Below are 55,802 nucleotides of genomic sequence, written 5' to 3' on the forward strand. Positions count from 1 at the left end.
GATACCCCGACGTCCAAGTGATCGAAGACATCGTCCAGGGGCATCCGGTTACGGCCCTGTGCGAGGCGTCCCGCCGTGCCGCCCTGGTCGTGGTCGGCACCCATGATCACAAGTGGTTCGAAGTGCCTCGGCTCGGATCGGTGAGCCACGGTGTCCTCCACCACGCCCACTGCCCAGTCGCCGTAGCCCGCAGCCACGAGCAGGCCTGACTCGCCGGGGGAACAGGATCTCAGCGCCATGTCCGCCGCCCTTGGGCGGCTCCCTGATGCATGACCCCGGTGGGCTCGTCTCCAATCAGTGCGGACGGTGCTGGGAGAGGCGCGATCGGGACCAGGCAATCGGACATGGTGTGCCGTACGGGGCGCACAGTGGAACGTGTGGAGGGTGGCGCCGCCGTAGGTGGTCCTCCGTCTGTCGGTCAGGTAAGGGCGGCGGAGTGGTCGGGGACGTAGGTGTGCATGTCGCGCGGTGAGCGTCCGTAGCCTCGCGGTGGCGGGCGGTCCGGGAAGCGGATCGGCTCGTGTTCGACGGCCTGGTAGGGGATGGCGGACAGGAGGTGGGCGATCATGTTGATCCGCGCCCGTCGCTTGTCCTCGCTCTCGACGACGTGCCACGGCGCCTCGGGAATGTCAGTGTGCAGCATCATTTCGTCCCTAGCGCGGGAGTAGTCCTCCCCGGTGGTGATCGACTCAAGGTCGATCTCTGAGAAGCCCAAAATGACCCTCCGTGCAGGCAGAGCAGTATCCCTCGGCCGGTGGGACCTTCGGCCCTAGGGCAGTCAGCGCGGCGGAACGAGCCTGAGAGGGACCGTCATGGAGCTACCGCGGTTCCAGCCGGGACGCTTGAGGAGCTGAGAGGACACGTCCGAACCGATCGTTGTCGGCATCGACGGCTCTCCCGCGGCCGACAAGGCCGTGGAATGGGCCGCGGACGAGGCGGCCCGCTTGCGGCGGCTGTTGCCCATCGTCCATGCGGTGGATTGCTAGCAATACACCCCCACCGATGTTCCGGCCGCCCGCCACTGTCGAGGTGCTGACCGGTGCGGCGAACACGATGCTCGCCGCAGCCGAGGACCTGGCGCGTGACCGACGACGCGAGATCGAGATCGCAAGCGAGGTACTGAAGCCGCTCTACTGGCAGCTGGACCCGGCCGCCGTCGAAGGCTTCCTCACCCAGCGGTGCCGCCGAGTCAGCGGCGCCATGGTCGACACCACCACCGGCCGCGCAGTCACCGCGATTTGCCCGGTGCATCTGCTCGGCCACCCCGCGCCTGGTTGATCAGGTAGCGGGCGCGTTCGGCGGTGCGCGGGTCGTCGGTGACGATCGCGCCGCTGCTGGTGGTGATGAGCTTGTTGGCATTGAAGCTGAACGCCGTCCTCGGCTATGGATTGTGCGAGCTCGCAAGGCCACAACACAAGGTTTAGGGCGCGGGGCTGATCAAGGAATTCGACGGCGTCGGCGCTGACCTGCCCTCTGGGCGTCAGGCAGCAGTGCAGGCGCGGGATGGAATCGGTGCGGCCCCAGCCGTCATATGTCTCTTCGTAGCGGCGGCCGATCGCCTCGATCGCCTCGATCGCCTTGGGCCATCGAGCGGGAGACGGGAGCCGACGACGAACGGGCGGCAGTGTCGGGGTGGTGCGGACGATCCAGACCAGGTCCAGCTGGGTCTGGTCGGTGGTTCCGGCGACCTGTGCGCCACCGCAGACGCATGGTCGCAGACCCCGTTGACAGCCTGAGTCGTAATGGCCTTAGCGCTGTTCATGCTCAGAGGCCGCTTCGACAGGGCGTCTTGGCCTTCGCAACCGCGCCGGGCTGCTTTCGGCTCTCGGGCATCTGTCGCCTTCGCAGGCCATATGACGGGTCGAGTGTCGCCCGTTTCGCCATCGCGGAGGGCGAGGCTTGCAAACCTTTGCCCGATCCGAGGACTGGAGTCCTGGTCATGGACCAGCGATGTGACCGTCGGGGTGAGCCGTGGTAGCTGAGGTTTCAACGCCTCTGCGAGTCGTTCGCTATCCGCGAGGGCATCGACGACCGTTCTGCCACTCCCGTCCACGGCCGGGCCCTCGATTACGATCGAGGGCGAGCGCCTGGTTGTGGGCGGAGGCGGTGACGATGGGCCATTGGTTTATCGCCGGGGATCGACGTGAGGAGTATACGGTCGAGCCGGCGCCGGAGCGCTGGCGCGAACTGCGGGTGGTGAACCTCAGGTGCGCGGTCGAGTCGCCGCACGGATTCGGGACGCTGATGCGTGACGTGCCGCCAGCCCCCTTTCAGGCCACTGGGTGCCGGCTTACCGCGTGGCTCCGTCCCGTCGATGTGGCCAGTTGGGCTGGCCTTTGGGCCCGAGTGGATGGCCCGCAAGAAGACCCCGCCAGTCGGCCGCCCATGTTGGCGTTCGACAACATGGGCGATCGTCCAGTACGTGGTACCGCCGACTGGCAACGTTACGAGGTCGTGCTCGATGTGCCGCGCGCGGCGGTGAACGTGGCCTACGGCGTCTTGCTGGTCGGAGCTGGCGTTGTCAGTATCGCCGGGATCCGGCTGACACCTGCGCCATCCGGCCTGCGGCGAACCGGCGGCCCTCTGCCCAACTCTGCACCCTGACCAGCACATCACTGCGCGCTGCGGCGCAGGACGAAGACCTCGCCCTCGCACACGATCGCGAGCGCCCCAGCTGCAGACAGGGCAAGCCCCGAACAGTCGGCTGGCAACCAGATGGTTACGACTGGCTGTCGGCGAGCGAGATCCCAGAATTGAACCCGCCCGAGCCGGTCGCCCGTCACGGCTACCGGTCCGCCGGGCAGACCGGCGAATGACAGGTGTGTGATCGGGCTGTCGTGCGGGTCTGGCAGTTCGGCGATACAGATGTAATGGTCTGGATCCCACAATCGCACGACGCCGTCCGCGTCTCCGCTGACCAACCACCGCTGGCCATCGATGGAACCACCGGCTATCACGTTCACCCACTCCGAGCCGGGCATGGCCACGACCTCGCCGGACAGATCCCAGACCCGCATGCCGGCGTTCCCGTCGGCCGTCGCCAGTCGGGGACCGCGATCGACGTCCAGCAGTGTGAGAGCCTGCACCCCATTGTCGTGCGGTCCCATCGGCACGCCTTCTGCCCCGCTCGCGACGTCCCAACTGCGAACGGTACCCTGACCGTCGGCGACGAAAGCCAGCAACCCGGCGCTGGTGTCCGCGACGGTGACCGCAGTGACCGGCTTGGCGACCGGGCCGAGCCGACGCGGTTCGGCGGTCAGGTCGTCGCACCAGAGCCACCCCGATCCGTCGGCCGAGCCGCCTAGAATCACGCTGCCTTGCTGGGCCATGGTTGCCGCGAGATGGGTGATCGCGCCGGTGGCGCCGGGGATTCTGTACCGGCCTTCGTGGGTGTTCCCGGACCAGGCAGTGAGCGATCCGTCGACATGGCCGGTCACAAGGAGGGACTCGCTGGCGGAGGCGGCCCAGGCCACCATCTGCACGCCCGGATCGGCCGCGCTGTTCTCGCCCTCCCTTGGGTGCTGCAGGTTCCAAGTGCGCAGGACACCGTCCTGGTTAACGGTGACTGCGGCGAGCATGTCGTCCATCAGGTAACAGGTCAGCGCGTATGCGGTCTCGTCGGGCCGGGCCTGGATCAGGTGGCTGGATCCAGAGCGCAGATCCCACACCCGCAGCCCCTGGTTGCGGATGGCGATCACGGCAAAGGCTCGGGTGTCGTCGTAGCACACCCCATCTTGGTGACCTCGCTGCTGAGGTCATCGATCGACGCCTGCACGGCTCGCGCGCCGGGTTGCCACAGCCGGGCGACACCGTCGAGGTGGACTGTCAGCAGCAGGCGCCGGCCGTCCACCTCCGCGGTGGCAACTAGGCCGATGTCGTGACGACCATCGCACAGCGCTCCGAGCAGCTCGCCCGATTGCAGGTCCCACGCCTGCACGGTGAGGTCCGTGTCGATGACCGCGATGGCCTCACGGCCATCGGCCTCCAGGCATGCCATCGGCGACAACCGGCTGCTGGTGGCGATGGTGGCGATGATGGTGCCGTGGTTGAGGTCCCACGCCACCACGACACCGTCCTCATCCTTGGTAATCCCGACCTGCGTTCCAAACGCCGTCGTCGTGCATACCGCGTTGACGGCCGTCTCGTGTCCTGGCCACGCGGCGCCGGGCGCCCCTGAGATCAGGTCCCACAGCTGTACCGCACCGTCCAGACCACCGGCCAGCGCGACTGGCCGACCCTCTACGATGGCAGTTGCGAACGCGGGAACGCCGGGGCTCTGCAGATCGCCCAGCGAGTCCAGCTCTTCTCCACTGGTGAGGTCCCACATCCGCAAGGAGGCGCTGTTGCTGCTGGTCAGCAACTTCTGTCGGTCCAACACCTCGACGCATTGCAGGTGCACGGCGGCTGGCTCGACCCCGAGCACCGCCCGGTAGCCGTGATCCTGGGTCACCATGGCACGCTCGACCTGCCACGGCAGGTCCCGGTTGAGGGCGGCCAGCAGATCGGACGCCCCCTGCCGGGCGGCCTCGAAAGCCAGGCAAGTGCGTCGGGGGGCAGCGGCGTCGTCTGGGTGCCGCACCGCCACCGCCTGGAAAACCATGGCGATCGTTTGGCCAGCGGTGGTCGTTACCTGGTTAAGAGCAGCCAGTAGTGATGTGAGGTCGGCATGGCATAGAAAGCCGACGTCCGCGATCAGATCGTCGATCTCCTGGGCCGCCGCCGCGTGAGTGGCGAGGTGCGCTAGGACGTATGGATGGGCGTTGGCCCAGTCCAGACGGCCGGTGTCGGGTTGCGAAGGGACTGTGGCGATCAAGGCTTTCGTGATCCGGCGCTGGGCCTCACGTTCGCGCCGCGGCTCCCGCAGCGCCCGGGAAAGTTCGTCGTGGGAGAGCCGGAACCGGGTGGTCCCGTCGGCGATCGTCACCTCGTCGATGTAGGCACCGGCGTGGTTCAGCAGCCATTGAACGTCCTCGTCCACGCATCGCCGACCCGACAGAGCCGTCGCCAGCGGCGACCACACGTGGTCCCACGGCAATCCCGATCCAAGCGCGTAGGCCAAGGGTGTCAGCAGCCGGCGAACCAGCGGCTCACGGTCGCCGAACCGTCCCAACCATGAGCGGAATGCGGCGGCCGCCTCGGTCGGCAGGTTTCGCACCCAGCCCTCACGGCTGGGGTCCACGTCCAGTTGGCCCCCGTTGACCGCCTCCACGATCATCCGTGCGACCAGGAATGACGCACCGGCCCGGTGGGCAATGCCGTTCACCAGGACCGCGCGAACTGTCCGGTCACCCCGGTCGGCGAGTATCCCGGCGACGTACCGTCGGATGTCCTCCGGGTCGGCGTAGGTGCCTCGATCCAACTCGACGGGGTGGAATACATGCCGGCTCAACCCGGCCAAAGTTTCGCGGCGGCCGCCGACCAGTAGCCGTAGCCCAGGTGTCAAGGAAAGCGGCCGCAGCAGCTCTTCGGAGATCCGGAGATGTTCCTCGTTGTCTTCGGCGACACCGCTCTCGTCCAGCGCATCGATCATGATAGTGGCCGAGACTGTCCGTCGACTGAGCTCGAAAAGGAGCGTGGGCACCGAGACCGCGGACAGGCCCAACCCGTCGGCGATTCGAGTGACCAGGTCGTCGAGGGTCAGTCGCCGGGCATGAATGGCCAGTGTGATCGAGCCAGCCAGCTCATCAGCGCCGGGTTGCGGCACGGGACCGGGAGAGCAGGTGGCCAAGCAAAGCCGATTTTCCGGAACCGGGCGCCCCAGTCACCACGACCGACCGCCAAGTATGCCCGGCCGACGTGAGCCACTCGGTCAACTCTGAGATGGCCCGCTGTCGTCCGACGAAGTAGGAACCCCGCTCTGTTGGATACTCAACGCCGCGCGCACGCGGCGCGAAGTGGCCGCTCCAGTCCAGCTCCGCAGCGGCAGCGGCGTCGATACCTGCGCTTCCCGTGCGGGCAGCGAACCGATCGGCCGATTGCCGTTTAGTCCAGGATGGCGGGTAGGGGTGGGCGGTGGCCGGATTGGCCGCCTTCCACAGCGCGTCGGCCCGGTCCAGCAGAACCTGGCGGCCGTGCTCGTCCTTGGGAATGCAGGCGGTGACGACCAGCCGTACGAATTCGAAGTCGGGGCGCTCCCGGCCAGAAAGCAGCCGGGAGATCACGTCCCTGGAGTAGGGAATCTGCGGGTTCATCTCGAGCTTGCGCAAGGTCAGCCCGGCTGCGTCGATTTGCTCTCGCAGCCACTGTGCGAGTTCACGGACCTCCAACAGATCGCCTTGGAGATCGCCCCACCGGCGTCCGGCCTTGCGCCCCGGTGCCATACCTTCAGCCACCGTCCGCCCTTCTACCGTCTGCCTCCCGCCGCGTGGCAGCCAGGCGCCCCCCGCCCCGGCCAGGTGCTCGCCCACAGACAGGTTGTCGCACGCCAACTCGCGACGTCCTCAATACCGCCACAGCGACCTGCGCTAAGCCCGAAAGCGGCTCGAAGACAATCAGGCGTGACCTGACATTCGAGTCATGACGACTCCGAAGAAGAGGCCTGCCTCCCATCCCCGAACAAGCCGTCCACTCCACGATAAAACGCCCGCGTCCATCGTAGGAATCACCATCCGTTACTGCAGAAGGACGCTGCAGGATCGAGTCCGCCAGGGCCTTCAGAACGGCAAGGTCGGCGTCTCACTGCTGGCGCGGACGGCGCGGCGGATGAGATTGCGGACGGGCTGGATGGACGCCACCCGCATGCGGGGTGCGGTCGTCGCCGGACTGGTCGCCGCTGCCCTGTACGCCATCCTGAGCGAGGCGCTGCGTCACCTGCTCGGATGACCGACGTGGACCATGGCGTCGCCGCGCCCGGTCCACCGTCGCGAGGATTCTGGCAAGCATAAGTAGGCACTCTCGGCCGCTGTCGGTTCGTATATCCCCGCGCGCAATCCCGACACAAGGTCGGGAAGGGGCCAAGGAAGGCCTCGGTCCGCGATGACTGGTGACGCTCAGTCGGATAGTTCGTCGGCGTCGCGCAACAGGTGGATGCCACCTTCGCCCAGGTTGGGAAGGGCGAAGTTGTACTTGCCGGCTACGTTAATGTGCACGCGGACGAACGGTGCACACCTGTGCGCCGGGGCTCCCGACATCACTGGCCCTAGCCTGGTCCAGGTGTGTCAGTGCCTGGGCGGTGAAGCTGCCGACGTGGTGGTCGGTGTCGTCCTGGCCGCGTTCAAGATGTGGGCGCAGTGTGTCTCGTTCGGCCGGCGTCAGCTCTCGTTCCTGGACCTCGTGGAGGAAGCTCAGCGCCGCGCCCAGGCGCACGTCCGGGTAGGCGTCGTTGAGAAACCTCAGCCGGCCGGTGAAGTCCATGTCGCCGAATCGCTCGGCGAGATGCAGAGCGGTGGAGCGCACCCGGCCCTCAGGGTCTTCGAGCAGTGCCGGCAGCAGGAGGCGCACCTGCGGAATGTGTCACAGGGCGTTGTGGTAGGTGTTGGCGTTCTCTGCGTCGCGGCTGAGCATGCGCGTCAACCGCTCGGCCGACCGGCGCGCCAGCTCGCGCACTGCGGGGTCGTCGGCGGGAGGTGGTACCGGCTGCCCGGGAACGCGTTCGGCCCGCCACCGCTCCAGTCTGCCAGGCAGGTCACCGTCGAACCGTTCAAAGAAGGCGCCCAGCCCGCCGACCGCACCCAGGCGTAGCGGCTCGTCCGGAGCATCCAACAGTCCGAACAGGTACTCGGCCTCAGCGACACCGCCGGCGGCGCCCAGCCCTCGGACGGCCGCAGCACGCACCTCGCCCCGCTGCGACCCGGGCGCCCCGACGAACCGCCGCAGCAGGTCAACAGCGCCTGTACGACCCGCGGCTCGGGATCCCACAGCCGGCGCCAGGCCGCCTCGAGCGCCTCGGGCCCGGCGCTGACACCCATTCCCGGAATGCCGGCTGTTGGACCGGCCAGCATGTCCAGCGCCCGCCGGCGCACGTCGCCCGTCGCGGTACGCACCAGATCGGCGAACACGGCGTCGGCCTCGGGCAACACCCGCAACAGAGACCCGGCCGCCCCCCACACCAGCGGGTCGTCACCGACGAACAGCGGGACCAGGGACTCGGCCGGCACCTCTTCGCCCTACCTGCCAAGCCCCAGAGCCGCAGCCGCGCGTACCTGCGGCACCGGGTCGGCGGTCAGGGCGACCAGCTCGGTGACATGCCCGGGAGCCTCACTTAGACCCTTGGCCGCGGCCGCCCGGCGCGCAGGCTCGGGCGAGCCGAGCTCACGCAAGAAGAATGCAACCTGGTGACCAGCGATCATGACCATTCTCCCCGTGATCGGTCCTGCCGCTGAGACGATCCAGGTGAGCCGCCGGTTGACACAACAGCCGGGACACCTGATCCACCGATCCTTTTGCGCAGTGGTTCGGTGAGGCCGACCCAACGCGTGGATCGCTGTTGAGTTGCGGGTCGGCTGCGGCAGGTGGAGAAGTGGCGGCGGGCCTGGCGTGAGGGCGGGGTGGAGGCGCTGCGGTCCAAGCGCCCGCATAGGCGGACGCGGCTGGACGATGCGGCTTTCGCGCGGTTGGAGGCCGAGCTCAATTGCGGCCCGGCCGCGCACGGCTATGGCGGTGACCAGCGGTGGACGCTGGGCCGGGTGACCGCGCTGATCCGGCGACTGTTCGGGATCGACTACTCCCTGCCCGGGGTGTCGCTGCTGCTGCGCCGCAACGGCTGGTCGGTGCAGGTGGCCGGGCGCCGCGCCACCGAACGTGACGATCACGCCGTGCAGGTGTGGAAAAGAGCAGGTGTGGCCGCAGGTGGAAGGACCGCGGCGGACCTGGGCGCCTGGATCTGTTTCCTCGATGAGACCGGTGAGGGGCGCAGACCGCCCAAAGGAGGCTCCTGGAGTCGGCGGGGACACCGGCCGCAGGTGAGGGTGCACGGCGGCGACCACGGCGGGCGGGTCTCGGTCGCCGGGATGGTCTGCTACCTGGCCAGCGGTCCCGGCTGATCTACCGGCTGCGCCGGTACCGCCGCCGCCCAGGCGAACGCGCCGCCTTCACCCTTGCCGAGTACACGAGCATGCTGCAGGCCGCCCACCAGCAACTGCCCGGCGAAAAGATCGTGCTGATCTGGGACAACCTGAGCATCCACCACTCGACGGCGATGCGCGCATTCATCGACGCCCACGCCGACTGGCTCACGGTGTTCCACCTGCCGCCCTACGCCCCAGAACTCAATGCCACCGAGGGTGGCCTGTGCTGAAACGCTCCATGACCAACTTCCTGGCCACCGACCTGGACCACCTGACCGGCATGATCAAGCACCGCCTCAAAGTGATCCAATGCCACCCCGACGTGATCGATGGCTGCCTGACCACCACAGGCCTCACCATCACCCACACCCGCCATCACCCATTAACCCTGGTTAGCGTGGCTGGCAGGACGTTTGGCCGCGCCCGGGACGGCTTTGCGGTCTTTCCTCAGGGCAGAGGTGGCGAGGGATCCGATGCCGGAGGGGTGGGCGGCCCGAACGGGCGTTTACGGCGCTGTGGGTAACGCAGTGGCGATGTCCCTCAGTCTCCCCACGCGACCACGTCTCATCGATGCTGCTGCGCCGGCGGGTGTCGACATCCGCCTGCTTAATCCCACCCCGCGACGAGGGCGATCCCGAGGAGGGCTCCGTACAAGCCCCCTGCTCCCATCAGCGCCATCGGAACAAGCAGAAGAAGGGATGCCCACCAGGGCATGCGCCTCATCAGCCAGTTCTCAGGGCTCAGCGCACGGAAAGCGCGGAGCAGCGGAATCAACCATCCGGCGAAGAGCAAAAGAGCGCCCAGTCCGATGAGTGTTGCCCCGTACAAGAGGTCCACGATCGGCAAGGTATCCACCGCGTTCATCAGCCACAAGAGCCCAGCCATTCACGGGATCCGCGCCAAAGCCCAGCTGCCGAGCCACACGCGGCGAAGGTCGTTGCCTCCGGTGAAGGTTGTTGCCTCCGGCGGGGGTCTCCGACTCCGGAAAGGGGTCGCTCTTGGCGAGGCTATTGGTAGCTGGGGGTGGAAGCCTGATCTTCCCGTCTGCGGCGATCACCGGGTGGCCGCAAACCGCCCGGGGGTGGGCTGGCCGACGTCCAACGTGCCTGCAACCGGGTGATCAACAGCGCTCGGGGCGCCGCGAACGTGCCATCGGCTGGGTGATCCTTGATGCTGGAGGCGCGTACGCCTGGGCGAATTCCCGGAACGTCTATGCACCGTCATCGGAATACGGGTGTGAGGGCCGCCCACTTCTGAATGGCGCTCTTAAGTGGATCGGTACAGCTTCAGGATTTCGCACGGCAACCTAGGATGAAATAGTCGCGCCTATCGACCAGTCGCCGATATATCGCTTGGCCATGACTCTTCAGCTGATTTCGCTCGGGTACCTGCACCTGAGCCCGGGACAGAATCCCGCCGTCAGCGGACCACGTCGTGGACCTGCGGAACAGCTCGCCGACCCGACCACTTGAACAACGGGGGCGCCGGGCCAACGGTGAAAGCCAGACAGATTCACGGGTCAATGGCCGTCGAGCTGTGGGGCACGTTCTTGCTCTGGTGGTGTGCGGTCGACGAGATGGCCGTTCTTCCAGATGGCGGTGATGGCGCGTAGATCGGTGATGTCGGTGGTGGGGTCGCCGTCCACCAGCAGGAGGTCGGCACGCAAGCCAGGAGCGATGCGGCCCCGGTCGGCCAGTCCGAAGGCGCGAGCCGGCGCCGCGGTCGCCGCGACCAGCGCCTCTCGGGGATCCAGGCCCGCCCGGACCAGATGGCTGAGTTCGATCATCATGCTCACGCCGTTGGCGTTCGCGCGGATCGGCGTGTCCGTACCGGCCAGGATCGGCACCCCTGCCGCATGCAGCTCGCGCACGTTGGCCGACCCGATCTTCAGGAAGTCGGGCCGGCCGGGCCGGTCGGGTGGCTGCTGTTGGAGCAGGTGGCGTTGCGTCGCGCTGAGCCAAGGAGTGATCCGGGCGTCGGCCAAGAGTTCCTTGGCGCCGGTTCCCCAGTCGACGACCGAGAGGGTCGGCACGACGAAGGCCGCGCTGCGGCGGATGGCGGCGATGTCTTCTGGGCCGCCTTCGGTGTCCCAGAAGACGTGCACCAGGCCGTCGGCGCCAGACCGCACGGCGGTCAGCGCCAGCTGGAGTTTTTCGGCGTGGACCACCGCACGACGGCGGTGCCGGTGAGCGGCGGTGATCACACTGCGGACCTGGCCGGTCGTCAACGTGGGCAATGACGGGCGGGGCGGCGGCCCGCCGTCTTCGAAGATCACTTTGATGAAGTCCGAACCCTCGGCGACCCGGTCAGCGACGAACCGTTCGATGTCGGTGTCAGCCACCACCCGGGGAAAATCCCAGTCCGGCCGCAGAGGATGCCCGCCCGGCACGGTCACGCCGATGCCCGCCGACCACAGATCCGCCTGGTCGACCTTGGCAGCCGACCGGCGCTGGCGACGCGCGGCCGGCAGCGCCGACGGGTCGTTGAACATGTCGAGTTCTGTGGTGACCCCGAACCGCAACGCGTCCGCCCGGCTGCCCTCGAACGAATGGACATGGCAATCGATCAAGCCCGGCAGCAGGGTACGGCCCCCTCCGTCGACCACCTGGTGACGCGATGACCGGGACAACCCGCCGACTTCGGTGATCAACCCACCGGTGACCATGACGCTTCCGCGTTCCATCACCCGATGGCCGTCAAAGATCCGAACATCGCGGACGACGAAGGATCCGCCCGTCGCCGCGCCCGCCAGGGCGGGTGACGCAGCGGCCGCCACGGCCAAACCCGGGACCAGCGACAGGACACGACGGCGCGACGTATAGCGATTCATGATCCTGACGGTACGAAGAGAGAACTCTCGGGATAACCGTCTTTCGTCGTTGCCGGACCGACCAAAGGCTTCAGCGCGCACACCATTCGTCACGCTTTGGCCAGCACCGGACTGCCCTTCGAGCAGCTCGACCGGAACGAGTCGGCGCCACTGCCGTGGACCGGGACAAGACCCAACGGCGACATGTGCGGCAACGGTCTGCGGACAACGTTCGGGATCTTGGTGCCCGGACTCATCGACACGACCTTGCGGGCAGAGCGGATGGTTCCCAAGCCATCAACAGGTGCGGTCCCATCTCACCGACAAAGCCAGTCGGTTCTCGCTCGCATCGCGACAGTACGGGCGGTAACGGGGCTGTGCCGGTTAGGAGCCGGATCCGGTGTCGGGCTACTTCGCCTGGCGGAGCCGGCCGACCTCCCAGAGGGCGCTGCGGCATGCGTGGCTGACCGAGCGGATCCGGAAGATCCACGCCGCCTCCCGCGGCACCTACGGGGCCCCGCGCGTGCACGCCGAGCTGACCCTGGGCAGTGGCTTGATGGTGTGGCACGGCACGGTGGAGATGCTGATGCGACGCCTAGCCAGATCATCGCGATCGATCTGGCTGACAGTCGTCTGGAGGCAGCCAAGCAGTTCGGGGCGTCGGTGACCGTTAACAACGGTCGCCAGGACCCGCTGGCCGTGGTCCGAGAGCTGACCGGTGGGCTCGGCGCCGACACCACCATCGAAGCCGTCGGTGTGCCGGACACGTTCGAGCTCGCAGTCGCCCTCGCTCGTCGTCGAAGTTGAAGTGGTGGGGCACGAACTTGCCGGCATCGATCTGATGGCCCGCGATCAGCCGCAGCAGGGTGTAGGTGGAGAAGGTGTCCACCAGGCCGGTGGTGATGGTGATGTCGCGAATCCACTGGTCTTCGAGGTGGAACGTGGCTGGGCGGCCGTGGACGCCGATGTTGGCGATCCGGCCGCCGGGGCGTGGACGGCGGGGTGAGTGTTGAGCCGGCCTGCATCTCGGCGGGCTGACCCGTGTGACAACCACGCGTGCTGGAACCCCTGACCAGGTGCTGCGCGTCCGAGGGGGAGGAGGTGGTTGATCATCGAAGGGCGGCTGTCCCGTGTCGCGGCCAAGATCGAGGCGGTGGGCCTGCGGTTGAACGATCCGGTGCCGCCGTCCGCCGTCGTGGCCTTCGAAGAGCGCAACGGCATCCGATTGCCCGATGACTACCGCGCGTTCATCACCACCCTCGGGAACGGTGGCCCGGGTCCGTACAAAGGCCTTGAGCCACTCGACACCGGCGTCACCAGCCACCAGTTCGCGGGGGAATTCCCTTATCACCCCGAAAACCTGAGCGAGCCTTTCGAGGCGACCTACTGGAGTTACTGGAACGATTTCTGCGGCACGCTCATGCTCAACCGGCAAGAGCGCATCGAGTGGGACTACCACGAGGACGCCGAGCCCCGCACGCTGCTGGTCGTGAGCGGCCCTGGCCGCGGCCGCATGGTGATGGTCGACTGGGAACGCGAATACTTCGGGCCCATCTACCACCCGGCCCCTGACTTTCTCGCCTGGTACGAGGAGTGGCTCGATCACCCCGCCGAGAGCCGGGTGCGGCGTCGGCGGGAGTGCGACTTCGACCGGCCCGGCTGGGGCAGCCGGACGGTCCGTGACCACCCTGACGTGGAGGAGGCGGTCTGGGCGGCCCGCATGATCCGGGCCCCGCTACAACCGTTGGGGCTGGCCTGAGCTGAGCGAGCCGCATTGCGCGGAACTCGCCGAAGCCGCGGCCGGTTCACCGTCGCCGCGTGTGCGTGCCGCCGCGCTCTGGGCGCTGTGCGGCGCCCGCCGCGAGGTCGGCGCGTTCGTCCTGCCGATGCTGGGAGACGCCGAGCCCGGCGTCCGGCTGCTCGCGATGAGGGCGGTGAGGGACAGTGCAGGGGATCTCGGAGCCGATCGCGTCCGTGATGCGCTGCGCCCGATGCTCAGCGATCCGGATCCCGTCGTGCGGGTGATGGCCATCTATCACCTGGCCACCCATGGGGAGTGGACGGCCGGTGTCCTGGACGATCTGATCCGCCATGGCGAGGCCCGCGTCCGGATTGCGGCAGTCGGGGTTCTGTCCTCCCTGGGCCACCACCTGTCCGGCGAACGGATGCGTCCACTGCTCGCCGCCGCCCGTCCGCTGCTCGGCGATGCCGACCCGGCCGTCCGGGCCGCCGCCGTGGGTGCGTTCGGCTCGCTCGGCACGCCCTGGTCACGGGCCATGATCGCCGCCGCGGCCACCGATCCGGACTTCCGCGTACGCCGCAAGGCCACCTACCACGCGTTGCACTTCGCGGACACCGCCACGCCGGCCCCTCTCCTCAGCGTTCTGCTCGAAGACGACGACATCGCGATCCGCTATGAGACGCTGAGTCTTCTCGCCTCGCGCCGCTCGCCCCTGCTCTCGGCGAGGCTCGCGCACGCCCGGCTGGCCGAGGCCGACCCGAGCATCCGCCGCATGGCATTGGCCGCGCTCGTGAAAGCCGGCTCGCCGCCTCCCGAGCCTGAGTGGCCGCCTCTGCTCACCGATCCCGACCCGGAGTTGCGCAGGCGCGCCGCGTACCTGGCCAGGGACGTCCATCGGGCTCCGGGAGGTCCGCTGCACGACAGCCTGCACGACCTCCTGCGCGACCCGGTGCGTGATGTCCGCGGCAACTCGGCGCGGAGCCTCGAAGAGACCTGCGACGACGCCTGCCTCCCCGCCCTGGAGACCGCACACGAGAACGAGGACGACCGGGTCAACCGCTATGTCCTCAGCAAGATCATTTCGCGTCTGCGCTCGCGTCCGTGAGTCCGTCGGTGCGCACGTGCCGGCGTCCCGCAGGGCCGCGATCGAGTGATCACTGGGCCTGTGACCTGCGCTTTCCCGCGGGCATCCGTAAAATGAGAACCACCCATGGAAGGGGGTACGACCATGGAAACCAAGCACTGGACCGTCGAGATCAACATCAGCGAGGACGACGACACCACCACGCAGGCGCGTGCCGTGCTGTTCGCCGGCGGAAGCATGCGGGTGACGGGCAAGGGAACGGCCCGCCGCAACCCGGTCGACCGCCCCGTGCCTGAGATCGGGGATGAGCTGGCGGTCAGCCGCGCCCTGGAGGATCTGGGGCACCGCCTGCACGCGGTGGCCAGCAGCGACATCGCCCACCTGTCAGGTCCCGCCTAGGGCAGGCAAACCGGACCCTGGTCATCGGCGGCCAGAGCCGCCGCCGCATGCCGATCCCGTATGGGCGGCGGTACGTCATGACCTGGGAGCTCAGGCCTCGCGGGGGGACGGGGAGAGCGCGGCGCGGTCCACCACGTCGGTGAGGCGTTCGCGGCGGCGGTAGGCGGCTCGCTGGCGGTCGGCGCCTGTGCCGGTGGCCAGGAGGCGGCGCACGCCGCTGGCCGCGTGGTCCAGGTCTCCGTTGTCCCGGAGGGCCTCAGTGACGTGGGTGAGGAGGGCGGCGACCAGGTCGCGCTGGGTGGCGGGTTGGCCGGTGAACGTGTCGATGCCCGTTCCGGAAAGGCCGTCGCGGGCGGCCAGCCAATAGGCGGCACGCAGGATCTCGGGCGAGGGGTCCGGTGCCGGGGCGCCCGTCTCGATGGCGGTGACCGACTGCTGGACCAGGGCGCGGATGAGGGCGGCGAAGAGGACGGCGTCGTCGGCCGTCAGCGCCACGTCCCCGAGCCTGATCTCGATGGTGGGGAAACGGAAAGACGGGCGGACGTCCCAGAAGAGGGTCGCCGGGTCCATCAGGGCGCCGCAGTTGAGGAGGTTCTCGACGGTCTCGTCGAAATGGGCCACGGAACGGAAGAACGGGGGCGGCCCCGCGACGGGCCAGCGCGCCCACGACATCACGCGCCAGCAGACGTGGCCGGTGTCGCGGCCCGCCCAGTAGGGGGAGTTGGCGGCGAGCGCCAGGAGAGTGGGGAGCCAGGGGCGGAGATGGTTGCTCACCTCGACTGCGAGGGCGCGGTCGGCGATGCCCACATGGACGTGGCAGGAGCAGATGCTCATCTCGTCGTCGAGCGCCCGGTAGTGCGCGAGGCTGTCGGCGTAGCGGGGGCCGCGGCTGATCGGTGGCGGGATCGGGTCGCCGAGAACGGGGGTGCCGGTCGCGGCGAGGAGCAGATCCTCGGCGGCGGCCGCGGCGGCCATGGCGGCGCGCATCGACCGGATCTGCTCGTCGAGCTTGGTGAGATCGTCGCAGGGTGAGGTCTTCGCCTCGGCCGAGGAGGCGACCAGTTCGGTGGAGACGCGATCGCCGAGATCGGCGGACACGCGCGCCACGATCACGGGGGCGCGGGGAACGATCCGTCTCGTCACCGGATCGACGACGAAATACTCCTCTTCGACGCCGAATCTGAGGGCCATCCCACCACCTCTGCTCCGGTCGCCGCGGGCGGCCACACCCTCCCGACGTTACGTGGTGGGCGAGGGCTTCGCTAGCCGCCGGGCTCGAAGAAGATCATGACGAACGCGGCGAGGTGGGTGAACACGACCATGGCGATGCCGAAGATGAACAGGTTCCTGGCCACGGAATGTTCGAAGTACTTGCCGGGCATCAGCGGCCCCCGCTCGCGCTGGCGGGCGGCGATCCGCTCCTCGAGCGGGGGACGGTTGAAGATCATTGGTTGACGATGATTACTGCCGCGGCTCGTCCACGACGACGTCGGTCATGATGTCGACCGCCCAGGCGATCACGCAGCCGATCAGGACGACCGCCGAGCCGCCCCAGAACATCGGCCAGTTGGGGCCGAGGACGAGCGCCAGGCCGCCGACGGCGAAACCGATGAAGATGATCGCCACCGCGACCCAGGACTTCGGCCGTCCTGCGTGGCTGCCACTCGACATGCGTGCTACCTCTTACCTTGTGAACGGACCCTGCCGCGGAAAACCTTAGCAATGGGCGCCCCGGACACCGCTCCGGGGTTAGCGAACGGGCCATTCGGGCATTTGTGGCGTACGTCATAGACTGGCTGGTCAAGGGGACCCCGCTCGACATGACAAGTACGCGCTCGCTTACCATCCCTGCCATGACGGTGCCGCCTGAAGAACTCGATCTGGCCGCCGCCTTCCCCCCGGCTGAGCGCGACCGGTGGCGGGAGCTGGTGAAGGGCGTGCTGCGCAAGTCCGGCGCAGCGGCCGACGACACGCCCCTGGACGAGATCGAGGGGTTCCTGACCCGCGACTCGTACGACGGCGTCCCGATCGCCGCCCTCTACACCAGGGACGACACCGCCCCAGGCCGTCCCGGGCTGGCGCCCTACGTGCGGGAGGTGCGCCCAGAGGGTGAGGGGCTGGCCGGCTGGGACGTACGGCAGCGCCACGTACATCCTGATCCTGCCGTAACGCGGGAGGCGATCCTCGCCGACCTTGAGAACGGCGCGACATCGGTGTGGCTCACGCTGGGCGCGGCGGGTCTGCCGGTGGCGGCGTTGCCCGAGGCGCTGAGGGGTGTGTTCCTCAATCTGGCGCCGGTCGTGCTGGACGCGGGCGGAGACACCACTGAGGCGGCCGAGACGTTCCTCGCATTGGCCAAGGAGCAAGGGCATGCGGCGGAGGTGTCAGGCAACCTGGGCGCCGACCCCCTGGGGCTGAGGGCTCGCACGGGTGGTCCCGATTGGGAGCTCGGATGGGTCGCTGAGCTGGCCGCCCGGTGCGTACGGGAGTTCCCGAAGCTGCGTGCGGTCACGGTGGACGGCACGGTCTACCACGACGCGGGCGGCAGCGACGCGGAGGAACTCGGCGCCGCGGTGGCCGCCGGGGTCGCCTATCTCCGGGTGCTCACCGAGGCAGGGCTGGCCGTCGACGAGGCGTTCGGGCAACTGGAGTTCCGGCTGGCGGTCAACGCCGACCAGTTCCTCTCCATCGCCAAGCTGCGGGCAGCGCGGCGGTTGTGGCAGCGGGTCGCCGAGGTGAGCGGGGCGGCCGACGGCACCGTCATGAAGATCCACGCGGTGACGTCGTCGGCGATGATGACCCGCCGCGATCCGTGGGTGAACATGCTCCGCACCACCGTGGCGGCGTTCGCGGCCGGGGTCGGCGGCGCCGACGCGGTCACCGTCCAGCCGTTCGACGCCCGGCTCGGGCTGCCCGACGACTTCTCCCGGCGGATCGCGCGCAACACCCAGACGCTCCTCCTGGAGGAGTCGAGCCTGGCGCGCGTGGTCGATCCGGCGGGCGGCTCCTGGTACGTGGAGCGGCTCACCGAGGAGCTCGCGCAGGCGGCGTGGACGTGGTTCACCGAGATCGAGAAGGCCGGGGGGCTGAACGCCGCCCTGGGCTCGGGCCTGATCGCCGACCGTCTGGCCGCGACCTGGGCACGGCGCCGTAAGGACATCGCGCGCCGGAAGGCCCCGCTGACGGGGGTGAGCGAGTTTCCCAACCTGAACGAGAAGCTGCCGGTACGGTCCCCGGCCCCCGAGGAGCCGGACGGCGGGCTGGAACTCGTACGGTACGCGCAGGACTTCGAGACACTGCGGGACAGATCTGACGCGCACGCCGAGGCGACGGGCGCCCGCCCCAAGGTCTTCCTGGCCACCCTCGGGCCGATCGCCGTGCACACCGCGCGTGTCTCGTTCGCCGCCAACCTCTTCCAAGCGGGCGGGGTCGAGACCGTCAGCGGGACGCCCGAGGAGTTCGCGAGCAGTGGCGCGACGGTGGCGTGCATCTGTTCCAGCGACAAGGTGTACGCGGAGCGCGCGGAGGATGCCGCGCGCACGCTGAAGGACGCGGGCGCAATCAAGGTGTGGCTCGCGGGTAAGGGTTCCTATGACGGCGTGGACGCGCACGTCTTCGCCGGATGCGACGCGGTCGAGGTACTGGAGACCACCCTCCACGATCTGGGAGTGAGCAGCCGATGATCCCCGACTTCGCCGAGATCGAGCTCGGCACGCCGGGCTCCGCCGACGAGGCCGCCAAGCAGTGGCGCGCGGCCGTCACCGAGGCGACCGGGCAGGACCCGGACGCCCAGACGTGGGACACGCCCGAGGGCATCGGCGTCCTGCCGCTCTACACCGGCGACGACCTGACCGGGCTGGACTTCCTCGACACCTACCCCGGCATCGCGCCGTACCTGCGCGGCCCGTACCCCGCCATGTACGCGACCCAGCCATGGACGATCCGCCAGTACGCGGGGTTCTCGACCGCGCAGGAGTCCAACGCCTTCTACCGGCGCAACCTCGCCGCCGGGCAGAAGGGCCTGTCGGTCGCGTTCGACCTGGCCACGCACCGCGGCTACGACTCCGACCACCCGCGCGTGGCGGGCGACGTCGGCATGGCCGGGGTGGCGATCGACTCGATCTACGACATGCGGCAGCTCTTCGACGGCATCCCGCTGGACCGGATGAGCGTGTCGATGACCATGAACGGCGCGGTCCTGCCCGTGCTGGCCCTCTACATCGCGGCCGCGGAGGAGCAGGGGGTGGCGCCCGAGCAGCTGGCCGGGACCATCCAGAACGACATCCTCAAGGAGTTCATGGTCCGCAACACCTACATCTACCCGCCGGCGCCGTCGATGCGGATCATCTCCGACATCTTCGCGTTCACGTCGCAGCGGATGCCGAAGTACAACTCCATCTCGATCTCCGGCTACCACATCCAGGAGGCCGGGGCCACGGCCGACCTGGAGCTGGCCTACACGCTGGCCGACGGCGTCGAGTACATCCGGGCGGGCCGGGAGGCCGGCCTCGACATCGACGCGTTCGCGCCCCGCCTGTCGTTCTTCTGGGCGATCGGCACGAACTTCTTCATGGAGGTCGCCAAGCTGCGCGCGGCACGGCTGCTGTGGGCCAAGCTCGTCAAGCGGTTCGACCCGCAGAACGCCAAGTCGCTCAGCCTGCGCACCCACTCGCAGACGTCGGGTTGGTCCCTGACCGCGCAGGACGTCTTCAACAACGTGGCGCGCACCTGCATCGAGGCGATGGCGGCGACGCAGGGCCACACACAGTCGCTGCACACCAACGCGCTCGACGAGGCGCTCGCGTTGCCGACGGACTTCTCTGCCCGGATCGCCCGTAACACCCAGCTGCTGTTGCAGCAGGAATCCGGCACGACCCGCACCATCGACCCGTGGGGCGGCAGCGCGTATGTCGAACGCCTCACCTACGACCTGGCTCGGCGGGCCTGGGCGCACATCGAAGAGGTCGAGGCCGCCGGAGGCATGGCCAAGGCCATCGACGAGGGCCTGCCCAAGCTGCGCATCGAGGAGGCCGCCGCCCGCACCCAGGCACGCATCGACTCGGGCCGGCAGCCGGTCATCGGCGTCAACAAGTACCGGCCGGACGCCGACGAGCCGATCGAGGTCCTCAAGGTCGACAACGCGTCGGTGCGCACCCAGCAGATCGAGAAGCTGCGGCGGCTGCGCGAGGAACGTTCGGAGGCCGGTGCCCAGGCCGCGCTGGCCGCGCTCAGCAACGCCGCGCAGGCGGCCGAGGAGGGCACCCGTCCCGACGACCTCGCGCACAACCTGCTCGCCCTGGCCATCGACGCCGCCCGCGCGAAGGCCACCGTGGGGGAGATCTCCGACGCGCTGGAACGGGTGTACGGCCGGCACGCCGCGCAGATCCGTACGATCTCCGGCGTGTACCGGGAGGAGGCAGGCCAGGTGAGCGCGATCGAGAAGGCCCGTGCCGCGACGGCCGGGTTCGAGGCGGCCGAGGGCCGGCGGCCGCGCATCCTGGTCGCCAAGATGGGCCAGGACGGCCACGACCGCGGTCAGAAGGTCATCGCCACGGGCTTCGCCGACCTCGGCTTCGACGTGGACGTGGGCCCGCTGTTCCAGACGCCGGGCGAGGTCGCCCGCCAGGCGGTCGAGGCCGACGTGCACATCGTCGGCGTCAACTCGCTCGCCGCCGGGCATCTCACGCTGGTGCCCGCGCTGCGCGAGGAACTGGCCGCGCTGGGCCGGGACGACATCATGATCGTCGTCGGCGGCGTCATCCCGCCCCAGGACTTCGACGAGCTCCGCGCCGCCGGGGCCGCGGCGATCTTCCCGCCCGGCACCGTGCTGGCGGACGCGGCGCTCGGCCTGCTGGAGGAGCTGTCGGCCAAGCTGGGACACGCCGCGTGAGCGACACGTGAACTCACTTGAGGACTACGTCAAAGGTGTGCGGGAGGGCTCCAGGGCGTGGGTCGCGCGCGCGATCACGCTGGTGGAGTCGAGCCGCCCCGACCACCGGGAGCTCGCCCAGCGCCTCCTCGTCGAACTGACCCCGTACGCGGGGGAGGCCCGGCGGGTGGGCATCACAGGCGTTCCGGGCGTCGGCAAATCCACGTTCATCGACGCGCTCGGCACCAACCTCACCGCGGACGGGCACAAGGTGGCGGTGCTGGCCGTCGACCCCTCCTCGACCCGGACGGGCGGCAGCATCCTCGGCGACAAGACGCGCATGAACCGCCTCGCCGTCGACCCGGACGCCTTCATCCGGCCGTCGCCCACCGCCGGGACGCTGGGCGGCGTCGCCAAGGCCACCCGCGAGGCGATGGTGGTGATGGAGGCCGCCGGATACGACATCGTCCTCGTGGAGACCGTCGGGGTCGGGCAGTCGGAGACGGCCGTCGCCGAAATGGTCGACTCGTTCCTCTTCCTCACCCTCGCCCGCACCGGCGACCAGCTGCAGGGCATCAAGAAGGGCGTCCTGGAGCTGGCGGACGTGATCGCCGTCAACAAGGCGGACGGCCCGCACATGATGGAGGCCAAGAAGGCCGCCCGTGAACTGGCCGGAGCACTTCGCCTCCTCCGCAGCGACGAACGCCTCCGCGACATCCCCGTGCTCACGTGCAGCGCGAAGGAGAACGCCGGCCTTGACACCGTCTGGCGGCACATCGTCGACCATCAGGACCGTCTGAAAGAGACCGGCGAGCTCGACGCGCGCCGCCGGCGACAGCAGGTCGGCTGGGTGTGGGCGATGGTGCGCGACCGGCTGCTGACCGAGCTGCACGAACATCCCGCCGTCCGGGAGCTGGCACCGGAGCTGGAGGCGCAGGTCGAGGAGGGGAAGCTGACCCCCGCTCTGGCGGCCGAACGCATTCTCGCGGCGTTCACTCGGCGGTCCTGAGGGCCGATCCTGAACGGATTCGGGTCATGGGTTAGTCCGGGAGAGGCTCCTGCCCGCTCGGAATCCGCTACAAAGGGCGGATGGACGTCATCGCGGTCGATGATCCGACAGACGAACAGATCCGGCAGTGGCACGCGGTGCTGCTCGCGGTGCACGGCGACGACCCGGCCGGGGACGCCCCCGAGCCTGAGCACACGGCCGCCAGGCTGCTGGGCGCCGAGCAGGGTTCCCGGCAGCGGTTCTGGGCGGCCGTCGAGGACGGCGAGATGGTCGCCGTGGCCGCGCTGCGGCTTCCGGGGGAGCCCGGCGCCGACCGGCCGGGCGAGATCGACATCCGGGTCCGGCCCGACCGGCGCCGCGAGGGGCTCGGCACCCGGCTGCTCAGCGAGGCGGCCGGAGGCCTGCGAGCCGACCGGCGTTCCAGCGTGCTGGCGCAGGTCACGGCAGGGACCCCGGCGATCCCGTTCCTGGAGTCGCACGGCTTCCGCTGCGTTCTGACCCTCAGCGGGCTTCTGCTCCACCTGGACGACGTCCCGGCGGAACGTGTCGCGGCGCTGGTGGCGGCGGGCCCGGCGGGCTACGAGCTCGTTCGCTGGCAGGGTGTCGTGCCCGACGAGTACGCCGCGGCCCTCGCCCGCGCCAAGCATGCGATGGCCGACATGTCCGCGTACGAGGGCGTGCCTTGGGACGCCGACCGGGTCCGCGAGATGGCCGAGATGGTCAACAAGCGCGGTGACGCCCTCTACACGGTCGCCGCCGTCCAGGGCACCGTCGTCGCGGGCTTCACCGAGATCGTCGTGCCCGCGCTCGGACCCGAGCGCGCCGCCCAGTACGACACGGCCGTCGTCCCCGAGCACCGCGGGCGCAGGCTGGGCATCTGGGTCAAGGCCGCGATGCTCGAATGGCTGCGGCACGAGCGCCCGGAGGTCCGCGAGATCGAGACCGACAACTCCGGCGACAACGTCCACATGCTCGCCGTCAACGAGGAACTGGGCTTCCGCCACCAGCGCGAGTCCCGCGAGTACCAGGCCTCCGCCGCCGACCTCCCCGCCTGAGTCACCCCCCAGAGTTATCCCGCCAGAGTTATCCCCAGAATCGCGCTCTAGTGCGCTGCTCCCTGCTCATCACCGAACCTGGCCCTACCCGCGGTCGACCGGACCGCCGCAGGGTCAGGAGGCCTGCCATGGCGGAGACGGTGACGACCCGTTTCCTGGTGGCGACCAACGAGGGCGTCACGCAGCTCTCAAGTCGGCGGGGCATCGACCACCTCTGCGAGGCCCTCCCCAAGACCCGCTTAGGGCGTACGGCCCGCGCACTCCTGCGGTCACGCCTGCTGAGCATCGATCCTGCGCAGCCAGCCCCCACCCAGTGGAGCCCTCGCCTTCTCCATTTGGGTGGGGCGCCCGAGGCGCTCCAGCGAGTGAACGAAGCTCGCCACCACGTGCTGCTCACCTCCGCTGCGGCTCCCTGCGATCAGCCCCGGCACGCCCAGGCGGCCCGGCTCGTGGCGCGGGTGCTCGCCGCCGCGATGAGCGGTGACCTGGTCGACCTCGACTCCGACCAGCTGCTCGCCGCCTCGCCGTCTCCCGGTGGGACTACTGAGCCCGAGCGTTTCGTGCTGGGGAACGAATGGATCGGTGTCTTCGTAACGCTTGCCCAGGAACGGGACGCGGAGCACTGCATCAGAGTCGGCACCGCGGGCATGCACCGTTTCGCGTTGCCCGAGGTCATGGCCTCCGAGGTGCCCTACGGCCATATGCTCACGGCGGCCAACATCCTGCGTGCGCTCGCGTTCCGGCTCCTTTCCGACGGCGGGATCCCCGCGAAGTTCACCCTCGATGCAGGCGACCTGCTCCGCTTCTGGGGCGCCCGTCCTGCTCCAGCGGGTCGCCTTTCGCTTCGCCTTACCCCGGCGGAATCAGACTGCTCCGGGTGCAGCAAGGCTTTAGCGGTCCTTCCACCCACCCGGCGCGGCACGGGCCTGGAGAGCGGTCGCGCCACGGGCTGCGGCGATCCGGTCTGGTGGGAGGAGAGGGCGGCGGAGGCCATGCCCAAACTGGTGTCCGCCTCTCCGGAGTGACGGCGCCGCTCTCCATCTCGCCGCGATCCGGCGGGAAAATCCGTTGCCGGGGTTGCGCCGGATGGGCACCCTAATGGTGGTGACGGAAAACCGGAACCCCAGGAATTGTCTGGTCATTCCTCTGTAGTTCAAAGGCAGAACGCCGCACTGTTAATGCGGATATCCAGGTTCGAATCCTGGCGGGGGAGCGGAAGAGGAAGGCCGGCCAAGCGCAGCTTGTCGATTGGCGGGCGGCGGGCGGGGGCTGGAAGGGAGGTGGGGGCAGTGACGGTGCTCGTTCTGAACGCGTCGTACGAGCCGTTCCAGAAAGTCGACCTGCGGCACGCCATCCGCATGCTGGTGCGCGGGGTGGCCGTCGTCGAGGAGGCGGAGGAGGGCCGGACGTTCGGCCACTTCCCCGTCCCGCGGGTGCTGAGGCTCGTCCGCTACGTCGCGATGCGCTGGCGGCATGGCAGGCGCCCACCGTGGAGCAAACGGGGCATCTACCTGCGCGACAAGGGCCTGTGCGGCTACTGCGGGAAGCGCGGCCACACGATCGACCACGTGCTCCCGCAGTCGCGCGGTGGCGCGGACACATGGCACAACACCGTGCTCGCGTGCGGGAAGTGCAACAACCGGAAGGGCAGCCGAACCCCCGACGAGGCGGGGATGCGGCTGCGGTTCGAGCTGCGCGTCCCGCGCTGGGAGGAACTCGTCGGACTTTAACGGCCGGACCGTCTCCATTCGGAGCGGTCCGGCTGTCTTTTTCCGGTAGGGTCACCCTTCGGTAGCATCCGTGTGACGCTGTGTGGTTAGAGGAACTCCTGAGGCAAATTGGCCGATTGTGGTAGCGTTCCGCCAATCTTCTGCACGATACGGAGGAGATCAGTGGCGGCCCTCGACCCACTCGGCAGAAAGCGACGCTTCGCCAGCGGACGTTCGCTGAGCAAACGCTGCGCGGCCCTCGCCTTGGTCGTGGCGGTCTCAGCGACGTTGCCCCCGGCGTCCAGCGGCGCTGCCGGCGTCCCGGCGGCACCCAAGGACATCAAGAAGGAGTACGCCAAGCTCAAGAAGCGCGCGGACGCCCTCAACAAGGAGTACCGCGGTGAGCTGATCTCGCTCGACCAGGCCAAGCGCGCCGCCGAGCGGGCGGGCCTGGAGGCCGACCGGCTGACCCGCGAATTCGACACCGCCCGAGCCGATCTGAGCCGGTTCGCCGCGTCCTCGTACATGAGCGGCAGGTTCGAGACGATCCCCATGGTCACCGGCGGTGACCCGGAGGCCGCCATCCGGGACATGACCGTGGTCGAGCACCTCTCCCGCAACACCGGTCGGCGCCTGGAGAGCATGGAGTCCCTCGCGAGCCAGGCCACCCGGTCCCAGCAGGTGGCGAGCGCCAAGCTGGCCGACGTGCGCAAGGAGATCGACGAGCTGGAGGGACAGCGGGAGCGGGTCAAGAAGCTGCTCGCCAAGTACAAGCCCGAGGTCCCCACCACGCCCGGCCGCCCCGACGGCGCCCCGAAGACCAAGTCCCCGCTCATCGGCCCCTCCATGACCAGCCGCATGCGCACGCTGATGCTGGCCATCGACAGCAGGTTCGGCCCGTTCCCCGCGATCGGCTGTTCCCGCCCCGGCGACCCGCAGGACCACGGCTCAGGGCGGGCGTGCGACTTCATGGAGAGCACCGGCGGCAAGATGCCCAGCTCCGGCGCCCGCGCCCACGGTGACGCGGTCGCCCAGTTCGTGATCAGCAACGCCTCCCGCTACGGCGTGAAGTACGTGATCTGGCGCCAGCGCATCTACGACATGCGCGGCGGCGGCGGCTGGAAGTCCATGTCCGACCGCGGCAGCGTCACCGCCAATCACTACGACCACAACCACGTCTCCGTCTTCTGACCCCGTGACGGACGTGAGGCGTGCTCCCTGGTACGGCTCTTAGCCGACTTCTCCGACGATCAGTCCCGGGCCGTTCGGCAGAAGGGCGGGTGAGGATGCGGCTCTGCCGGGCATCCCGGTCGAGGTGATCGCGGGGGTCTAGGCCTCGGTCAGGGGGAGGAGGACCTGGAACCGGGTGTCGCCGGGCTGGGACTCTACGCGGATGTCACCGTTGTGGCGGTCGACCACGATGCGCCAGGAGATGTCCAGGCCGAGGCCCGTGCCCTGGCCGACGGGCTTGGTGGTGAAGAAGGGCGTGAAGACCCGGGCCAGGTTCTCCTCGGGGATGCCCACGCCGGTGTCGGCGATCTCCACCAGGGCGTGGTCGTTCTCGCGGGCGGTGGTGATGGTGAGGGTCCCCTTGCCGTTCATGGCGTAGAGGGCGTTGACGATCAGGTTGGTCCAGACCTGGTTGAGCTCGGCGGCGTAGACGGGCACCTCGGGCAGCCCGGGGTCGTAGGACGTGACCACCTGGACGTTGCCGATCTTGCGCTTGAGCATGGTGAGCGTGCTGTCGAGGAGCTGGCGCAGGTCCACGCGCTGGTACGGGGCACGGTCGAGCTGGGAGTACTGGCGGGCCGAGTCCAGGAGGGCGGTGATGCGGCTCGTGGCGTCGGAGATCTCCGCCTGGAGCTGGCCGACCTCGATGATCTCGGCGAGCCAGCGGATGGCGGCGGGGAGCTGGCGGTCCCCGGCGACGGCGGCGACCTCCTCCGCGTCAGGCACGCCGAGCCCGCCGGCCACCAGGCCGGGCGCGAGCTCCCACGCGCCGTCGACGTCGTGGTCCTCCAGCCAGTCGCCCAGCTCGTCCTCGGCGTCGCTGATCTCCAGCGGGGTGCGGGGGCGGGCCTGCGGCAGGGTCTCGCGCAGGTGGACGAGCTTGCCGAGCCGCTCGCAGTCGACACCGGCGGCCGCGAGCTCGGCCAGCCGCTTCTGGGAGGAGACGAGCCGGTCGCCGAGCTCGGCGCTGGCGCGGGAAGCGGCGGCGGCCGGGTTGTTGAGCTCATGGGTGAGCCCGGCGGTGATCGTGCCGAGCGCGGTGAGGCGTTCCCGCTGGTCGACGATCCGCCGGGCGTTGCTCATGCCGAAGAAGATGCCCTCCAGCAGGTGCGTCGCCATCGGGAACCACTTGCGGACCGCCTTGCCGAACTTGCGGGCGGGCAGAGTGAACATGCGAGTGGGCCGCGTGGCGCGCAGCGTGTGCCCGTACTTCTGCTCGATCTGGTCGTCGAGGTAGGCCATGACGGCACCGCCGTACACCCCGGGTTGGGAACCGCGGGTCAGCTCGGCATGGTGCTCCTGGACCAGCTGGGAGAGCGAGACCTCGCCCTCCAGAAGGACGAAGAGGAACTCCGCGGGGTCGCCCTGCGCGCAGATGATGTCGCCCTCGGCGTACGTGCGCACCGAACCGTAGGTGCAGAGCCACTCCAGCTGCTCGTCGTCGAGATGCTCGAAGAGGAACAGCGGGCGCAGGTCCTCGGGTGTGACCATCATGATTGCTCCAGGTAGCGGTGGACGAGGGCGACGGCCATGGCTCCCGTCGCCGACCGCGGAGGCGACGCGCTTCATCGAGTCCGCCCGGACGTCGCCTGCGGCGAAGACACCGGGCACGTTCGTCTCCAGGTGGTAGGGCTGGCGGTGGACCGGCCAGCCCGGTGGGCGGCGCCCGTCCGCGACGAGGTCGGGACCGGTCAGGATGTAGCCGCGCTGGTCGCGTTCGATCACGCCTTCGAGCCATTCGGTGCGGGGTTCGGCGCCGATGAAGACGAAGAGCCAGTGGGCGTCCACGATGCGTTCGCCGCCGGGGCCCGCCAGCGTGAGCCGCTCCAGGTGGTCGGTGCCTTCGCCGGAGATGATGGTCGTCCGGGTGTGGACCTCGATGTTGGGGATGTCGGCGATCTGCTGGATCAGATAGTGCGACATCGACCGCTCCAGGCCGTCGGCCCGGACGAGGACGTGCACGCGCTTGGCGACGCGGGAGAGGTTGACGGCCGCCTGCCCGGCCGAGTTGGCGCCGCCGACGACGTACACCTCCTCGTCGGCACAGCTGGACGTCTCGGCCATCGCCGCGCCGTAGTAGACGCCGACGCCGACCAGGTCGTCCAGGCCCGTCGCGTCCAGCCGCCGGTAGGAGACCCCGGTCGCCAGGATGACCGCGTGGGCGGCGATCTCGGTGCCGTCGGCCTGCCGGACCACCCGGGCCTGGCCGCGCGTCTCCAGGCCGGTGACCTTGCCGGTGGTGATCAGCTCGGCGCCGAACCGCTCGGCTTGGCGGCGGGCGCGGTCGGCGAGCTGGGCGCCGGAGACGCCGTCGGGGAAGCCGAGGTAGTTCTCGATGCGCGAGCTCTGACCGGCCTGCCCGCCCGAGGCGTGCCGTTCGATCAGGACGGTGCGCAGGCCCTCCGACGCCCCGTAGACGGCGGCGCCGAGCCCGGCGGGGCCGCCGCCCACCACGATCAGGTCGTAGAAGTCGGCCTCGGGGGAGGTGGACAGGCCCACGGCGGCGGCCAGCTCGGCGTCGGTCGGGGCGGAGAGCGTGGTGCCGTCGGCGGTGACGATCAGCGGGAGCTCGGGGTCGCCCGCGGCCTTGAGCAGCTCGGCTGCCTCAGGGGCGGTGTCCAGCAGCCAGGTGTAGGGCACCTGGTTGCGTGCCAGGAAGTCGCGGACCTGGTACGAGCGATTGGACCAGCGATGCCCGACCACGCGCAGCTCGCCGGGCGTGGCCCGCTCCGTCCGCAGCCACGCCTCCAGCTGCGAGTCGATCACCGGGTAGAACTTCTCGTCCGGCGGGTTCCAGGGCTTGAGCATGTAGTGGTCGAGGTCCACCACGTTGATGGCGCGGATCGCGGCGTCGGTGTCGGCGTAGGCGGTCAGCAGCACCCGCCGGGCGTAGGGGAACAGGTCCATGGCCTGCTCCAGGAACTCCACGCCCGTCATCTCGGGCATGCGGTGATCGGCCAGCAGCAGCGCGGTGTCGTCCCCGCGCAGCCGCAGCTCCCGCAGCGAGTCGAGGGCCTGCGGGCCGGACTCGGCGCGCACCACCCGGTAGGTCTCGGCGTACCGGCGGCGCAGGTCACGCGCCACGGCCCGGGACACCCCCGGGTCGTCGTCCACGGTCAGCAGCACAGGCTTGGACAACACCCAACTCCCTGGTCTCCTCATGATCGCGTCTCCCGCGATCCCCCAAAGCCTACGTCGCCGGGCGAACGGTGCGGAGTCCTGAGACTGATCCCGGCCGTCCGCCCCGGTCGCACGCACGGGTGGGCGCATCGGCGATGATCAGAGCATGGATCTGCGCGTTGCACTGATCGGCTTCGGCACCGGCGGCTCGGTTTTCCACGCCCCGCTGATCTCCTCGGTCCCGGGGCTGCGGCTGGCCGCCGTGGTCACGTCCGATCCAGGGCGCCAGGCGGCCGTCCGCCGGCGCCACCCGGACACGAACGTCCTGGACAGCGCGGATCGGCTGTGGGAGGCCACCGGGGTGTACGACCTGGTGGTGGTGACCGCGCCCAACCGCCTGCACGTGCCGCTGGCCCGGGAGGCCCTGAGCTGCGGGATGCCGGTGGTCGTCGACAAGCCGGTGGCGGCGTCGGCGGCCGACGCGCGGTCGCTCGCCGCGCTGAGCGCCGTCCGCGGCCTGCCCGTGATCCCGTTCCACAACCGGCGGTGGGACGGCGACTTCCGGACCGCCCGGACGCTCATCCGGGACGGCGCGCTGGGCGATGTGCGGCGCTTCGAGTCGCGCTTCGAACGGTGGCGGCCGCAGATCAAGCAGGGCTGGAAGGAGAGCGACGACCCGCGGGACGCCGGCGGGATCCTGTACGACCTGGGCTCGCACCTCATCGACCAGGCGATCCAACTCTTCGGCCGGCCGCGGCAGGTGTACGCGGAGATCGATGTGCGCAGGCCCGGCGCGGTGGCCCCGGACGACGTCTTCGTCGCGCTGGCCCACCCGGGCGGCGTGCGCTCCCACCTTTGGATGAGTGCGACCGCGGCGCAGCTGGGGCCGCGTTTCCGGGTGCTGGGCAGCCGTGCCGCCTACACGGTCAACGGGCTGGACGGCCAGGAGGACGCTCTGCGCGCGGGCGCGACTCCCCGGGACCGGGGCTGGGGCGTCACACCGCCCGAGGCGTTTGGGCGGATCGGCGCGCCCGGTGACGAACGCGCGCAGCCCACGGAGATGGGCGCGTACCAGGAGTTCTATGAGGGTGTCGAACGGGCCGTCCGCGGCGAGGCGCCCCCTCCTGTCACGCTGAGCGACGCCATCGTCGGCCTGGAGGTCATCGAGGCAGCCCTCCGTTCGGCCCGGGACGGCCAGGTCGTCGAGTTGGGCGCCGCTCAGTAGCGGAGGTCGGCCAGGACCCCGTAGTGGTCGGACGGGAGGATCCCGTCGACCGGCTCGGTGCCGAGGAGCCGGCAGCGCACGGGGTGACCGGCTCCCCCCGCCCGTGGCCAGGCGGAGAAGACGTAGTCGATCCGCCGGTCGGGGAAGAGCACCGGGCGTGCCCAGGGGTTGGTGTTGGCCCAGGTGTGCCCGGGAGTGCCGTCGCCCGCCAGCTCCCAGGCGTCGTAGAAGACGAGCCCCGGGGCGCACACGGCGGCACGGCCGGTGAGCATCCGGATCTCGTCGCTGTCAGGGCCGGCGTTGAAGTCACCACAGAGCACGACGGGCGCCGACGTGTCGGCCACCTTCCGCACGTACGCGCCGAGGTCGCGGACCTGCCCCTGGCGCTGGACGCTGTGCCCGAGCTTCCAGCCGAGCCCGATGCCGAACACGTGCACCGGCCCGCGCGGCCCGTCCGCTCGCGCGTACACCGCCAGGCCCGAGTCCCAGCCTTCCTGGTCGCCGAGCCGTTGCCGGCCCACCCGGGAGAGCGGCCAGCGGGACATGATCAGGATGCCCGACATCCCGCCGTCCTCCGAGCCGTCCTCGGGTGCGCCGAGGAAGGCGTGGTGGGGCAGGCCGAGGGCGTGCTTCAGCCGCTCGCCCTGGGTCTCGTCGGCGCTCTCCCAGGCCTCGGTGAACACCACCAGATCGGCCGCGGCGGCCTTGAGCACGTCGAGGATCGCCCGTTCGCGCTCGCGCCACGGACCGTACCGCGACCAGACGTTCCAGGTCGCCACCCGCATCGTGGTGTCGATCAACGGCCCGTACGGCTGGTCGATGTCGTAGCCCATTCCATGAGCGTTTCACCACCCGGCACGGTGTTCCAGTCCCATCGGACCCGATCCGGTCAGTCGAAGAGGTCGGGCTGCTCGCGGGTGATCTGGTCGTACAGCGGCTGGTAGTTGATCCAGCCGACCAGGTCGTTGCCGATCTGCGAGTGGGTCAGCTTGGCGTTCTCGGGCTCGATCGGGACCACCGTCCCGGCCGCCTTGGCCAGGAGCTGCACCTGGCACGAGCGCTCCATCGTGATGAACCACCAGGCGGCGGCGTCGACCGTCTCGCCCACGGTGAGCAGGCCGTGGTTGCGCAGGATGACGGCCTTGTAGTCGCCCAGGGCGGCGGCGATGCGCTTGCCCTCCTCAAGATCGGTCACGACGCCGGTGTAGTCGTCGAAGAGCCCGTGGTCCTCGTAGAACGCGCAGACGTCCTGAGTGATGGGCTCCAGCTTCTGGCCGAGCGCGGAGATCGCGCGGCCGTGGGTGGAGTGGCTGTGCGCGGCGGCCACCACGCCGGGGCGGGCCTGGTGCACCTGCGAGTGGATGGCGAAGGCGGCCTCGTTGACCGGGTAGCGGCCCTCCACCACCTGGCCCTGGTGGTTGACCAGGATCAGGTCGCTGACCTTGATGTGCTTGAAGGACATGCCGAACGGGTTGACCCAGAAATGGTCGGTGTGCTCGGGGTCGCGGGTGGTGATGTGACCGGCCACGCCCTCCTCGAACCCGAACTTGCCGAAGATCCGCAACGCGGCCGTGAGCCGTTCCTTGCGGTGCCGGCGCTCGTCCTCGACGGTGTCGAAGGACGGGGGCAGCCGGAAGATCAAGTCGGTCGCCAGCTTGTCGAGGAACTTCTCTTCGTCGGACACGGGGACACTCCTTCGATTGTCTCGTACCACCAAACATCATCGGTGACCCCGTCGCCTAGGCTGATTTGGTCCAAGCAGGAGGGCGGCCGTTGTCCCAGGCGGACAATGAGTGAGGCGAGGAGGGCGACGCGCATGGCGCCACCGGACGCCGACCCGTTCCTCAGACTGCTGCTGGAGCGGAGCGCCGACCCCGCTCTGCTGGACACGACGGTCCGGGCCGCTCGGAGCAAGTCCGAGCTGGTCGCGACCCTGCCGGAGGAGGAGACCCGGCGCCACACCCAGGCCCTCCTCAGCGGCGTCCTGGCCGCGCTGGCCAACGATGGCGAGCCCGGGGAGGACCTCTTCCAGGCAGCGGAACGGCTCGGTTCGGATCGTGCCCGCCAAGGGGTCCCGGTGGCCGCGCTCCTTGACGGCTTCCAGGCGGGCCGGTCGCACCTGGTCCGGCTGCTGATCGGCGAGGGACGTGAGCTCGGGGTGCCCGCGGGCGCGCTGCTCGACGGCGTCACCCGGATCGACGACATCACCACCGCTCTCGTCCACCGCATGGTGCACGCCCACCGCATCGCCGAGCTGGAGATGGCCCGCACCACGCGGGAAGGCCACATCCAGATGTTGCGCCAGCTCCTGCACGGGGAGTACGAACCGGTCCTCGCCCCGCTCGATCCCGCCGTCCCGTACCACTGCGTGGTCTCCGACGTCAGCGACCCGGCCGTGGCAGCCGGGATCGAAGCCGCCCTCACGGCGGCCGGGCACGGCCTCTGCGGGATCGTCGACGGACGGCTGGCGGCGCTCGTCACCCGATTGCCGGCGTTCCCAGCGGACACCCCCCTCCTGGTGGCCGCCCCGGCGGTGCCTCCCGCCGAGATCGCACCGCTGTACGAGCTGGGACAGCGGGCGTTGCGGGCGGGTCGCACCGCCGGGCTGCACGGCCTGCGGAGCCTGACCGACCTTGCGCTGCTCACGGTCACCCAAGCGGAGCCCGCGCTCGGGCGTCTGCTGGCCGGCGCGCTGCTCGGCAAGCTCGACGGCGACGACCCCTTCCACCGGGAGCTCGCCGAAACCGCGCTGGCGTACCTGGACCACGGCGGCCGGATCGACGACACGGCGGCCGCGCTGCACGTCCACGGCAACACGGTGAAATACCGGCTCCGGCGCCTTCGCGAGCTGACGGGCCGGTCGCCGTCCGAGGCCGCCGGAGCCGAGCCCACCGCGCACTGGTGGTGGGCGCTGCGCAGTTGGCTGGGCCGTTAAGGAAAGCTGGTTGGGCCGTCGATGAAAACCTGGGCGCAACACACTTTCTAGGGGGCGTTTTGAGCCAAGTGAAGGTCAGCACGGTGATGTGGCCGACGGAGCCGTGGCCGGAGGCGGGCGGGCTCTGGCGGCGTGCCGAGGAGCTGGGGTTCCACGCCGCGCTGGTGTACGACCACATCGCCTGGCGCGGGATCACGCCCTGGTACGACGCGTACAGCACGCTGTCCGCCGCGGCGGGGATCACCTCGCGGATCCGGCTGGGCACGCTCGTCACCTCGCCCAACTTCCGCCATCCGGTGCCCACCGCGCACGCGGCCAGGACCATCGACCACATCAGCGGTGGCCGGTTCACGCTGGGAATCGGCGCGGGCGGCATGAATCGCAGCTCCGACGCCGGGATCCTCGGCGACGGGGAGTGGACGGCCCGGGAACGCGCCGGGAGGTTCGCCGAATGGACGGACCTCATGGACGCGTTGCTGCGCGGGTCCGAGGTGACCTTCGACGGCACGTACTACTCGGCTCGCGAGGTGCTGACGTCGCCAGGGTGCGTCCAGCGGCCACGGCTGCCGTTCGCGATCGCCGCCACCGGGCCGCGCGGTCTCCGGGTGGCCGCTCGCCAGGCCGGCATGTGGGTCACCACCGGCAGCCGCGAGCTCCGCCACGACCCGCAGGAGGCGGTGCGCCGGCAGCTGGAAGGACTGCGGGAGGCGTGCGAGGCCGAAGGGCGCGACCCGGGTGAGCTGCGGCGGCTGTTCCTCACCGGCTTCACCGAGGAGCCCTGGCTGGAGTCGCCCGAGGCGTTCGCTGATCTCGCCGGTCGCTACGCCGAGCTTGGCATCACCGACATCGGCCTCCATTGGCCGCGTCCCGGCACCGACTGGGACGCCGACATGAAGGTCTTCGAGGCCGTCGCGAGCGCGCACCGCGGCTGAACCGCTTGTGATCGAACGGCTGGACCACCGGCCGCCGCCGCGCTAGGCTCCGGACCGACCGTCTAGACGGTTTGGAGGCATGATGCGGGACCGGATCCTGGACGCGGTCGAACGGATGCTCGTCGCGGGCGGCGCGGACGCCGTCAGGCTGGACGCCGTCGCCGCCGAGGCGGGGGTCAGCAAGGGCGGGCTGCTCCATCACTTCGGGTCCAAGCGCGCCCTGATCGAGGGGGTGCTCGGCCGGTTGGTGGACCGGTTCGAGGCGGTGCTGCCACCGCCGGGATCCCCGCCGGGCGCGTTCACCCGGGCCTGGCTGGAGGCGACCATCCCGGTGGACGACGTTCCGGCGCGGGACCGGTTCGACCAGGTGTCGGTGGCGCTGCTCGCCGGGATGTCCGGCGGCCCGGAGGTGCTGGGCGCGCTGCGGCGCTGCTACGAGCTCTGGCAGCGGCGGATCGCCGACGACGGCCTCGATCCGGCGACCACCACCCTCGTGCGGCTCGCGGTGGACGGGTGGTGGCTGGCGCGGCTGCTCGACCTGGCCCCGCCACGCGACGACCTCCACCGGGAGGTCCGCGCCCGGCTGAGCGAACTGATCCCTGGAGGCGACTGAAGTGCCGTACGTGCTGCTCGGGCTGGCCATCGCCGCCGAGGTGACCGCGACCCTGTCGCTGAGGGCCTCGGAGGGGTTCTCGAAGTTCGGCCCGTCCGCGATCGTGGTGGTCGGCTACGCCGTCTCGTTCCTCCTGCTGGCCAAGGCGCTGACGGCGCTGAACGTGGGCCCGGTCTACGCGATCTGGTCGGCGCTCGGCACGGTGGGCGCCTTCGCGGGCGGCGTGCTGCTCTTCGGCGAGCCGGTCAGGCCGGTGGCCGTCATCGGCGCGGGCATCATCGTGGCCGGCGTGATCGTGATGAATCTCGGCGGCGGGATGAGCCACGGATGAACGAGCGGATCCTCGGGCCGACCAAGGTCGCCATGCTGCTGACCGACGTGGGCTTCCTGCTGTACTGGATCGTCGCGTGCGGCGGGCTGATCCCTCAGGAACTGGCGTACAAGGACTACGCCGATCCCATCCTGAGCGACTGGAACACCTCGTTCCTCCCGCTCGATCTGGCCGCGAGCCTGACCGGGCTGGCGAGCCTCTGCCGGCCGCGGGGCTGGCAGACGCTGATGACGGTCTCGCTCACGCTGACGAGCACGGCGGGCCTGCAGGCGATCGCGTTCTGGGCCCTGCGGGGCGACTTCTCGCTCACCTGGTGGCTGCCGAACCTCTTCCTGCTGCTCTTCCCGCTGCCCTTCCTGGCGGGCGCGTTCAGGCTTGGCGGCGGCGGCGCCGGCGCGAGGCCTCCTGGCTGAACGCGATGACCAGCCACGTCAGGGCGGTGGCGTCGTCGACGATCCCGAAGGGGAGCAGCGGGTCGGGGACGATGTCGATCGGCGACACGATGTAGACCACCGCGGCGATCATGGCGGCGATCTTCCCGGTGCTCGTCCGGTAGTACGTCTCGACCGCCGAACGGCCGGTCACGCGGTCCTTGGAGCGGCGGCGGAGCCGAAGGATTCCGGCGACGACCGACACCGCACCGAGCGTCATCAGGATCGAGCCGGCCACGTCGAGGTCTGTGGCGAACAGCAGAATCGTGCCTGCGAGGAGAAGGGGAAGACCGAGCCAGACCATGGACACCACCGTATGTAGTTACATTCGGTATTGCCCGCCCTCCTCGCCCCATTCGCCGAACGGCGGAATTTCCCCGGCGTCCATGGCCGCGCACGCCTCGTCGCCCAGGCGGACGAAGACGAGCCGCCGCACGCCCAGGCGCCGGGCCGCCTCCGCGGTCTCCTCCACGTCGCAGCCGTCCGCCCCGGCGAACACCAGATCCGCACCCTCCGCCCAGTCGGGCAGCTTGACGAACTCCGGCGCCCACACCGCGGCCCGATGACCCCGGGTGATCTTGTAGCCGTGCACGCCCGCGCGGGGATGCGCGACCGGCAGCGGGTCGACGTGAAGGGTGCCGTGGCAGTACGGCGCCACGGCAGGTTCGAGCATGCCGGACTCGTGGGCGATCCGGTGGAGGTCGGCGCGGAGGGGCCCTTGCTCGTCGGTGACCAGCCAGGCGTGCACGTTCTCCGGCGGTTCGGAGCCCGGCCCGCCGTCGAGACCCACCCGCGTGTGGCCGTACTCGACCAGCAGGCCCGCCGGTGCGAACCGGGGCGACCTGGCCGTCCCGATTCCGAGCAGCATCAGCCGTGCCACCCTCCGATCGTCACCCCGCCGCGCCGCCGCGTCCAGACCCCGATGGTCGGGCGGGGGTCAAGTTCCGGAGGCCGGCCGGTAGGTGCCGAAGCTCCACAGGTGCCCTTCCGGATCGCGCACGGTGTAGCCGCGGCTGCCGTAGTCCTCGTCCTTGAGGGGCAGGACCACCTCCGCTCCCGCCGCGACGGCGCGCTCATGGTGCGCGTCGGGGTCGTCCACGATCAGGTAGAGCCAGCAGCGCCCCGTCCGGAGGGTGTCGTCCTCCCTCGTCGAGCCGAGCATGATCATGCCGCCGTCGTCCCAGGCGAGCTCCGCGTGCGCCACCGTGCCGTCCGGGCCCTCCGCCACGAAGTGCTCGGTGAGACCGAACGCGCCGGTGAGCCACTTGATCGCCGCCGGGGCGTCGTCGTAGCTCAGCGCGGGAAAGACCGTCGGTGCCGTCATGATTCCTGCCTCCTTCGCCGTCATGCCGATGCTGACGACGGTAGGAGCCGGGTCGTGCGGCCGTATTGGACGAATGAGACCTGCCGCGGGTCAGGGTGCCTCTCGGGCGGTCGTGGTGAGGTATTCGGGGGCCCGGGCCGCCAGCAGCTCCGTGGGAGTGCATCCGGCCAGGGCGCGGAACTCGCGGTTGAGATGGGCCTGGTCGTAGTAGCCGCAGGTCACGGCGATGTCGACCCAGTTCGGCACGCCCCGGGACATCAGCTCTACGGCGCGTTGGAACCGCAGTACGCGGGCCATCACCTTCGGGCTGAGGCCGACCTGCTCCTTGAAACGGTGGGTGAGGTGCTTGCGGCTCCAGCCGACCTCACCGGCGAGCACGGCCACCGGCGTCTGGCCGTCGGTCGCGGCGAGAAGCCGCCAGGCCTCCCGCACCTCGGCGTCGGGGGAGGGGCCGACCTCGAGCCGCTTGAGCAGGAACGCGTCGAGGAGGTCGAAGCGGTCGCCCCAGCTCGGGGCCTCCTGGAGCCGGTCCACGAGCGCGGGAACCTCCGGGCCCAGGACGTCGGCGAGATCGACGGCCAGGTTGGTCAGGTGGCCCATCGGGACGCCGAGCAGGGTGTAGGCGCCGAGCGGGGTGACGTCGAGCTGGATGCCGCGCTGGCCGCCCTCGTGCTCGTACATCCCGTGGCCGTCGTGCATGCCCGCGATGAACGAGTCGTACACGGCTGGGGGAGCCGCCGGATCGGGCACGTGCAGGTGGAGCGGCGGACCCAGATTGACGATGATGACCGTGTGGCGTGTGGGCAGGGTCCGCATCCGGCTCGGGACGACCCGGGTCTCCCAGTAACCCTCGTACACGGCGAGGAACGGGCGCAGCGCCGCATGAGGCCGGGCCTCCGCCAGCCACCAGTCGCCGCGGCTCTCGAACCGGACGGGCCTGTCGCTCACCCTCCCAGTCTGGCATCCAGGTCAGACAGGATCACTCGTACATCTGGCCGCAGACCGCGATCCGGGCCAGGTCGGCCCAGGCCATCGTAGTGATCGACCGCACATACGAACGCGGCTGCCCCTGGCCCGGCGACCCGGCGGTGAGCGGCACGCGGGCGCCGTCCGCCGGATCCCAGCCGCCGAGGCTGCCGGCCACCGCGCACTCCAGATACGTGGCCGGGTCGAAGTTGTACCAGCGGGGCGGCGTCGCCCGGCGCCCGGTGCCCGCCGGACGCGGGGCGTCGACGCCGAAGCGGGCCCGGCGGCCCGGCGGCGAGACCAGGAAGTCGGCCAGGTCGGCGAGCTGGGAGAGGATCACCCGCTCCCAGTCGCCGTACCCGTCCGGCTCGCCGCGCGGCAGCGAGAGATCCTTCATCCGCCACGCCGGGTCGAACTCGGCGGGCGGCGTGGTGGCGGCCGCCGAGAACATCGCCGCCACGTCGTCTGGTTCGAGGACCTCCCGGGTCTGGAGCGGAGCGCTCACCTTCCACAGCGACCGCAGGAACGCCGACAGCGACCAGGACCTCGCCCGTGCCTCCTGGCCGAGGTGAAGGAAGTGCAGGTAGAGGTCGCGGTTGGTGTGCAGGACCGGGCCCGGCGGGCCGCTGACCCAGTAGAGCTGCTTGTGCGGAACGCCGCTCTCCAGAATCAGGACCTGGGCCAGGGCCGCGATGCGGGACTCGTGCGCGGCCACCGGGAACTCGTTGCCGAGGTCGTCCTGGCGAACGACGATCCACCTGTCCATCCGGGCCTCCGCGGTCGCCGATCAGTGCCGTTTCAGCGCCCCCCGCCGCAGAGTCTCCCATCCGGTGGCCGACGAACAGTAGTTGCCGTGTCACTTTCCGGACTCGAAGTCGTGACCTCCGGTCAGAGCCTGGAACGGTGGATCACTTGCAGCTCGGTGAAGCCGTACAGCCCCCAGGGGCCGTTCTCGACGCCGACCCCGCTCCACTTGAAGCCCCCGAACGGCTGGTTGGGTGCGAGCGCGAGGTGGGTGTTGACCCAGGCGGTGCCGCATTCGAGACGGCCCGCGACCTCGGCGGCCCGCTCGGCGTCGGCGCCCCAGACCGAGCCGGACAGGCCGAAGTGCGTCCCGTTGGCCCGGGCGACGGCCTCGTCCAGATCGGTGTACTTCACGATCGGAAGCGCCGGGCCGAACTGCTCCTCGTCCACGATCCTGCTGCCGTCGGCGAGGTCGGCCAGGATCGTCGGTTCGAAGAAGTAGCCGGGGCCGTCGATGGGCTTGCCGCCCGCGGCGGCGCGGGCGCCCTTGGCCAGTGCCTCGGCGACCAGCTCGGAGACGCGCTCGTACTGCGGCCTGTTGTTGATCGGCCCGTACTGGACGCCCTCCTCCAGACCGTTGCCGACCTTGACCGAGCGGGCCTTGGCGGCGAGGGCCTCCACGACGTCGCCGTACAGGCCCTCCGGCACGTACACGCGCTTGATCGCCGAGCAGACCTGGCCGTTGTTCTGGAAGGCCGCGCCGAACAGCTTGTCGGCCACCACGGCCGGATCGGCGTCGTCGAGCAGGATCGCCGGGTCGTTGCCGCCCAGTTCGAGGGTCACCCGCTTGAGGTCGGGCGCGGCCGCCGCGGCGACCCGCTTGCCGGTGGCGACGCTGCCGGTGAAGCTGATCTTGCGGGGCACGTCGTGCGCGGTCATCCAGGCACCGAGGTCGTTGCCGCCGGTCACCACGTTGAAGACCCCGGGCGGCAGCACGTCGCGCAGGACCTCGCCGAGCTTCAGGCTGCTCAGCGGCGTGTACGGGGAGGGCTTGAGGACCACGGTGTTGCCGGCGAGCAGCGCCGGCGCCAGCTTCCAGGTCGCCAGCAGGAGCGGGTAGTTCCACGGCGTGATGGCCGCGACGACGCCCATGGGGCGCCGCACCACCTCGACGAACGCGGCGCCGTCGTCCTGGATGATCTCGCGCGGCAGCTCCAGGCGGGCGTAGTACTTGAGCCAGACGCCCGCGCCGACGACCTCCATGGTGGCGTCGTGGAGCGGCTTGCCCTGTTCGAGGGTGAGGATCCGGCCGATCTCCTCGGACCGGGCGAACATCAGGTCCGCGGCGGCCAGCAGCGCCTTGCGCCGGGCCTCCTTGTCACGGCGCCACTCGGGGAAGGCGGCCTGGGCGGCGGCCATGGCCTGGTCGAGCTGTTCGCGCGAGGCGTCGGGGGCCTGCTCGGCCACCTCACCGGTCGCGGGGTTGATCACGTCGAACGTGCCGAGCGCCTCCGCGCTCCGCCCGTCGATGGTCATCGTGAAACCGGTCACCCTTGAGCCTCCCCTGTGCAGTACATACCGAATGACGTTCAGTATTCACCTCCGAACCGCCGCCCACCAGCCCCGGGCCTTCAGCGGGAGGCGGACCGCGGCTCGTTCCCGAACCGGGCGGCCAGAGCGGGCCACGGCCGCTTCCGGCAGATCGGGCCTGCCGGCGGCGTGGGCCGATACATGATCGCCTCATGCGACCACGTCTCACAGCGGTGTTCGCCCTGACCCTCGCCCTCACCGCATCCGGCGGTGCGGCGGTGGCCGCGACACCCACGACGCCATCTGCCCCATCGGCCCCTTCGTCCCCTGCATCTAAGGCACCCCCCACGCTCTCCGATCCCCGTCCCTGCGAAGGCCAGCCGGGGTTCACCTGCTCGATGCTGACCGTGCCGCTCGACCATCGCGGCAAGCGCAAGGGGGAGCTCGAACTCCAGGTGGCCACGGCGGACAACGCGGACGCGCCCAAGGGCACCCTCCTCTTCCTCACCGGCGGCCCCGGCCAGCCAGGCGTCCCGTTCATCACGCGGATCAGCCAGCGGCTGCCCGAGGTGGCGAAGAACTACCGCATCGTGATGATCGACCAGCGCGGCACCGGCGACTTCGGAGCGATCAACTGCCCGCAGCTCCAGGCGCAGGTCGGCAGCTCCGACATCGAGCCGCCGACGGTCGCGGCGATCGAGGAGTGCGCGGGGATCCTCGGTGACCGGCGGCACTACTTCACCAGCGAGCAGACCACCGGTGACCTGGAGATGTTGCGCCGGGCGCTCGGCGTGCGGACCTGGGCGGTGGACGGTGTCTCCTACGGCTCCCTCACCGCGGCCCGGTACGCCGTCGCCCATCCGCGGAACGTGAGCAAGCTGGTGCTGGACTCGGTGCTGCCGCACGTCGACCCCCAGGGCGACGACATGCTCTACCTCACCGGCCTGCGCGCCACCGCCCGGGTGCTGCGCGAAGCCTGCACGGTGGCCCCCGCCTGCGGGTTCGACCCGGCCAAGGACCTGGCCTGGCTGGCCCGGCACCGCAAGGACCATGTGATGATCTTTGACTTGATCGTCACGTACGAGTTCCTCGATCCCACCTACCGCAATCCGAACCCGGCGGGCCTGCCCGCGGGATCCGGTGACGTGATCGGGGCGATCCACGAGGCCCGCAACGGGAACCCGGCGCGGCTGGACCAGCAGCTCGCCCTGCTGAACTCCGGCGGCGACCCGGTCAACCGCTACAGCTCGGGACTCCATATCGCGACCGTCTGCGGGGACGGGCGGTTCCCCTGGGGCACGTCGGAGGCGCCCGTCGCCGGCCGGCAGGCGATCCTCGAACGCACCCGCAGAACGCTGCCCACTCGCAAGGTGTGGCCGTTCACCGCGGACACCGCGGTGGGCAACGGCTTCATCCAGGAGTGCCTCTACTGGCCGCGGTCACAGCACACGGCAGAGCCCAGCGTGCGGCTTCCGAACGTCCCGACGCTGATCCTGAACGGTGATCGCGATCTGTCGACGCCGCTGGAATGGGCCAGGGAGGAGCTGCGGTACGCCCCGGGCGGCAAGCTCGTCGTCGTCAAGGGCGCGACGCACTCGATCCAGAACCGCGAGCTCGGCACACAGGGCCGCGACGCGGTCAACGCGTTCCTGAACGGCTGACCGCACAGGCACAAACGGCAGCGCTGAACGGCTTGAACGGATGAGCCCCGCCTGCGGGAGAAGGAGGCGGGGCTCATCCGGGTCGATGCCCGGTCACGCGGAAAGCAGGCGTTCGAGCAGGTCGCGGTAGGCGCGGAGCGCCAGGCGGTGCCGTTCGGTGTCGGCGGGAGCGTCCTTCTCGGTGCGCCAGCGCTCGTCCAGCGACCGCTTGCGCTCGGCGACGGACGTCTTGATCGCCTCGACCACCTCGGTGGTCAGCTCGTCCGCCTTGCGCACGGCGTCCGTGGGATCGTCGACGAACGCGGACTGCAGGTCGCGCCAGCGGGCGTGGAACCGGTCGGCGTCCTTGGCGTCCATGAGCCGCTCGATGCGCTCCTCGGACGCCGTCTCGCCCGGCTTCCCGGCCTCGGGCACGGGCACGGGCCCCGGCTTGGTCGCGGCTTCGGGCTCGGCCCCCGCTTCCGGCTTGGCCCCGGTCCCGGGCGGAGCCACCGGCGCGGCCGCGGGGCCAGGCTCGGGCTTCGGGGCCGGCTCGGCCGTGTCACGCGGGTTCGGGAACGCCGTGGCCACGTCGCTCTTCGGCGCGGGGCCGGCGACCCGGGTGTCCCCGGTCACCGCCGCGTCGCCGGTGCCTGCGGCCTGCGCGCGTTCGTCGTCGGTCAGATCGCGCCCGGCGGGCCCGGGCGCCTTTCCCGGTTGTGCGCCGGGGCGGTCGGAAGGTCGGTTCTTCATGGTCGATCAGCTCCTGGCCTGGGGCTCGTCGCCGCGGCGTTCACCCGGCCGCGGCACGGTGCCGCGCTCCTCCACCGGCACGGCGAGCAGGTCCTCGAAGAGGGCCCGGTAGTGCACCATCGCCTGGCGGAGGTCCTCGGTGGTGGCCTCCTTCTGGGCGGCGCGGTCGCTGATGCCGTGGGCGCGGCGGTAGTGGTCGATCGTGCGGCCGTGCTCGACCGACAGGTGCGCGACCTTGTCGTCGAAGTCACGGGTCGGGTAGCCGCGCTCGCCCATGACCACCGTCACGAGCCGGTCCGCCTGCTCGACGGCGGCCTCGGGGGTGTCCACGAACTGCTCCTGGACGTGCACCCACTGCTCGCGGTAGAGGTCGCGCTGGCGCGGTTCGAGATCGTGGAGCTCCAGCTCCTCGTGCCGATGCTGACGGGAGAGCAGCTCCCGCTCCGCGGCGGCCCGGCCGCCGTGCCGCTCCACGGCCCGGTCGTATTCGGGGCCGAACTGCCGCCGCAGCCGCCGCGTCCGGGCCTGGTTCCAGGCCAGGTACCCGGCGGCGGCGATGGCCGCGATGATCACGACGGCTATGACGACCATCAGTACGGTCGACATCGTTGCCTCCGTAGGTTTTTTCGGTACGAATGGCAAGCCGATGCCCCGACAAACCGCATCCAAACAGTCATTACGGATGCGGAGCGTCCGCCGTCGGCCACGCCTGATGCCCCGATTTGCTGCGCCGTGCCGGATGTGCGTGTTGTGATGGGACCGTACGAGAGCCCGTCTCCCGCCGCCCGCGGGCTCGTGCTGATGGGATGTGATGAGCGTGCGCCACGCCTTCGGTCTCCTTCTCGGCGTCCTCCTGGCCCCGGCACTGGTGTACGGCTCTGCCTGGGGATACGTGCAGGCGGGCCAGTCCTTCGACGGCACGGGCCAGCAGATCACCGACAGCACGCGCCTGTACGGGTCGTTCGCCCTGCTCGCCGCCGTCGGCCTGATCGTGGGCGTGATCATCGTGGCGCGGTGGGCGTCGCCGCTGGTGTCCCTCGTGCCCGCGCTCACCCTCATTGGATTTTCGGTCTACTTCCTCATCGACCCGGGCCGCGTCCTCGACCTGCCGGACAAGGTGCCGCCCGCCGGTGAGCTCGACTCCGGTCTGCGCATGCTGCTCGGCACGGGCGTCTACGCGATGATGGGATTCGCGCTGATGGCCCCCACCTGGGCGCCGCGCCGGTGGTCGGGCCGCCGGTCCGACGACGATCTGGAGGAGCAGCCGGACTACTTCGCCAGGGTGCCCACCTGACGGTAGAGCCGGGCGACCACGTCCTCGATGTCGGCGTCCCGCAGCGCGATGTCCCGCACCTCATGGCGGTCGGCCAGCGCGGCCACCACCGCCGCCGCGTTCGCCGTACGCGGCAGCCGCAGCCACTGGCGCGGGCCTTGGACACGCTCCACGATCACGTCAGGAAGGGAGATCGGCGGGCACGGCCGGGCGAACTCGACCACCAGCATCCGGCCGGCGTCCACGGTGGCGCGCAGCCGGGAGAGATCTCCGTCGTACGCCAGCCGCCCATGGTCGATGATCATGACGCGGCGGCAGAGCCGTTCGATGTCGCCGAGGTCGTGCGTGGTGAGCAGGATCGTGGTGCCGCGTTCGGAGTTGAGACGGGCCAGGAACTCCCGGACCGTCGCCTTGCTCACCACGTCCAGGCCGATGGTGGGCTCGTCCAGCACCAGCAGCTCGGGATCGTGCAGCAGCGCCGCCGCCAGGTCGCCGCGCATCCGCTGTCCCAGGCTGAGCTGGCGCACCGGGGTGTCGAGGAACGGGCCGAGTTCGAGCAGCCCGGTCAGCTCGGCCAGCCGGGCCCGGTGCGCGGCCGCGTCGACGCGGTACAGGTGCCGGATCAGGGTCAGGCTGTCGCGCAGCGGCAGGTCCCACCACAGCGTGGTGCGCTGCCCGAAGACCACGCCGATCCGCCGGGCCAGCGTGGTGCGCTGCCGGGAGGGATCCAGGCCGCAGACCCGCACCGAGCCGGATGAGGGCGTGAGGATCCCCGTGAGCATCTTGATCGTCGTCGACTTGCCGGCGCCGTTCGGCCCGAGGTAGCCGACGAACTCGCCCGCCGCGACCTCGAACGAGACGTCGTCCACCGCGGCGACGGTGGTCCGGCTGCGGCGGATCCGCCCGGCCCGCCGGCGCACGGTGAACGACTTGCCGACCCCGGCGACCTCGATCATGTTCCTCAGCTCCCCGTCGACCGGTAGTGGCGGAGCCCGGCCCGCCAGACGAACCCCGCCAGCACGCAGACCACCACGGCGACCGCCGGGGAGGCGAAACGAGCGGCCTCGGGCAGGCCCAGCGGGTCGGCGCGGTCCAGGACGTACAAACCGGGCTGCCAGTTCACGAACGCGAGCGGGACGGCGAAGGTCACCCCGCGCACGAAGTCCCGGGCGAACATGCTCAGCGGGTACTGCGTCAGGAACGCGCCGCCATACGTGACGGACTTGGTCGCCCCGTGCCCGTCGATCAGCACGAACTGCAGCGAGGCCGTCAGCACCCACAGGCCGGAGAAGATCGCGACCCCGGCCAGGACCATCGCCGGGATCATCACCGCCCGGCCCGCGGTCCAGTCCACGTCCAGCCGGGGCAGGGCCAGCGCCAGCACCAGCGACGCCGGGACGAGCTTGCCGAGCCGCCGGGGCGAGAAGTCCTCGGTGGCGATCTGGATGAGCGGGCTCACCGGCCGCACCAGCATGGCGTCGAGCGTGCCCTCCCGGATGTGCTTCCCGAGCCGTTCGGTGGTCCCGAACAGGATGTCCGCGAGCGCGAACGAGAGCGCCGACGTCCCGTACAGGAACAGGACCTCCGGCGCGGTGAACCCGGCGATGCGCGGCGCACGCGTGAACATCACCATGATCGCGGCCACGTCGAGCATGCTCACCGCGGCCGTCGCGAAGGTCAGCAGCACCATCGACACCGGATACTGCGCCGCCGCCCGAATCCATGTCCAGGCGAGCAGCCCGTACACCCGGACCACCCCGCCGGGCACCACCGGCTCAGCCACCGTGGATCACCAGCTTCCGCCGGGCCGCGACGGTGAGCAGGGCACCGGCCGCCAGCAGCGCCACCGCCCAGGCGGCCTGGAACCCCAGGGCCGCGACCAGGTCGGAGCCGGTGCGCTTGCCGAGGTAGATGTCGGCCGGCACCTGGATCAGCGCCGCCCACGGCAGCGCCCGCGCGATGCCGCCCAGCCAGCCCGGGAACACCACCAGCGGCAGGATCATGCCCGAGAAGAACAGCGACATGACCAGCGCGATGGCCTGCAGGCCGCGGTCATCATGCAGCCAGAACGCCGCCAGCGCGACCAGGTAGCGGATCGCGAAGCTCACCAGGACCGCCAGCGGCAGCGCGAGGGCGAACGCTGCGAGCGCCCAGGGCCCGGCGGGGCGGAGGGTGAAGACCAGCATCCCGGCCACCATCGGAAGGCCGCTGCGGAGCAGCAGCTCGGCGGTGGCGCGGCCCAGGTCGTCGGCCAGCCACCAGCCCTGCAGCCCGACCGGCCGGTAGAGGTCGATCGCCACGTCGCCGCTGCGGATGCGGTCGCTGAGCTCCAGGCCGCGGAAGATCTGCACCGGACCGATCATGGCCTGGGTGAGGAAACAGAACGTGATCGCGTCGGTGACGTCGTAGCCGCCCAGGGCCGGACGGGCCTGCCACAGGGCGAGCAGCACGTACGCCCGCATGAACGCGAAGGCGGTGTTGGTGACGGACTCGGCGACGGAGCTGAGCGGGTAGGCGGTGTAGCGGCGCAGCGCGTACCACGCCACCCACGGAAAGACGCTCACTTACAAGAAGCATAGGGAGGATCACGGGGCGGCTCCATGCAAATGTTCACGGTTCGTCAACGCCATGGAGCGCGCGAAGGCCGGACCGGGCGATGCCCGGTCCGGCCTCCACGGAGGGGACTCCTTACGGCAGCAGACCGCTTACGGCAGTGGAGGCTTGCCGGGGGAGTAGATCCAGGTCTGGAAGAACTGGGTCAGATCCTGGCCGGAGATCTGCTTGGCCAGCGCGGTGAACTGCTCGGTCGTGACGTTCTTGTCCGCGTACTTCTTGACCCAGGTGCGCAGCAGCAGGAAGAACTTCTCGTCGCCGATGCGCTCACGCAGGAACTGCAGCACCATCGCACCGCCGTTGTAGACGCGGTTGTTGAACATGGTGTCGCGCTTCGGGTCGGCGATCACGACCGACCACCAGGGGCGTCCCGCCGGGTCCGGGAACGGCCTGGCGTTGTAGGTCGCCCGGACCGCGTCGGCGACCTTGGCCCCGCCCTGCTTCTCGTTCCACCAGAGATGCGACCAGGTCGCGAAGCTCTCGTTCAGCCAGATGTCCTTCCAGCGCGCCGGCGAGACGCTGTTGCCGAACCACTGGTGTGCCATCTCATGCGCGATGGTGGTCGTGTCGCGGACCGCCGAGTAGACGGGCTTGCCCTGGGTCTCCAGCGAGAAGCCGAGCGGTTGGTCGTTGAAGCGGGCGTCGTCGGCGATGGCGCCGGCGGTGTTGAACGGGTACGGGCCGAAGGTCTTGGTCCAGAGGTCCGTGGCCTCGTTCGTGGTGTTGAAGAAGAAGTCGACCGCGTTCGGCTGGGACGCGATGAGCGTGGGATCGACCGCGGTGTAGTTGGGCGTCCCCAGCGGCGACTTGCCGGTCTTCACCTCCCATTTGCCGATGTCGAGCGTGGTGAGGTACGTCGCCATGGGGCTGTCCTCGTGCCACTTGAAGACGTTGGCCTGGGTCGCGGAACGACGGCGGCTGAACGAGGCGGCCTGTGTCGTCTTGCTCTTCAGGACGCCGTTGGCGACGGCGAGCAGGCCCTTGGGCACCTTGATGGTGTAGTCGTACTTCGCCTTGTCGCTCGGGTGGTCGTTGGACGGGAACCACGTGGAGGCGCCGTTGGGCTCCGCGCCGACGAACGCGCCGTCCGGCGTGTGCAGGAACCCGTACGGCGAGCCGAAGACGATCGGCGACCCCACGATGGTCTGCGGGACGCCGCCGTAGGTGATGGTCACCTTGAAGGTGCGTCCCTTCCGGATGCCCTTGGGGGGCGTCACGGTCAGTTCCTGGCCGCGCCGCTTGAACGAGGCCTTCTTCCGGTCGACCTTGACTCGCTCGACGTCCATGCCCGACAGGTCCAGGTTGAAGCTGGACAGGTTCTGGGTGGCGCGCGCGGTCATCGTCACGACGCCGTCGAGCTGGTCGTAGTCGGGGTCGTAGGCCAGGTCGAGATGGTAGTGCTGGGCGTCGTACCCGCCGTTGCCCTCCAGGGGGAAGTACTCGTCGCCGACCCCGGACGCGCCAGGGGTGTAACGGCCCCGATCGGCGGCCGCGGCGGGGACCCCGACGGCGAGCGAGGCGAGGGTGATCGCCGCGATCGACACGGGGAGCATGCGCGGAACGGTGCGCAATGCCATAAGGGGAGTGTCCTTTCACCAGGAGGTGGGCTTGCCGGGCTGGTAGAGCCAGACCCGGAAGAACTGGTCGAGGTCCTGCCCGGCGATTTTCTCGGCCAGGGAGGTGAACTCCTCGGTGGTGGCGGTGCCGTACTTCTTCTGCTTCACCCAGGTGCGGGCCAGCCGGAAGAACTTCTCGTCGCCGATCTTCTGCCGCAGCGCCTGGAGCGTCATGCCGCCACGGGAGTAGACCGCGCCGTGGAACATCTGGTCCCGGGTCGGGTCGGCGACGACGACGTCCCAGAAGGCGGGGCGGCCGGGGGGCGGCGCCGGCGGGTTGTCATAGGTCTGCTGGAACGAGACCTGGGCGGACTGGCCGCCGTGCCGCTCGGTCCAGTACCACTCGACGAAGCGGGCCCAGCCCTCGTTCAGCCAGATGTCCTTCCACCGGTGGGTGGAGACGCTGTTGCCGAACCACTGGTGGCCGATCTCGTGCACGACCGTGCTCTCGGCGCGCGGCCGGTGGTAGATGGGGCGGCTCTGCGTCTCCAGCGCGTAGCCGATGTTGATCGGCGGCACCAGGTTGTTCTCGGTGATGGAGCCGGTGGTGGTGAACGGGTAACGCCCGAAGTAGTCGGCCAGCTCGTCGGTGGCCCGGGTCGTGTGCCGCGGGGTGGCGACGGCGTCGGGGTGGGCGGCCACGTCCGGGTCGACGGCGTCGAGCTGTGGCAGGCCCTTGCCCGTCGTGGTCGTCGAGACGTTGAAGCGCCCGATCGCGACGGTCGCCAGGTACGGGGCCATCGGGCTGTCCTCGTGCCACACGAACGACGCGCGGTCGCCCTTGGTCCACTGCTTGACCAGATGGCCGTTGCCGATGGCCTTCAGGTCCTTGGGCACCGACATCTTGAGCGTGAAGAGCGCCTTGTCCCGCGGGTGGTCGTTCGCCGGGAACCAGGTGGACGCGCCGTTGGGCTCCGACGAGACCGAGGCGCCGTCGGGGGTGTGCACGAACCCGTACGGCAGGCCGAACACGATCGGCCCGCTCAGGGTCTCGGGCACCCCGTCGTAGCGGACGGTCACGCGGAAGGTGCTGCTCTTGCGCAGGCCCTTCCGGGGGGTGATGACGAGTTCGCGTTCGCCGGTGCGGGTGAACTCGGCGGCCTTGCCGTTCACGTGCACCGAGCGCACGTTCATCTTGTAGAAGTCGAGGTTGAAGCGCGACAGGTCGTGCGTGGCGCGGGCGCTGATGACAGCGGTCGCCCTGAGCGTGTCGGTGGCCGGGTCGTAGGCGGCGTCGACACCGTAGTGCCTGACGTCGTACCCGCCGTTGCCGAGCTCGGGGAAGTACGGGTCGCCGAGACCGGGGGCGCCCGGTCTGTAGTCGGCGCGGTCGGCGGAGGCGGCGGGCGCCAGCGCGACCACGCTCACCGCGGCGAGCGCCAGGGGCAGTGCGCGTCCGGTGCCCCGGGGGCGTCGAGGCTGCCTAGAAGGGCGCATGGCCATCGTCGGATCCTCTCCCTTGAGTGATCGAACAACCCGTCCACATTGGCCGCATAAGGGAGATATGTCGAGGCCGCTGCCGAATGTGGCCGTTGTGTCCGAACGCGCCGGCGGGGGACACGAGAAGGCCCCTCCGGGGTGTAGGAGCCGGAGGGGCCTTCTCGTGACCGGTGGTGACCGGCCGTCCTCAGCGAGCCTTGAGGACTGGGGTGTTGCGGACTGAGGTGTTGCGGACTGAGAGGTTCACGACTCAGTGGAACTGGCCCTCTTCGGTGGAGCCCTTGAGCGCCGTGGTGGAGGAGTCCGGGGCGATCGCGGTGCTGACCTTGTCGAAGTAGCCGGTGCCGGCCTCGCGCTGGTGCTTGACGGCGGTGAAGCCGCGCTCGGCCGAGGCGAACTCGCGCTCCTGCAGCTCGACGTAGGCCGTCATGCCCTCGCGGGCGTAGCCGTAGGCCAGGTCGAACATGCCGTGGTTGAGGGCGTGGAAGCCGGCCAGGGTGATGAACTGGAACTTGAAGCCCATGTGGCCGAGCTCGCGCTGGAACTTGGCGATGGTCGCGTCGTCCAGGTGCTTCTTCCAGTTGAACGAGGGCGAGCAGTTGTAGGCCAGCATCTGGTCCGGGTACTCGGCCTTGACGGCCTCGGCGAACTTGCGGGCCTGCTCCAGGTCCGGGGTGCCGGTCTCCATCCAGATGAGGTCGGAGTACGGCGCGTAGGCCTTGGCGCGGGCGATGCAGGGCTCGATGCCGTTGGTGATGCGGTAGAAGCCCTCGGCGGTGCGCTCGCCGGTGATGAACGCGCGGTCGCGCTCGTCCACGTCCGTCGTGATCAGTGTCGCGGCCTCAGCGTCGGTCCGCGCGATGATCAGAGACGGCACGCCCGAGATGTCCGCTGCGAGCCGGGCGGTGTTGAGCGTCTTGATGTGCTGCGAGGTCGGGATGAGGACCTTGCCGCCGAGGTGGCCGCACTTCTTCTCGGAGGCCAGCTGGTCCTCCCAGTGCACGCCCGCGGCGCCGGCGGCGATCATGCCCTTCATCAGCTCAAAGGCGTTCAGCACACCGCCGAAGCCGGCCTCGGCGTCGGCCACGATCGGAGCCAGGAAGTGCGTGTCGCCCGAACCCTCGGACCACTGCACCTGGTCGGCGCGCAGCAGGGCGTTGTTGATGCGCCGCACGACCTGCGGGACCGAGTTGGCCGGGTAGATGCTCTGGTCGGGGTAGGTCTGGCCCGCCAGGTTGGCGTCGGCGGCGACCTGCCAGCCCGACAGGTAGATGGCCTTGAGCCCGGCCTTCACCTGCTGGACGGCCTGCATGCCGGTGAGCGCGCCGAGCGAGTGGACGTAGTCCTCCTCGTGCAGCAACTGCCACAGGCGCTCGGCGCCGAGGCGCGCGAGGGTGAACTCCTCCTGGACAGAACCGCGGAGCCGGACGACGTCCTCGGCGGTGTAGGTCCGCTCGATGTTCGCCCAACGCTCGTCGGTGTCCCACTGACGCTGCAGCTCGTCGGCTGCGCCCTTGAGGCGACTGTCGCTCATTGTCTTGCCCTTCTGTGTCGTCCCCTGGGTGCTTGGGCATGAGTCTGCCCCGCGACAAGCCCTTAATGAACTCGCGAGTAACGAAAGATTGTCGAAATTTCCGTTATGATGAAGCCGTGACGACCTTGCGGCCAGAAGAACCCCTCAACTTGACGAGTGACGTAGATCTCGTCACCTTCGGCCAGCGGCTCCGCCACCTCCGGCGCAGCCGCGGCATGACGCTGTCCGACCTCGGCGAGCGGGTGGGCCGGGCGCCGTCCCAGCTCTCCCTGCTGGAGAACGGGCGGCGCGAGCCCAAGCTCTCGCTCCTGCAGTCCCTGGCCGCGGCGCTGGAGGTCCCGGTGGAGGAGCTGCTGCGCCGCCAGCCGCCCAGCCGGCGCGCCCAGCTCGAGATCGCCCTGGAGGAGGCCCAGCGCGATCCGCTGTACAAGACGCTGGGCCTGTCGCACCTCAAGGTCAGCAAGCGCATGCCGAACGAGGTGATCGAGCACATCCTGGCCCTCTACGGTGAGCTGCGGCGCAGCCGCACCAAGCCCACCGCGAGCCCCGAGGAGGCCCGCAAGGCCAACGCCGAGCTGCGGCGCCAGATGCACGAGCGCGGCAACTACTTCGGCGAGATCGAGACCGTCGCGGCGCGCACCCTCGACGCGATCGGCTACCGGCGCGGCCCGGTGTCGCAGGGCATGCTGATGACGCTGGTCGGTCACTTCGGCTTCAGCCTGCAGTACGTCCAGGACCTGCCCCGCTCGGTGCGTTCGATCACCGACCTGCGCAACCGGCGGATCTACCTGGAACGCGAGCAGCTCGGCATGCACACGCCCCGGACGATCCTGCTGCAGACCCTCGGGCACATCGCGCTGGACCACGACCAGCCGCGCGACTTCGCCGACTTCCTGCGCCAGCGGGTCGAGGCCAACTACTTCGGCGCCGCGATCCTGATGCCCGAGCGCGCGGTCGCCCCGTACCTCCAGGAGGCCAAAGAGGCCCGCGAGCTGTCGGTGGAGGATCTGGCCGACGTCTTCTCCGTCTCGTACGAGATGGCCGCGCACCGCTTCACCAACGTTGCGACCCACCACCTCGACCTGCAGCTGCACTTCACCAAGAACGACGAGAACGGCACGATCTACAAGGCGTACGCCAACGACGGCCTGCTCTTCCCGCAGGATGAGGACGGGGCGATCGAGGGTCAGCGGATGTGTCGGCAGTGGGCCGGGCGCCATGTCTTCAGCGCCGCAGACCGCTTCTCGGTCTACTACCAGTACACCGACACCCCGACCGGCACGTACTGGTGCCTCTCCCACATCGACCCGTCGCACGAGCGGGACTTCGCGATCACGCTGGGCGTGCGGTTCGAGGACTCGCGCTGGTTCCGGGGACGGGAGACGACCAACAGGGTCAAGTCGGCGTGCCCGGACGGCGACTGCTGCCAGCGGCCGCCGAAGGAGCTCGCCGACCGGTGGGAGGGCATGGCGTGGCCCTCGGCCCGTGCCCATTCCCACGTGCTCTCGGTCCTGCCACCCGGCGCTTTTCCGGGGGTCGACGAGGCCGATGTCTACGCCTTCCTGGACAGGCACGCCGCCGGATGACACGGGGCTGAAGGGAAAACGTCGTTCAGGGACGCATGGCGGGTCAGGGAAAACGCGGCGGCATGGGCTCTTCCATTGCCGCGTAGAGCCGCTTCAGATAGGCCTCTGCCTGGCTGAGATCGCCGTTGTAGGTGCGGATGACCTTCAGGATCCGGTCGACCCATGCGTCCCACTCCGGGCGCAGCGCGGGATCGAGCCGGCCGTGCTTGACGGCGATGTCGAGGATCGCGCGGCCGATCTCCCCGCCCATGTCGGCCTTGTAGCGGAACCGTTGCTTGAACAGGCCGATATGGGTGAGGGTCACCGGTCGGCCGGTCAGTGCCGCAGAGAGGTTGAGGTACGCCTCGATGCCGAAGTCCACGGGGGCGTCGTCCGCCAGGAGCTCGGGGCGGACCGCCCGGAACCCGCTGAGCGGGCGGTCGCCGAACCGGCCGTCGGCCTCGGGGACCAGGGCGCGGACCAGCGGGCCGTAAATGGAGATCGTCGCACTCAGAATGGGTTTGGGCGGCGGATCGTCGAAGTCGGCGACCACCATGGCCGTCGATTCGGGAGCCGCGTCGATCGCCTTGCGCAAAGTCAGCGGAATGTTGCGGCCGTTCTCGACGATATCGGCGTCCATGAAACACAACCACGGAGTTTCCGTCGCACTGGCCATCGCCACCATGGCGGCGCCCTTTCCCAAAGGCGCCGGAAGCACTTCGCAGCCGAGCGAACGCGCGCGCTCGGCGGTGCCGTCGGTCGAGGCGCTATCGACGACGACGACGCGAGTGGCGGTGTCCGCCGCCTCCCTTGCCTGCCGGATCGCATTCCCCACATAGGGCTCCTCGTTGTGGGCTACGATCGCGATAGTGAGCATTGCGGGGCAAATCCCTCCAGACTGGACTATTAGCTGGATTCGTACGTACGATCTCGGCGATCTGGCCGACATCGCCCCTCGTGATCTTCTGATCGCAGGAAGTGACGGCACGGGGGAGCTCCTGGACGTCGACGCCCAGGCGTTCTTCGACATCCAGACCCTGCGGCTCGGTCATGTCGCGCGGTACCGCCTTCCCCCGATCACCTTCGACGGGGTGCTGCGGCTGCGCGCCGGCGAGCGTCCGGTCAGCGGCAAGGTGTCGGTCCACCTGCTGGTGCACGCCTCCGGATTCATGGTCATCAGACCCACCCTACGGTCGGAGTGGCTGAGCACCGAGGGCCGGGTGACGGCCGAGGTCCTCGGCCAGCTCGAACGGGCCATGTGGATTACGGGTTACCCGTTGCGCTGGCACGTATCCGGCGGGCATGTGATCGAAGGCAGCGTCCGCTGCGTGATGAACTGGGTCTTCTTCGACCTTTACGAGCGCGTGCACGGTGTGTCGAATCCCGAGCAGGTCGCGCTGTGGGCGCTCGAAGGCATCCAAGGTTGCGACCGCCTGCACGAGATGTACGCCGAGGGGTTCATCAGCTACCCGTTCCCGGTCAGCTTCGGCGCGCAGTTCGAGATCGTCAATCCGCAGCTCAGCCCGCTCTTCGGCGGCATGGACACCGAGGCCGAGTGGCAGCGGACCATCGACTGCCTGATGTTCCCCGACCGCACCGACATCCGCGCGGTGCCGATCACGCTGGGCCGGGAGACGCTCGACCGCTGGTACCTGTCGGAGAACCAGGCGCTCACGCTGGTCCCGGCGGGGGAGCCGGACGCCGAGATGGACGTGATCGACCCGGACCGGACCCAGCTCCTGGAGGCGCTCGGGCTGCGCCGGGCCGTGCTGCGGTGCGTCCAGCGCGACACCCAGCGGGTGCTCACCGAACGCCGCACGGTCACCCGCTACCAGCTCGAACGGTGGCAGCACATGGTGGCCAGCACCACCGACGACTACGTGCTCCATGACCGCATCGGCCAGCTCATCGAGCCCATCCGCCTGCACAACAGCAACGAGATCCTCATCCGCGACCTCGGCGACCTCGAACGCCAGGTGCGCGCCAACCTCGCCTGGTTCCAGGAACGGCTGGACACCCTCTCGGCCTGGACCGGCGGCCTGGTGGGAGCCTCGGTCGGCACCGTGGCGATGGTGCTCAGCCTCCAGGAGGCGCTGAAGGCGATGCTCAGCCAGACGCTGGGCCGCGAGCCGGACAAGGTCTTCCAGGATTTCGGCTGGCTGTTCGCGCTGACCATGCTGACCCTCATGATCATTTCGTTCGCGGTCGCCGTCACGGTGATCCGGCGGGTGACGCGCACGTTGAGCCCCTTCTCCCGCCGGTTGCCGATCCGCGGCGGTCCCCGGGCCAGGCGGCGCGCGCGTGCCCTGCGGCGTGCCATCGCCGCGCAAGCCGAGCAGCCCACGCCGCCGGAGCCACCCGTTCCGCCGCGGCGCACGCCGCCCCCGGCGCCGCCCGTCCCGCCGCAGGCCCCGCCGCCGCTCGCGGAGGGAGAGCAGCCGGCCGAGGCCTGACGCCAGGTGCCCTCCCATGCAGGCAGGTGTCATACGTGCAGGTGCCGTAAGGGCAGGTCTCGCGGCGTGCTTGACTGAGAACTCACCGTCGCCCGGTGCCGGGTATCGAGGAGGACTTGTCCATGTCGCGGAACGGACAGAGCGCGGGATTCCTGCCTGAGCTGATCCAGCCGGATCGCACCATCGGCGCCCGCCGGTTCGACTTCTCGCGGCGGGTCGCGGTGATGGCCATCATCAACCGCACGCCCGACTCGTTCCATGACCGGGGCGCCACGTTCCAGCTCGCCAGGGCGGTGGAGGCGGCGGAACGGGCGGTCGCCGACGGCGCCGACTGGCTGGACATCGGCGGGATGCCGTTCGGCAAGGGCCCGGAGATCTCGGTCGCCGAGGAGATCGAACGGGTCGCGCCGGTGATCGAGGCGGCCCGGGCCAAGACCGACGCGGTGATCTCGGTGGACACCTTCCGCGCGGAGGTGGCCGAGGCGGCGCTCGCGGCCGGGGCCGACGTCGTGAACGACACCAGCGGTCTCAAGGATCCGGAGCTGGCCCCGGTGGTGGCCAAGACCGGGGCGGGCCTCGTCGTCACCCACAGTCTGGCCGGGCCCAGGGTGGAGCACCCGAAGCCCACCTACGACGACGTGGTCGCCGAGGTGGCGGCGTTCTTGCGCGACCGGGTGGCCCGGGCGCTCGCCGCGGGTGTCGATCCGGGGAGCATCGTCATCGACCCCGGCCATGACCTCAACAAGAACACCTACCACTCGCTGGAGATCACCCGCCGGCTGAGCGAGATCGCAGCCATCGGCCACCCGCTGCTCGTCGCCGTGTCCAACAAGGACTTCATCGGCGAGATCGAG

Annotated in this window: 60 protein-coding genes, 1 tRNA gene and 1 pseudogene (2 of these 62 cut by a window edge); 32 read left to right on the plus strand and 30 right to left on the minus strand. The window is 69.9% G+C overall.

Going from position 1 to position 55,802, the window contains the following annotated elements:
- Positions 1-209, plus strand: the 3' end of a protein-coding gene (locus F8566_RS02720; RefSeq protein ID WP_151557558.1) for a universal stress protein. 655 nt of this gene lie to the left of the window's left edge; only the last 209 of its 864 coding nucleotides appear in the window; its start codon lies beyond the left edge, outside the window; it ends in the stop codon at positions 207-209.
- Between the two features lie 209 nt (positions 210-418).
- Here the strand turns inward: F8566_RS02720 and F8566_RS02725 are convergent, their stop codons facing one another.
- On the minus strand, positions 419-715 hold the full coding sequence (locus tag F8566_RS02725; RefSeq protein WP_225992791.1) for a polyphosphate kinase 2 family protein: 297 nt from the start codon (positions 713-715) through the stop codon (positions 419-421).
- Positions 716-914: 199 nt separating this feature from the next.
- Between F8566_RS02725 and F8566_RS52805 the strand changes: the two genes are divergently transcribed.
- The gene (locus F8566_RS52805) at positions 915-986 is read left to right on the plus strand and encodes a hypothetical protein (protein ID WP_404800258.1); all 72 of its coding nucleotides are present in this window, start codon (positions 915-917) and stop codon (positions 984-986) included.
- Between the two features lie 16 nt (positions 987-1,002).
- Complete coding sequence (locus F8566_RS02735; protein WP_151557562.1) at positions 1,003-1,278, plus strand: hypothetical protein; 276 nt, start codon at positions 1,003-1,005, stop codon at positions 1,276-1,278.
- Here the strand turns inward: F8566_RS02735 and F8566_RS52810 are convergent.
- The gene (locus tag F8566_RS52810) at positions 1,229-1,345 is read right to left on the minus strand and encodes a hypothetical protein (protein WP_151557959.1); all 117 of its coding nucleotides are present in this window, start codon (positions 1,343-1,345) and stop codon (positions 1,229-1,231) included. The two genes, F8566_RS02735 and F8566_RS52810, sit on opposite strands and share 50 nt — an antisense overlap.
- Before the next feature lie 1,040 nt (positions 1,346-2,385).
- Here F8566_RS52810 and F8566_RS02745 point away from each other — a divergent pair.
- Positions 2,386-2,604, plus strand: coding sequence for a hypothetical protein (locus F8566_RS02745; protein ID WP_151557564.1), 219 nt, complete (start codon positions 2,386-2,388; stop codon positions 2,602-2,604).
- Positions 2,605-2,612: 8 nt separating this feature from the next.
- On the opposite strand, the gene F8566_RS02750 is transcribed toward F8566_RS02745, so the two are convergent.
- The 6 genes from F8566_RS02750 to F8566_RS02775 all read right to left on the minus strand — a co-directional run bounded on the left by F8566_RS02750 (position 2,613) and on the right by F8566_RS02775 (position 8,288).
- Positions 2,613-3,728: a WD40 repeat domain-containing protein gene (locus tag F8566_RS02750; protein ID WP_151557566.1), complete on the minus strand. Its 1,116-nt coding sequence runs from the start codon at positions 3,726-3,728 to the stop codon at positions 2,613-2,615.
- Positions 3,695-5,704, minus strand: coding sequence for a WD40 repeat domain-containing protein (locus tag F8566_RS02755; RefSeq protein WP_151557568.1), 2,010 nt, complete (start codon positions 5,702-5,704; stop codon positions 3,695-3,697). The genes F8566_RS02750 and F8566_RS02755 overlap by 34 nt, the downstream gene beginning before the upstream one ends.
- Positions 5,685-6,332 carry an ATP-binding protein gene (locus F8566_RS02760; RefSeq protein ID WP_151557570.1) on the minus strand — a complete coding sequence of 216 codons (648 nt, stop codon included), beginning with the start codon at positions 6,330-6,332 and terminating at the stop codon, positions 5,685-5,687. The genes F8566_RS02755 and F8566_RS02760 overlap by 20 nt, the downstream gene beginning before the upstream one ends.
- A gap of 745 nt (positions 6,333-7,077) precedes the next feature.
- Positions 7,078-7,440, minus strand: a complete 363-nt coding sequence (locus F8566_RS02765) for a hypothetical protein (protein WP_151557572.1) — start codon at positions 7,438-7,440, stop codon at positions 7,078-7,080.
- Positions 7,441-7,452: 12 nt separating this feature from the next.
- Positions 7,453-7,857, minus strand: coding sequence for a hypothetical protein (locus tag F8566_RS02770; protein ID WP_151557574.1), 405 nt, complete (start codon positions 7,855-7,857; stop codon positions 7,453-7,455).
- Between the two features lie 248 nt (positions 7,858-8,105).
- Entirely contained in the window at positions 8,106-8,288 is a 183-nt protein-coding gene (locus F8566_RS02775; RefSeq protein ID WP_151557575.1) for a hypothetical protein, read from the minus strand.
- Between the two features lie 162 nt (positions 8,289-8,450).
- On the opposite strand from F8566_RS02775, the gene F8566_RS02780 reads away from it, so the two are divergent.
- The 3 genes from F8566_RS02780 to F8566_RS50825 all read left to right on the plus strand — a co-directional run bounded on the left by F8566_RS02780 (position 8,451) and on the right by F8566_RS50825 (position 9,528).
- Positions 8,451-8,981: a winged helix-turn-helix domain-containing protein gene (locus F8566_RS02780; protein ID WP_225992792.1), complete on the plus strand. Its 531-nt coding sequence runs from the start codon at positions 8,451-8,453 to the stop codon at positions 8,979-8,981.
- Between the two features lie 71 nt (positions 8,982-9,052).
- Positions 9,053-9,235: a transposase gene (locus tag F8566_RS50820; RefSeq protein ID WP_225992793.1), complete on the plus strand. Its 183-nt coding sequence runs from the start codon at positions 9,053-9,055 to the stop codon at positions 9,233-9,235.
- An 8-nt stretch (positions 9,236-9,243) separates the two neighbouring features.
- The gene (locus F8566_RS50825; protein ID WP_225992794.1) at positions 9,244-9,528 is read left to right on the plus strand and encodes a hypothetical protein; all 285 of its coding nucleotides are present in this window, start codon (positions 9,244-9,246) and stop codon (positions 9,526-9,528) included.
- A gap of 996 nt (positions 9,529-10,524) precedes the next feature.
- Here F8566_RS50825 and F8566_RS02790 read toward each other — a convergent pair.
- Positions 10,525-11,835, minus strand: a complete 1,311-nt coding sequence (locus tag F8566_RS02790) for an amidohydrolase family protein (RefSeq protein ID WP_151557577.1) — start codon at positions 11,833-11,835, stop codon at positions 10,525-10,527.
- Between the two features lie 382 nt (positions 11,836-12,217).
- On the opposite strand from F8566_RS02790, the pseudogene F8566_RS50830 reads away from it, so the two are divergent.
- The 6 genes and pseudogenes from F8566_RS50830 to F8566_RS02815 form a co-directional block, all read left to right on the plus strand.
- A pseudogene (locus tag F8566_RS50830) lies at positions 12,218-12,409 on the plus strand (IS3 family transposase); the annotation flags it as partial.
- Positions 12,376-12,621, plus strand: coding sequence for a zinc-binding dehydrogenase (locus tag F8566_RS50835; RefSeq protein ID WP_225992795.1), 246 nt, complete (start codon positions 12,376-12,378; stop codon positions 12,619-12,621). The pseudogene F8566_RS50830 and the gene F8566_RS50835, both read left to right, overlap by 34 nt.
- A gap of 4 nt (positions 12,622-12,625) precedes the next feature.
- The gene (locus F8566_RS49620; RefSeq protein ID WP_192809479.1) at positions 12,626-12,820 is read left to right on the plus strand and encodes a hypothetical protein; all 195 of its coding nucleotides are present in this window, start codon (positions 12,626-12,628) and stop codon (positions 12,818-12,820) included.
- Between the two features lie 99 nt (positions 12,821-12,919).
- Positions 12,920-13,573, plus strand: coding sequence for an SMI1/KNR4 family protein (locus F8566_RS02805; RefSeq protein WP_151557580.1), 654 nt, complete (start codon positions 12,920-12,922; stop codon positions 13,571-13,573).
- 1 nt (position 13,574) lies between these two features.
- A complete protein-coding gene (locus F8566_RS02810; RefSeq protein ID WP_404800259.1) occupies positions 13,575-14,660 on the plus strand; it encodes a HEAT repeat domain-containing protein in 1,086 nt (361 codons plus the stop codon).
- Between the two features lie 123 nt (positions 14,661-14,783).
- Positions 14,784-15,038: a DUF1876 domain-containing protein gene (locus F8566_RS02815; RefSeq protein ID WP_151557584.1), complete on the plus strand. Its 255-nt coding sequence runs from the start codon at positions 14,784-14,786 to the stop codon at positions 15,036-15,038.
- Between the two features lie 90 nt (positions 15,039-15,128).
- Here the strand turns inward: F8566_RS02815 and F8566_RS02820 are convergent, their stop codons facing one another.
- The 3 genes from F8566_RS02820 to F8566_RS02830 form a co-directional block, all read right to left on the minus strand.
- Positions 15,129-16,229: a carboxylate-amine ligase gene (locus F8566_RS02820; RefSeq protein ID WP_151557586.1), complete on the minus strand. Its 1,101-nt coding sequence runs from the start codon at positions 16,227-16,229 to the stop codon at positions 15,129-15,131.
- Between the two features lie 71 nt (positions 16,230-16,300).
- On the minus strand, positions 16,301-16,486 hold the full coding sequence (locus F8566_RS02825; RefSeq protein ID WP_225992796.1) for a hypothetical protein: 186 nt from the start codon (positions 16,484-16,486) through the stop codon (positions 16,301-16,303).
- 13 nt (positions 16,487-16,499) lie between these two features.
- A complete protein-coding gene (locus tag F8566_RS02830; RefSeq protein ID WP_151557588.1) occupies positions 16,500-16,709 on the minus strand; it encodes an HGxxPAAW family protein in 210 nt (69 codons plus the stop codon).
- Between the two features lie 182 nt (positions 16,710-16,891).
- Between F8566_RS02830 and F8566_RS02835 the strand changes: the two genes are divergently transcribed.
- The 8 genes from F8566_RS02835 (at position 16,892) to F8566_RS02870 (ending at position 25,871) form a co-directional block, all read left to right on the plus strand.
- The gene (locus tag F8566_RS02835) at positions 16,892-18,721 is read left to right on the plus strand and encodes a methylmalonyl-CoA mutase subunit beta (RefSeq protein WP_151557590.1); all 1,830 of its coding nucleotides are present in this window, start codon (positions 16,892-16,894) and stop codon (positions 18,719-18,721) included.
- On the plus strand, positions 18,718-20,928 hold the full coding sequence (scpA, locus tag F8566_RS02840) for a methylmalonyl-CoA mutase (protein WP_151557592.1): 2,211 nt from the start codon (positions 18,718-18,720) through the stop codon (positions 20,926-20,928). The genes F8566_RS02835 and scpA overlap by 4 nt, the downstream gene beginning before the upstream one ends.
- A gap of 7 nt (positions 20,929-20,935) precedes the next feature.
- The gene (meaB, locus tag F8566_RS02845) at positions 20,936-21,916 is read left to right on the plus strand and encodes a methylmalonyl Co-A mutase-associated GTPase MeaB (protein WP_151557594.1); all 981 of its coding nucleotides are present in this window, start codon (positions 20,936-20,938) and stop codon (positions 21,914-21,916) included.
- Between the two features lie 80 nt (positions 21,917-21,996).
- Positions 21,997-22,971, plus strand: coding sequence for a GNAT family N-acetyltransferase (locus tag F8566_RS02850; RefSeq protein WP_151557596.1), 975 nt, complete (start codon positions 21,997-21,999; stop codon positions 22,969-22,971).
- Positions 22,972-23,099: 128 nt separating this feature from the next.
- The gene (locus F8566_RS02855) at positions 23,100-23,996 is read left to right on the plus strand and encodes a hypothetical protein (protein ID WP_151557598.1); all 897 of its coding nucleotides are present in this window, start codon (positions 23,100-23,102) and stop codon (positions 23,994-23,996) included.
- A gap of 117 nt (positions 23,997-24,113) precedes the next feature.
- Positions 24,114-24,184 (plus strand) — tRNA-Asn (locus F8566_RS02860).
- A gap of 76 nt (positions 24,185-24,260) precedes the next feature.
- Positions 24,261-24,701 carry an HNH endonuclease gene (locus tag F8566_RS02865; protein WP_151557600.1) on the plus strand — a complete coding sequence of 147 codons (441 nt, stop codon included), beginning with the start codon at positions 24,261-24,263 and terminating at the stop codon, positions 24,699-24,701.
- Between the two features lie 162 nt (positions 24,702-24,863).
- Complete coding sequence (locus F8566_RS02870; RefSeq protein ID WP_225992797.1) at positions 24,864-25,871, plus strand: coiled-coil domain-containing protein; 1,008 nt, start codon at positions 24,864-24,866, stop codon at positions 25,869-25,871.
- A gap of 138 nt (positions 25,872-26,009) precedes the next feature.
- Here F8566_RS02870 and F8566_RS50840 read toward each other — a convergent pair whose 3' ends face one another.
- The gene (locus F8566_RS50840) at positions 26,010-29,048 is read right to left on the minus strand and encodes an FAD-dependent oxidoreductase (protein WP_225992798.1); all 3,039 of its coding nucleotides are present in this window, start codon (positions 29,046-29,048) and stop codon (positions 26,010-26,012) included.
- A gap of 148 nt (positions 29,049-29,196) precedes the next feature.
- On the opposite strand from F8566_RS50840, the gene F8566_RS02885 reads away from it, so the two are divergent.
- A complete protein-coding gene (locus F8566_RS02885; RefSeq protein ID WP_151557604.1) occupies positions 29,197-30,255 on the plus strand; it encodes a Gfo/Idh/MocA family oxidoreductase in 1,059 nt (352 codons plus the stop codon).
- Here F8566_RS02885 and F8566_RS02890 read toward each other — a convergent pair.
- Both F8566_RS02890 and F8566_RS02895 read right to left on the minus strand, forming a co-directional pair.
- A complete protein-coding gene (locus F8566_RS02890) occupies positions 30,249-31,088 on the minus strand; it encodes an endonuclease/exonuclease/phosphatase family protein (protein ID WP_151557606.1) in 840 nt (279 codons plus the stop codon). The two genes, F8566_RS02885 and F8566_RS02890, sit on opposite strands and share 7 nt — an antisense overlap.
- Positions 31,089-31,144: 56 nt before the next feature.
- A complete protein-coding gene (locus tag F8566_RS02895) occupies positions 31,145-31,939 on the minus strand; it encodes a class II aldolase/adducin family protein (RefSeq protein ID WP_225992799.1) in 795 nt (264 codons plus the stop codon).
- A 132-nt stretch (positions 31,940-32,071) separates the two neighbouring features.
- On the opposite strand from F8566_RS02895, the gene F8566_RS02900 reads away from it, so the two are divergent.
- The 5 genes from F8566_RS02900 to F8566_RS02920 all read left to right on the plus strand — a co-directional run bounded on the left by F8566_RS02900 (position 32,072) and on the right by F8566_RS02920 (position 35,479).
- The gene (locus F8566_RS02900) at positions 32,072-33,190 is read left to right on the plus strand and encodes a helix-turn-helix domain-containing protein (RefSeq protein ID WP_151557608.1); all 1,119 of its coding nucleotides are present in this window, start codon (positions 32,072-32,074) and stop codon (positions 33,188-33,190) included.
- Positions 33,191-33,258: 68 nt separating this feature from the next.
- Entirely contained in the window at positions 33,259-34,122 is an 864-nt protein-coding gene (locus tag F8566_RS02905; RefSeq protein WP_151557968.1) for an LLM class flavin-dependent oxidoreductase, read from the plus strand.
- 79 nt (positions 34,123-34,201) lie between these two features.
- On the plus strand, positions 34,202-34,735 hold the full coding sequence (locus F8566_RS02910) for a TetR/AcrR family transcriptional regulator (protein ID WP_225992800.1): 534 nt from the start codon (positions 34,202-34,204) through the stop codon (positions 34,733-34,735).
- 1 nt (position 34,736) lies between these two features.
- A complete protein-coding gene (locus F8566_RS02915) occupies positions 34,737-35,066 on the plus strand; it encodes a DMT family transporter (protein WP_151557610.1) in 330 nt (109 codons plus the stop codon).
- Positions 35,063-35,479 carry a DUF5360 family protein gene (locus tag F8566_RS02920; protein ID WP_151557612.1) on the plus strand — a complete coding sequence of 139 codons (417 nt, stop codon included), beginning with the start codon at positions 35,063-35,065 and terminating at the stop codon, positions 35,477-35,479. The genes F8566_RS02915 and F8566_RS02920 overlap by 4 nt, the downstream gene beginning before the upstream one ends.
- Here the strand turns inward: F8566_RS02920 and F8566_RS02925 are convergent.
- The 6 genes from F8566_RS02925 to F8566_RS02950 form a co-directional block, all read right to left on the minus strand.
- Complete coding sequence (locus tag F8566_RS02925; protein ID WP_151557614.1) at positions 35,436-35,801, minus strand: YkvA family protein; 366 nt, start codon at positions 35,799-35,801, stop codon at positions 35,436-35,438. The two genes, F8566_RS02920 and F8566_RS02925, sit on opposite strands and share 44 nt — an antisense overlap.
- A gap of 18 nt (positions 35,802-35,819) precedes the next feature.
- Positions 35,820-36,377, minus strand: a complete 558-nt coding sequence (locus tag F8566_RS02930) for a hypothetical protein (protein WP_225992801.1) — start codon at positions 36,375-36,377, stop codon at positions 35,820-35,822.
- A 57-nt stretch (positions 36,378-36,434) separates the two neighbouring features.
- A complete protein-coding gene (locus F8566_RS02935) occupies positions 36,435-36,821 on the minus strand; it encodes a VOC family protein (RefSeq protein ID WP_225992802.1) in 387 nt (128 codons plus the stop codon).
- Positions 36,822-36,911: 90 nt separating this feature from the next.
- Positions 36,912-37,769, minus strand: a complete 858-nt coding sequence (locus F8566_RS02940; RefSeq protein WP_225992803.1) for a helix-turn-helix domain-containing protein — start codon at positions 37,767-37,769, stop codon at positions 36,912-36,914.
- A 31-nt stretch (positions 37,770-37,800) separates the two neighbouring features.
- Positions 37,801-38,553 (minus strand): hypothetical protein, encoded by a 753-nt coding sequence (locus F8566_RS02945; protein ID WP_151557621.1) that lies wholly within the window; start codon positions 38,551-38,553, stop codon positions 37,801-37,803.
- A 122-nt stretch (positions 38,554-38,675) separates the two neighbouring features.
- Positions 38,676-40,082 (minus strand): aldehyde dehydrogenase family protein, encoded by a 1,407-nt coding sequence (locus tag F8566_RS02950; protein WP_225992804.1) that lies wholly within the window; start codon positions 40,080-40,082, stop codon positions 38,676-38,678.
- 191 nt (positions 40,083-40,273) lie between these two features.
- Here F8566_RS02950 and F8566_RS02955 point away from each other — a divergent pair, with 191 nt between their 5' ends.
- Positions 40,274-41,722 (plus strand): alpha/beta fold hydrolase, encoded by a 1,449-nt coding sequence (locus F8566_RS02955; protein ID WP_151557623.1) that lies wholly within the window; start codon positions 40,274-40,276, stop codon positions 41,720-41,722.
- 93 nt (positions 41,723-41,815) lie between these two features.
- Here F8566_RS02955 and F8566_RS02960 read toward each other — a convergent pair whose 3' ends face one another.
- Entirely contained in the window at positions 41,816-42,454 is a 639-nt protein-coding gene (locus F8566_RS02960) for a hypothetical protein (protein ID WP_151557625.1), read from the minus strand.
- A 6-nt stretch (positions 42,455-42,460) separates the two neighbouring features.
- Entirely contained in the window at positions 42,461-43,060 is a 600-nt protein-coding gene (locus F8566_RS02965) for a hypothetical protein (protein WP_225992805.1), read from the minus strand.
- Positions 43,061-43,265: 205 nt separating this feature from the next.
- Between F8566_RS02965 and F8566_RS02970 the strand changes: the two genes are divergently transcribed.
- A complete protein-coding gene (locus F8566_RS02970; protein ID WP_225992806.1) occupies positions 43,266-43,748 on the plus strand; it encodes a hypothetical protein in 483 nt (160 codons plus the stop codon).
- Here F8566_RS02970 and F8566_RS02975 read toward each other — a convergent pair.
- The 6 genes from F8566_RS02975 to aceA all read right to left on the minus strand — a co-directional run bounded on the left by F8566_RS02975 (position 43,724) and on the right by aceA (position 50,930).
- Positions 43,724-44,683: an ABC transporter ATP-binding protein gene (locus F8566_RS02975; protein ID WP_151557627.1), complete on the minus strand. Its 960-nt coding sequence runs from the start codon at positions 44,681-44,683 to the stop codon at positions 43,724-43,726. The two genes, F8566_RS02970 and F8566_RS02975, sit on opposite strands and share 25 nt — an antisense overlap.
- Positions 44,684-44,688: 5 nt before the next feature.
- On the minus strand, positions 44,689-45,510 hold the full coding sequence (locus F8566_RS02980; RefSeq protein ID WP_225992807.1) for an ABC transporter permease: 822 nt from the start codon (positions 45,508-45,510) through the stop codon (positions 44,689-44,691).
- Positions 45,503-46,291, minus strand: coding sequence for an ABC transporter permease (locus F8566_RS02985; RefSeq protein ID WP_151557629.1), 789 nt, complete (start codon positions 46,289-46,291; stop codon positions 45,503-45,505). Before F8566_RS02985 ends, F8566_RS02980 begins: the two co-directional genes overlap by 8 nt.
- A 141-nt stretch (positions 46,292-46,432) precedes the next feature.
- A complete protein-coding gene (locus F8566_RS02990; protein ID WP_151557631.1) occupies positions 46,433-47,917 on the minus strand; it encodes a M1 family metallopeptidase in 1,485 nt (494 codons plus the stop codon).
- Positions 47,918-47,932: 15 nt separating this feature from the next.
- Entirely contained in the window at positions 47,933-49,399 is a 1,467-nt protein-coding gene (locus tag F8566_RS02995; protein ID WP_225992808.1) for a M1 family metallopeptidase, read from the minus strand.
- A gap of 247 nt (positions 49,400-49,646) precedes the next feature.
- Entirely contained in the window at positions 49,647-50,930 is a 1,284-nt protein-coding gene (gene aceA / locus F8566_RS03000; protein WP_151557633.1) for an isocitrate lyase, read from the minus strand.
- A gap of 149 nt (positions 50,931-51,079) precedes the next feature.
- Here aceA and F8566_RS03005 point away from each other — a divergent pair, with 149 nt between their 5' ends.
- On the plus strand, positions 51,080-52,516 hold the full coding sequence (locus F8566_RS03005; protein ID WP_151557635.1) for a helix-turn-helix domain-containing protein: 1,437 nt from the start codon (positions 51,080-51,082) through the stop codon (positions 52,514-52,516).
- A 43-nt stretch (positions 52,517-52,559) separates the two neighbouring features.
- On the opposite strand, the gene F8566_RS03010 is transcribed toward F8566_RS03005, so the two are convergent.
- Positions 52,560-53,372: a glycosyltransferase family 2 protein gene (locus tag F8566_RS03010; protein ID WP_192809480.1), complete on the minus strand. Its 813-nt coding sequence runs from the start codon at positions 53,370-53,372 to the stop codon at positions 52,560-52,562.
- On the opposite strand from F8566_RS03010, the gene F8566_RS03015 reads away from it, so the two are divergent.
- Positions 53,365-54,948 carry a hypothetical protein gene (locus F8566_RS03015; protein WP_192809481.1) on the plus strand — a complete coding sequence of 528 codons (1,584 nt, stop codon included), beginning with the start codon at positions 53,365-53,367 and terminating at the stop codon, positions 54,946-54,948. The two genes, F8566_RS03010 and F8566_RS03015, sit on opposite strands and share 8 nt — an antisense overlap.
- Before the next feature lie 122 nt (positions 54,949-55,070).
- Positions 55,071-55,802, plus strand: the 5' portion of a protein-coding gene (gene folP, locus F8566_RS03020; protein WP_151557641.1) for a dihydropteroate synthase. It continues 174 nt past the right edge of the window; 732 of the gene's 906 nt are visible here — the first part of the coding sequence; its start codon is at positions 55,071-55,073; its stop codon lies beyond the right edge, outside the window.

The organism is Actinomadura rudentiformis (assembly GCF_008923185.1).
GTDB classification, from domain to species: Bacteria; Actinomycetota; Actinomycetes; order Streptosporangiales; family Streptosporangiaceae; genus Spirillospora; species Spirillospora rudentiformis.

Bases quoted from the DNA above. Each gene is read 5' to 3' on its own strand.
- F8566_RS02735 (WP_151557562.1), top strand. From the start codon at position 1,003: ATGTTCCGGCCGCCCGCCACTGTCGAGGTGCTGACCGGTGCGGCGAAC.
- F8566_RS02745 (WP_151557564.1), top strand. From the start codon at position 2,386: ATGTTGGCGTTCGACAACATGGGCGATCGTCCAGTACGTGGTACCGCC.
- F8566_RS02775 (WP_151557575.1), bottom strand. From the start codon at position 8,288: ATGATCGCTGGTCACCAGGTTGCATTCTTCTTGCGTGAGCTCGGCTCG.
- F8566_RS50820 (WP_225992793.1), top strand. From the start codon at position 9,053: ATGCTGCAGGCCGCCCACCAGCAACTGCCCGGCGAAAAGATCGTGCTG.
- F8566_RS50825 (WP_225992794.1), top strand. From the start codon at position 9,244: ATGACCAACTTCCTGGCCACCGACCTGGACCACCTGACCGGCATGATC.
- F8566_RS02790 (WP_151557577.1), bottom strand. From the start codon at position 11,835: ATGAATCGCTATACGTCGCGCCGTCGTGTCCTGTCGCTGGTCCCGGGT.
- F8566_RS02815 (WP_151557584.1), top strand. From the start codon at position 14,784: ATGGAAACCAAGCACTGGACCGTCGAGATCAACATCAGCGAGGACGAC.
- F8566_RS02820 (WP_151557586.1), bottom strand. From the start codon at position 16,229: ATGGCCCTCAGATTCGGCGTCGAAGAGGAGTATTTCGTCGTCGATCCG.
- F8566_RS02825 (WP_225992796.1), bottom strand. From the start codon at position 16,486: ATGATCTTCAACCGTCCCCCGCTCGAGGAGCGGATCGCCGCCCGCCAG.
- F8566_RS02830 (WP_151557588.1), bottom strand. From the start codon at position 16,709: ATGTCGAGTGGCAGCCACGCAGGACGGCCGAAGTCCTGGGTCGCGGTG.
- F8566_RS02835 (WP_151557590.1), top strand. From the start codon at position 16,892: ATGACGGTGCCGCCTGAAGAACTCGATCTGGCCGCCGCCTTCCCCCCG.
- scpA (WP_151557592.1), top strand. From the start codon at position 18,718: ATGATCCCCGACTTCGCCGAGATCGAGCTCGGCACGCCGGGCTCCGCC.
- F8566_RS02850 (WP_151557596.1), top strand. From the start codon at position 21,997: ATGGACGTCATCGCGGTCGATGATCCGACAGACGAACAGATCCGGCAG.
- F8566_RS02855 (WP_151557598.1), top strand. From the start codon at position 23,100: ATGGCGGAGACGGTGACGACCCGTTTCCTGGTGGCGACCAACGAGGGC.
- F8566_RS02885 (WP_151557604.1), top strand. From the start codon at position 29,197: ATGGATCTGCGCGTTGCACTGATCGGCTTCGGCACCGGCGGCTCGGTT.
- F8566_RS02890 (WP_151557606.1), bottom strand. From the start codon at position 31,088: ATGGGCTACGACATCGACCAGCCGTACGGGCCGTTGATCGACACCACG.
- F8566_RS02900 (WP_151557608.1), top strand. From the start codon at position 32,072: ATGGCGCCACCGGACGCCGACCCGTTCCTCAGACTGCTGCTGGAGCGG.
- F8566_RS02910 (WP_225992800.1), top strand. From the start codon at position 34,202: ATGATGCGGGACCGGATCCTGGACGCGGTCGAACGGATGCTCGTCGCG.
- F8566_RS02920 (WP_151557612.1), top strand. From the start codon at position 35,063: ATGAACGAGCGGATCCTCGGGCCGACCAAGGTCGCCATGCTGCTGACC.
- F8566_RS02925 (WP_151557614.1), bottom strand. From the start codon at position 35,801: ATGGTCTGGCTCGGTCTTCCCCTTCTCCTCGCAGGCACGATTCTGCTG.
- F8566_RS02935 (WP_225992802.1), bottom strand. From the start codon at position 36,821: ATGACGGCACCGACGGTCTTTCCCGCGCTGAGCTACGACGACGCCCCG.
- F8566_RS02945 (WP_151557621.1), bottom strand. From the start codon at position 38,553: ATGGACAGGTGGATCGTCGTTCGCCAGGACGACCTCGGCAACGAGTTC.
- F8566_RS02955 (WP_151557623.1), top strand. From the start codon at position 40,274: ATGCGACCACGTCTCACAGCGGTGTTCGCCCTGACCCTCGCCCTCACC.
- F8566_RS02960 (WP_151557625.1), bottom strand. From the start codon at position 42,454: ATGAAGAACCGACCTTCCGACCGCCCCGGCGCACAACCGGGAAAGGCG.
- F8566_RS02965 (WP_225992805.1), bottom strand. From the start codon at position 43,060: ATGTCGACCGTACTGATGGTCGTCATAGCCGTCGTGATCATCGCGGCC.
- F8566_RS02970 (WP_225992806.1), top strand. From the start codon at position 43,266: ATGAGCGTGCGCCACGCCTTCGGTCTCCTTCTCGGCGTCCTCCTGGCC.
- F8566_RS02975 (WP_151557627.1), bottom strand. From the start codon at position 44,683: ATGATCGAGGTCGCCGGGGTCGGCAAGTCGTTCACCGTGCGCCGGCGG.
- F8566_RS02990 (WP_151557631.1), bottom strand. From the start codon at position 47,917: ATGGCATTGCGCACCGTTCCGCGCATGCTCCCCGTGTCGATCGCGGCG.
- F8566_RS02995 (WP_225992808.1), bottom strand. From the start codon at position 49,399: ATGGCCATGCGCCCTTCTAGGCAGCCTCGACGCCCCCGGGGCACCGGA.
- aceA (WP_151557633.1), bottom strand. From the start codon at position 50,930: ATGAGCGACAGTCGCCTCAAGGGCGCAGCCGACGAGCTGCAGCGTCAG.
- F8566_RS03010 (WP_192809480.1), bottom strand. From the start codon at position 53,372: ATGCTCACTATCGCGATCGTAGCCCACAACGAGGAGCCCTATGTGGGG.